This window comes from Clostridium sp. CM028 (assembly GCF_030585565.1).
In the GTDB taxonomy this organism is placed as follows: Bacteria; Bacillota; Clostridia; order Clostridiales; family Clostridiaceae; genus Clostridium_AD; species Clostridium_AD estertheticum_B.
The window spans coordinates 230,687-288,357 of sequence record NZ_CP077766.1; the positions used below are offsets into that span (position 1 = coordinate 230,687).

Consider the following 57,671-nt stretch of genomic DNA (forward strand, 5'->3'; position numbering starts at 1 on the left):
TATGGGGAGAAGTACTATCCGAGTACCCCTAGAATATACAAAAGTAAAAAAAACATACAAGATGCTCATGAAGCTGTTAGACCTTCTTATGTTGAAATAACGCCAGAGATAGCAAAAAAAACTCTTAAAGCTCCACAATACAAACTATATAAATTAATTTGGAATAGATATGTAGCAAGTCAAATGGAATCATGTTTACTAAATACCATATCTATTGATATAGTAAATGGAGACTATGTGTTTAAGGCATCGGGGTCTAAAGTATCCTTCGATGGATTCAGAAAAATTTATGATGAAGAGCCAGATGAAGAAGAAAATACTTTGAAAATTCCAGAATTGAATGAAGGAGACATTCTGCAATGTGAAAAAACCGAAGGAAAGCAGCATTTTACTCAGCCACCTGCTAAATTTTCTGAGGCATCTCTTGTAAAAACATTAGAAGAAAATGGCATAGGAAGACCTAGTACTTATGCACCTATTATTACAACTCTTCTAAATAGAAAGTATGTAGAAAAAGACCAAAAGATTTTAGAAGTTACAGAAATAGGAAATATTGTGAATGACATTTTAAGTGAATACTTTAAACAGATAGTGGATATTGAATTTACAGCACAAATGGAGAATAATTTAGATTATATAGAACAAGGACAGGAAAAGTGGCAAAATATAGTTAGTGAATTTTTTACACCATTAAAAGAAGATATTGAAATTGCTGAAAAAGAGATAGCTAAAATCACAATAGAAGATGAAGTTACAGACGTAGAATGTGATAAATGTGGCAAGTTAATGGTAATAAAACATGGAAGATTTGGTGATTTCATGGCATGCCCTGGTTACCCAGAATGCAAAAATACAAAAGCAATTACTAAAGAACTAGAACTTCCATGCCCTAAATGTGGCGGGAAAATTTTAGAAAGAAGAAGTAAGAAAGGAACTAGATTTTTTGGATGCAGTAATTATCCAGAATGTGATTTTGTAAGCTGGTTTGAGCCTACCGAAATAAAATGTTCTGAGTGTGGTACATATATGTTAAAAAGATATAGTAAAACTAAAGGCGATTATATGGAATGTTCTAATAAAGAATGTAAACATAAGGAATACAAAGTCGAAGAAAATAGGGAAGAGAGTAGTGAGGAAAAGTAAAATTTATACAATAAGTCAAAAATTTACTAGAATTTAATAAATATAATGTCGAAATTTAAAAAACACTGTTGATATAGCATGAATGTTGTGATAGTATTAAGTGGACAAGGAACGATTCTAAAAATTTGAAATATTTTGAATTTTGCTTATGCTAAAGCAAGATAGATTTATGAATTGGATTAAATAATATAGATTGTGTTTTATAACATAAATGAGGAGGAATATTGTGTCACTATTAGCTAAAACAAGAATGCTAAATAAAATATTGCAAAAATCAGGAACGGAGCCAGTAGTTTTTGATGATATTTGTAATTTGCTAAGCGATGTATTGCAATGTAATGTATATATTATTAGCAGAAAAGGAAAAATATTGGGTTATAATTTATCAAGCGGATTTGAATGTGAAATCGTAAAGGATGAAATTATAAAAAATATGAGATTTCCGGAAAATTACAATAATAGTTTGCTTAATGTCAACGAAACAAGGGCTAATCTTACGAATAAAAATATTTGTGTATTCCAAGATGATAGGGAATGCTCAATAGAAAATAAATTATCCACCATAGTACCGATAAATGGTAACAGAGAGAGATTAGGTACTCTTTTACTTGCTAGATTTGATAAAGAGTTTACAGATGATGATTTAGTCTTAGTTGAATATAGTGCTACTATAGTTGGACTTGAGATTTTGAGAGCTAAAAATGATTTGATAGAAGAAGAAGAAAGGAAAAAAGCAGTAGTGCAACTTGCTATTGGAACACTATCTTATTCTGAACTAGAAGCTGTACAACATATTTTCAATGAATTAGACGGAATTGAAGGCTTGTTAGTAGCATCTAGAATAGCAGACAAAGTTGGAATAACTAGATCTGTTATTGTTAATGCACTTAGAAAATTTGAAAGTGCAGGAGTAATAGAATCAAGATCACTTGGAATGAAGGGTACTCATATCAAAATATTAAATGAGAAGCTAATTGACGAGCTTAAAAAAATAAAATAATTTGAGGCAGAGCAATTTTGTTCTGCCTTAAATTGTTTTTAATTATTAAAATATAAATATAGATGAAACAAGTATTTCAATTTTATTAAAAAAAATATTGAATACATTATCACATTGTGATATACTATGTAGGTAAGAAAATACACACATTGCTTGATTATGGAAGGGTTCCGATATTTGGACTTCAATAAGATGATGGTGATGGAGGTAAAAACCAAGGAGGTTATTATTAATGGCAGTTATTTCAATGAAACAATTATTAGAGGCAGGTGTTCACTTCGGACATCAAACTAGAAGATGGAATCCTAAAATGGCACCATACATATTTACAGAAAGAAATGGTATATACATTATCGATTTACAAAAAACAGTTAGAAAAATAGATGAGGCATATGATTTCATAAAATCTGTATCTGAAGAAGGTAAGGATGTTCTATTTGTAGGAACAAAAAAACAAGCTCAAGAAGCTATTAAATTTGAATCAGTAAGAGCAGGAATGCATTTTGTAAACAATAGATGGTTAGGTGGAATGTTAACAAACTTTAAAACAATTAAAACAAGAATACAAAGATTAGAAGAGTTATTTAAAATGGAAGAAGACGGAATATTTGAAGTTCTTCCAAAAAAAGAAGTTAGTCACCTTCTAAATGAAAGAGAAAAACTAGAAAAGAATTTAGGCGGAATAAGAAGCATGGATGCAAATAAAATTGGAGCTCTATTTGTTGTAGATCCAAGAAAAGAAAAGAATGCGATTTCTGAAGCTAAAATTCTTGGAATTCCTGTAGTTGCAATAGTTGACACAAACTGTGATCCAGATGAAGTTGATTATGTAATTCCAGGTAATGATGATGCTATAAGAGCAGTTAAATTAATAACTGAAAGATTAGCTGATGCTATTATAGAAGGCAGACAAGGTGAACAATTAGCTGAATAATAGTAACTATATTTATCTAATAATATAATTATTGATATAACAGTTGGGGGGTAGGTGAAAGTTAATTCTTTCATTTACCTTTTAAATTAGATAGGAATAGGAGGAAATAATAATGATTAGTGCAAGTATGGTTAAAGAGTTAAGAGAAAAAACTGGAGCCGGTATGATGGATTGTAAAAGGGCTCTAAGTGAAACAGAGGGTGACATAGAAAAAGCGGTTGAACTTTTAAGAGAAAAAGGTTTAGCAGCAGCTGCAAAAAAATCTGGAAGAATAGCTGCAGAAGGATTAGTAAACTCATATATTTCAGATGACATGAAAGTTGGATCTGTTGTAGAGGTTAATTGCGAAACGGATTTTGTAGCTGATAATGAAGATTTTGTTACTTTAGCGAAAAACATAACAATGCAAGCAGTACAAACTACTTCAACTACTATTGATGAATTAGTTTCTGAAAAATACATAGCTGATGAAGCAATTACTGTTACGGATGCCGTAACAGCTTTAATAGCAAAATTGGGCGAGAACATGTCTGTAAGAAGATTTCAAAAGTTTTCTATTGAAAATGGTATAGTTCAAAGCTATATTCACGGTGGCGGAAGAATAGGTGTTTTAGTAGAACTCGCTTGCGCAAAACAAGATGATGTATTAATTACGATTGCTAAAGATGTTGCAATGCAAATTGCAGCTACTAGTCCTTTATTCTTAGATAACACTTGTGTTGATAGTGAAACTTTAGAAAAAGAAAAAGAAATATACAGAGTACAAGCAATAAACGAAGGAAAACCAGAAAAAATCATTGAAAAAATGGTTATGGGTAGAGTAAATAAGTATTATAAAGAAGTTTGCTTGCTTGAACAAGTTTGGGTTAAAAATGCTGACTATACTATTAAAAAATATCTTCAAGAAGAATCTAAAAAACTTGGTGCTGACATAACTATAACAAGATATGTGAGATTTGAAAGAGGAGAAGGCATAGAAAAGAAGGAAGAAAACTTTGCTGAAGAAGTTCAAAGACAAGTACAGGGTAAATAACAATTAAAGAGAACACTACGTGTTCTCTTTTTTAAAATAAGTAATACTATAAATTGGAGGTATAATGTTTATGGAGGTTGCTAAATATAAAAGAGTTATGTTAAAGATTTCAGGAGAAGCTTTAGCTGGTGAAAAAGGATTTGGAATAGACTTTGAAATTACAAATGAGATAGCACTTCAAATAAAAGAATTGGTTGAGTTAGGTGTTGAGATAGGCATAGTTGTTGGAGGCGGAAACATATGGCGTGGTAGAAGTGGTGAAGGCATGGACAGGACTACTGCGGATTATATGGGAATGATGGCAACTTGCATTAATGCATTAGCGCTTCAAGACTCTTTGGAGAATATAGGCGTAAATACTAGAGTACAAACTGCCATTGAAATGAAGGCGGTAGCAGAACCATTTATAAGAAGAAGAGCTATGAGGCATTTAGAAAAAGGTAGGGTTGTTATATTCGCAGCTGGTACAGGCAATCCATATTTTTCAACAGATACAACAGCGGCACTTAGGGCGGCAGAAATAGAAGCTGAAGTAATTTTGCTTGCTAAAAAAGTAGATGGAGTTTACGATAAGGATCCTCATAAATATAATGATGCGAAGAAGTTTGATAATCTTACATATCTTAATGTTCTTGAAAGAGGTCTACAAGTTATGGATTCTACGGCTACATCATTATGTATGGACAATAATATACCTATATTAGTTTTTGGACTAGATAATCCTGAAAATATAAAAAGAGCAATTTTAGGAGAAGAAATTGGTACTTTAGTATCAGATTGTACTAAAGAATCAATATAAAATGGAGGGAATTCTATGATTAAACAAATTATTAGTATTGCTGATGAAAAAATGAATAAAACTATTGCTGTTTTTAAACATGAGATTTCAGGTATGAAAGCAGGGAGAGCAAATGCTACAATGCTAGATAGGGTTCATGTTGAATGTTATGGAAGTCTTATGCCATTAAATCAAATAGCAAACATTTCAGCACCGGAACCTAGAGTATTACTTATCCAGCCATGGGATAAATCTTCTATGAAAGATATAGAAAGAGCTATATTGAAATCCGATTTAGGATTAAACCCATCAAGTGATGGATCAGCAATTAGATTAATTATTCCTGAACTTACAGAAGAAACAAGAAAAGTTTTAATTAAAACTGTAAAGAAAACAGGAGAAGATGCTAAGGTAGCTATAAGATCTATTAGGCGAGATGCTAATGATAAAATTAAGGCTTTGAAAAAAAACACCGAAATTACTGAGGATGAAGCTAAAAAATCAGAAGATATCATCCAAAAAGAAACAGATAAATTTATTAAAGAAATAGATACATTAATAGAGGTTAAAGAAAAAGAAGTAATGGCCGTTTAATATATAATTTTAAATAGAACCTGCAGTTATGCAGGTTCTATTTAAGATTATAATATAACTAATAAAAAGGAGGGAATTTTATTGAAAACATTATTCGCTTTTTTTAAAAAAAATAAAAGTACAAGTAATAATATTGAGTTAGATATGTCGAGAATACCTGAACATATTGCAATTATAATGGATGGGAATGGTAGATGGGCTAAGGAGCGTAATTTGCCGAGAGCACTTGGACATAAGGCTGGAGTAGAAGCAATAAGAAGAATTGTAAAAGAGTGCAACAAATTAGGGGTTAAATATTTAACATTATACGCATTTTCAACTGAAAATTGGAATAGACCTTTACAAGAAGTAGACGCTCTAATGAAATTATTAGTAGAATATTTAAAAAATGAGTTCGAGGAATTGAACGCCAATGATGTTGTTATCAATTCTATTGGTAACATATCAAAATTACCACAGATTTGCATAACGGAATTAAACTCTGCTTATGAAAGGACAAAGAATAATAAGGGGTTAATTTTAAATCTAGCTTTAAATTATGGAGGAAGAAACGAAATAGTAGATGCTGTAAAAGAAATTTGTTTAGATTTGAAGAATAAAAAAATATATGAAGATGAAATAACTGAGGGTTTATTTTCAAAGTATTTGTATACAAAAGAAATGCCCGACCCAGACCTTATAATAAGACCTAGTGGGGAGTTAAGATTAAGTAATTTTTTACTATGGCAGAGTGCATACTCAGAACTTTGGTTTTCAGATATTAATTGGCCGGATTTTCATGAGAAGCAATTGAAATGTGCAATATTAAATTATCAAAAAAGAGACAGAAGATTTGGAAAGGTTAAATAGAGGAGAAAATTATGAATAATAGATATATAGGAGCACTGATGTTAGCTCCGTTAATAATATTTTTAATTTTAGGTGGAGAGTACTTAAAATATAGTGTAATGGTACTTTCGCTTTTTGGAATGTATGAGTTCTATAAAGTTTCTAGAAAAAAACACTATAAGCCAATTGGAATTATAGGATATATTTTATGTATAGTATATTACTTGAATATGAGCAAGGATTTTTCAGCAAGTTTTAATGTATACATTTTAATAGTAACAATTCTTTTACTATTATGTATTCCGGTGATTTATACAAAATATAATTTTGTTGATGTGGCCCTCACTATATTCGGATTTTTATATGTGGCAGTATTTTTTAGTTTTATAGTGTTTATAAACAATAAAACCTACGGTCAATATTTAGTTTGGATTATATTTATTTGCTCGTGGGTCTGTGATACGTCAGCCTATTATTGTGGAAGATTTTTAGGTAAAGGTGGCAAACATAAGCTCTGCCCTAAAGTTAGCCCTAATAAAACAATTGAGGGCTCAATAGGAGGCCTTTTAGGCAGCACTATAGGGTGTACAATTTATGGCTATGTTATTTCAAAATATGGTGTACCTATTCAATTATATCATTACGCTATAATTGGCGTTCTTTGTGGCAGTTTCGGACAACTTGGAGATTTAATTGCGTCATCTATAAAAAGATTTGTAGGAGCCAAAGATTACAGTAGCCTTATTCCAGGACATGGTGGAGTTTTAGATCGGTTTGATAGTATTCTATTTGTGTCTGTGGTAGCATTTTATTATATTACATTTATATTAGTAATTTAAATTCATATATACTAAAGGTACAAGAAATTAATAGTGCACCTCCGCAGGAGATGATCTAATATACTTTAGTGATTAATAAAATCATATATTGAACAGAATGCAGATAAACAATTAGTTGTAAATTAGCATTACTGGCAATATATGATTTTATTATTACGTAAAATTTTAAAATAATAATTGGGTTATATTTTATATTAATATCTGCGTTGATTAATGAATATAATCAAAAGGAGCACTATATAATATATGTGAAATAATTACCCATATATTTGTAAATATTACTAGTTACTTTATTTTAGAACATAAATATGTTATATTATATGCTGTAGAAGAATTGCTTACTAAAAAAAACAGGTAAATTTATAAGTGTGAAATTAAAGGAAAAAACAAGATTTTGAAGTATAAATAACAGAATTACGTGAATGGAGAGAGTACATGAAGAAGATTACTATTTTAGGAGTTACTGGGTCGATAGGAACTCAAACTTTAGATGTTATTCGAAATGATATTGAAAATTTCACTATTGTGGGAATTTCTGCTAACACCAATTATGAGAAGATTATACCCATCATAGAAGAATTTAAGCCTAAATATGTTACCATGATGGACGAGGCGGCTTCATTAAAACTTAAAAAACATTGCATGCTAAAAAAATATTCAACAAAAATATTGCAGGGACTGGAGGGACTAAATTATATAAGTACACTACCTGAAGTTAATATTGTAGTAACCGCAGTTGTGGGTATGATAGGCTTAGTTCCCACTATGAAAGCAATTAATGCTGGTAAGGATATTGCTTTAGCTAATAAAGAGACACTAGTTGCAGCAGGTGGACTAGTAATGGATGCTGCTAAAAAAAATCATGTAAATATTTTACCGGTTGATTCAGAACATGGTGCTATTTTTCAATGTCTACAGGGTAATAAGTCGGAATCTGTTAACAAAATAATAATAACCGCATCAGGTGGTCCGTTTAGAGGCAAAAATAAGCAACAATTAATAGAAATAAAACCGGAAGAGGCGCTTAAACATCCTAAATGGGAAATGGGTAGAAAAATATCTATTGACTCCTCAACACTTATGAATAAAGGCCTAGAGGTTATAGAGGCACACTGGTTATTTGGGGTAGATTACGAAAATATACAAGTGGTAGTTCATCCTCAAAGTATAATACATTCTATGGTAGAATACATGGATGCAAGTGTAATAGCACAAATGAGTTCTGCTGACATGAGACTTCCTATTCAATATGCTATAAACTATCCTGAAAGAAATAATGCTGTTATCGATAAATTGGACTTTTATAATATGGGTAATTTAACTTTTGAAAAACCGGATATGGATACGTTCAAATGTCTTAAATTAGCCTATAAAGCAGGTGAAATGAGCGGAAATATGCCTGCTATTATGAATGCTGCTAATGAAGTAGCTGTTGAATTATTTTTGGATTATAAAATTAAGTATCTTATAATAGAAGATATTATAGAAAAATGCATGAATAAATTTGAGCATAATATTAATCCAGATTTAGAAGAAATTTTAGAAATTGACTTAAAGGTAAGAGAATATGTAAGAAATAATTATGATAAAGAGTAGGGAGGAAAATTATTATGAGTAATATTATAGCAAACATACCATACTTTATTATGGCTATGTTAGCATTTAGTCTTCTGATTATAATACATGAATTAGGTCATTTTATTCTATGTAAGCTAAATGGAGTAAAAGTAAGTGAATTTTCTTTAGGGATGGGACCTAAAATCTTTGGAATTAAAGGAAAAGAAACGGAGTATTTGATTAAGGCATTTCCTATTGGAGGATATGTTAAAATGGAAGGGGAAGATGGAGAAAGTAATGATCCGAGATCTTTCACAAATAAAACCCCGGGTCAAAAACTAAGCATAGTTTCTGCTGGAGCAATTATGAATTTAATATTGGCAGTAGTTTTATTTGCTATGGTAGGTGCGTCTAAAGGATACATATTACCAATAATTGGGGAGTTGGTACCTAATAGTCCAGCCATGAAAGCTGGGATACAAGTTGGAGATGAAATTACTAAGATTAATAAGACTAAAATAGATAGATGGGATCAAGTTCAAAATGAGATTTTTGTTTCTAAAGGTGAAAGTATGGATATTGAAATAGTAAGAAATTCAAAAGTAGAAAAAATCACCCTTAAACCCATTAAGAACGTGAAAGAAAAATTATTTTTTGTAGGAGTCTCTCCTTCTATGGTTGAGAAAAAAATGAACCCTGGCAAAGCTGTGATTTATGGATTTGATCAAATTGGTAATACTGTAAAACAAATTTTTGAATTTTTCGGTAACGTATTCCACGGGAAGGTTTCAGCAAATGATGTCGGAGGACCAATAAGCATAATAAGATTTTCTGGAAAAGCGGCACAAGCTGGAATTACAACCTTAATGTATTTTACTGCATTAATGAGTGTGCAATTAGGAATATTCAATATAATACCTTTCCCAGCACTAGATGGAGGATGGATTTTTATGTTGTTATTTGAAATAATATCAGGTAAAAAATTAGATGATAATAAAGTTGCAACTATAAATTACATTGGATTTATGTTTTTAATGGCATTTATGGTGTTAGTAGTTATTAAGGATATAGTTAGTCCGCTAAAATTCTAGGAGATGAAGACTATGAGGGAGCGCAAAACGAAGAAGATTAGAGTTGGAAATGTGTATATAGGTGGAGATTCAAAGATAGCAGTACAGTCGATGACCAATACAGACACAAGGGATGTAGAAGCTACAGTAAATCAAATTCTTCAGCTAGAAAAGGTAGGGTGTGACATTGTAAGATGCGCAGTCCCAGATATGCAAGCGGCTGAGGCTGTTAAGAACATAGTGAAAAGAATTCACATACCACTTGTGGCAGATATTCATTTTGACTATAGGCTAGCTTTAAAATCTATTGAGAACGGGATATCCAAATTAAGAATTAATCCAGGTAATATTGGAAGCCGCGATAAAATAAAATTAGTCGCAGAAGCAGCTAAAGAGAATGGCATTCCCATTAGAATTGGTGTGAATTCAGGATCACTAGAAAAAGATATTCTTGAAAAGTATGGTCATGTATGCGCGCAGGCACTAGTTGAAAGTGCGTTAAGACATGTTAAAATACTTGAAAGTTTTAATTTTTATGACATAGTTATTTCTATAAAATCGTCAGATGTGGTCATGATGATTGAAAGTTACAAATTATTATCAGGTAAAGTAGATTATCCGCTACACCTCGGTGTTACTGAGGCTGGAACTACATGGAGAGGGACAATAAAATCAAGTATAGGTATTGGGGCGCTTTTAGCTGAGGGGATTGGAGATACTATAAGGGTGTCACTAACGGGGGATGTAGTAGACGAGGTTAAAGTCGGCATAGAAATCCTGAAATCCTTAGGGTATATAGATGATGGAATTAAATTTGTATCATGCCCAACATGTGGTAGAACTCAAATTAATCTTATTAAAATTGCAAATGAAGTAGAAAAAAGATTAGAATGTTGCAATAAGAACATAAAGATTGCAATAATGGGATGTATCGTTAATGGCCCCGGTGAAGCAAGAGAAGCTGATATTGGCATAGCCGGAGGTAACGGAGTTGGTCTCATATTTAAAAAAGGTGAAATAATTAAAACCGTTAAAGAAGAAGATTTAGTGGAAGAACTTATTCGCGAGATAGATAAATTATAGGCACATTCAAAGTTATTTTAACGACATTTCAGAAGGAAAGTCTCCTACTTCTATAAGTAGGAGTTACTTACCCTAACAAATAGAAAACTTAAGTTGGAGTATAAATTTCCTTGTGAAGTCGTTAATGCATCTTCTACGAAGATGTTGCAGCGACCCAGGAGATGATTTCATGTGCCTAAAATGTCTTATCAGGAGGAATATTAATGAATGTAAATTTAGCTGAAATGCTGAAAAATGATTTTAACTTAAATGAAGAAACATTAGCAGCTGATATTAAGGTATTGAGAGTTCAATACCTTAAAAAAAGCAATAAATTAAGGGTGTTAATCAAATCTTTAGAGGATATAGATGATAATAAAAAGCTACTAATCAAAAATATTATTTCAAAACGAGTAGGTAGTTTTGAGGATATACAGTTAATTTGCTACAAAGATGTGTCAAATGCCACTATAGAAGATATAAAAGATAAGTTTTGGGTAGATGTTGTAAATGTAATAGCTACCTCACAGCCGTCAAGTAAGGATAGTTTACTTAAATCTTCTAGAATAATTGAAAACGGCACTCTAAAAATCCAGTGTGGAAATGATTTTATGTGCAAAATTTTAAGAGATAAGAACATAGAAATTCTTATAAAAGATACTATAAATGATATGTTTGGAGTTAGTTCATTAGTGAAATTGGAACATAACAGTAAACTTTCTAAAGAAGATTATTTTGGTAAAAAGGAAAAAGAAAATGAAGTTATTATAAAAGAAATTATTAAAAATATTAATATAGAAAAGAAGGACAAACCTCAAAGTAATAATCAAAATAATGATAAAACAAATAAATTTAGCAAACCGGGCTACAGAAAAGATGAAGCAGCGGATGCAAACACTATAATGGGAAGAAATATAAAAAGTGAGACCATAGCGATAGGAGAGATAGATGAAGCTTCAGGAATAGTCTGTGTCTGTGGAGATATCTTTAAAATTAAAATAATTGAAACAAAAACGGGTAGAATAATCATTACATTCTATATTACAGATTATTCAAGTTCAATTACAGTGAAATGTTTTCCAAAGCCTAAAGATGTAGAAAAGATAATGGACGAAATTAAAGTGGGACTTTTCTGTAAGGTGCGAGGAGAAGCAAGTTATGATACCTACGCAAAAGAAGTTGTTGTAATGGCTAGGGATATAATTAAACTTAAGAAAATAGAAAGAATGGATACTGCGCAGGAGAAAAGAGTTGAACTTCATTTGCATACACAAATGAGTGCAATGGATGGGATAAGCCCTGCGGCTAAACTTGTAGAAAGAGCGGCTAAATGGGGGCACTGCGCAGTAGCGATAACTGACCATGGCGTGGTACAAGCTTTTCCAGAAGCTATGGATGCAGCTAAAAAGAATAAAATAAAGGTTATATATGGTGTAGAGGGCTATTTAGTAGACGATGGAGTACCAATTGTTATTAATAGTAAAAATGAAAATATAGATGATTGTTTTGTAGTTTTTGATTTAGAAACAACAGGGCTTTCTAGTGAAAATGATAGAATTACTGAAATTGGTGCAGTTAAAGTTGAAAATGGGAAAATAGTAGATAGATTTAATGAATTTGTAAATCCGGGGATAGACATACCTTATAAAATTACTGAACTAACTGGAATTACAAATGATATGGTTGCAGGCTCTGCTTCTATTGAAGAAGTGCTTCCTAATTTTTTACAGTTTGCACGTGGTAGCGTAGTGGTAGCCCATAATGCTGACTTCGATACATCTTTTATCAAAAAAAATTCAGAGAGGTTGAATTTGAAGTTTGAAAATGCAATTATGGATACAATTCCTTTAGCTAAATATTTACTTCCAGACCTTAAAACATTTAAGCTGAATGTAGTAGCTAAGCATTTGGGCATCACCCTGGAGAACCATCATAGAGCTGTAGATGATGCTAAAGCCACAGCGCAAATATTATTACATTGTTTTGGTTTACTTAAAGAAAATAACATTTTTGACTTAGATACTTTAAACAAAGAGTTTTTAGGTGACTTTAATATAAAAAAGGCAAATACTTATCATGTGATTATTTTGGCAAAAAATCAAGTAGGTCTTAAAAATCTTTACAAGCTTATTTCAGCTTCCAATTTAGAACATTTTCATAGAAGACCTAGGCTTCCTAAAACCTTAATTGAGAAGTATAGAGATGGTCTTATAGTAGGATCAGCCTGCGAAGCTGGGCAAGTGTATAAGGAAGTTCTACATGGAAAATCGGAAGAAGATATTAGGAAGATTGTGAAGTTCTATGATTATTTAGAAATACAACCTCTACTAAATAATAAATTCATGATTAAAAATGGCACAGTAAAAGATGAAAGTGAATTAATGGATATTAATAGAAAAATATGTGCTATAGGAGAAAAAAATAATTTGCCTGTAGTTGCTACAGGTGATGTACATTTTTTAGAAGCTTCTGATGAAGTTTTTAGAAAAATTTTAATGGCTGGCAAAGGTTTTTCAGATGCAGATGATCAACCGCCACTATATTTTAAAACTACTAATGAAATGTTAAAAGAATTTTCATATCTAGGTGAAAAAAAATGCAGAGAAGTTGTAATTGGTAATCCTAATAAAATTGCTGAAATGGTAGAAGTTATAAAACCAATACCAGATGGAACTTATACCCCTAAAATAGAAGGTGCAGAAGAGGACATCCGCAAGATGACATCAGATAAAGTTCATTCAATATATGGAGATTCCTTACCAGAGGTAGTTGAAAAAAGATTGGAGAAGGAATTAAATTCTATTATAAATAATGGATATGCTGTACTTTACTTAATAGCTGAAAAATTAGTAGCAAAATCAATTGCTGACGGTTATTTAGTAGGGTCGAGAGGCTCAGTTGGATCTTCTTTTGCAGCTAATATGTCTAATATAACAGAAGTAAATGGGCTTCCACCTCATTATGTATGTCCTGATTGTAAAAAGAGCGAATTTTTTTTAGATGGATCTATTGGTTCGGGTGCTGATTTACCTGATAAAGAGTGCCCAAATTGTGGTGCACTATATAAAAAAGATGGTCATGATATTCCATTTGAAACTTTTTTAGGGTTTGAAGGAGATAAAGAACCGGATATAGATTTGAATTTCTCAGGTGAAAATCAAGCAGATATACATAGGTATACAGAGGTGTTGTTTGGAAAGGGGCATACCTTTAAGGCTGGAACAATTGGAACAATTGCTGACAAAACTGCTTATGGTTATGTGAAAAAATATTTAGGAGAAAAAAACGTTATGGTCCCTCAAGCTGAAATAGAACGACTTGTGCTAGGGTGTACTGGCGTTAAGAGAACCTCAGGGCAACATCCAGGTGGAATAATGGTTGTTCCAAGTGACAATGATATACATAATTTTTGCCCAGTACAACACCCTGCTGACGATCCAAATTCAGATATTATTACAACTCATTTTGATTATCATTCCATAAGTGGAAGGCTATTGAAACTGGATATTCTTGGACATGATGATCCTACAATGCTTAAAATGCTTCAAGATTTAACTGGACTCGACCCTATAACTATTCCACTATCAGATCCGAGTGTAATAAGTTTATTTACATCTCCTGCGGCACTGGGGCTCACCATTAAAGAGTTGGGCTGTGAAGTAGGAAGTTACGGTGTTCCAGAATTTGGTACGAAATTTGTTAGACAAATGCTTTTAGATACACAGCCTAAATCTTTTTCAGACTTGGTTAGAATTTCTGGACTCTCTCATGGTACTGACGTATGGATTAATAATGCACAATATTATATTAAAGAAGGATTTACTACACTTAAAGATTGTATTTCTACAAGAGATGATATAATGGTTTATCTAATGCAGAAAAATCTTGAACCTAAGACTGCTTTTACTATCATGGAGAAGGTACGAAAAGGTAAAGGGCTTACGGAAGACGATGAGAAAGTAATGAGAGAGCATGACGTGCCAGATTGGTATATAGGGTCATGTAAAAAGATAAAGTACATGTTTCCTAAAGGACATGCAGTTGCATATGTAATGATGGCGGTAAGAATAGCATATTATAAGGTTTATTACCCAAAGGAATACTATGCTACTTTCTTTACTATAAGAGCAGATGACTTTGATGCTAATTTGATTGTAAAAGGTGAGAGTGCTATAAGTGCTAAAATGGATGAACTAACAGCTCTAGGTAAGGACATAGGTATGAAAGAAAAAGGACTTCTTACAGCGCTGGAGTTATCTTTTGAAATGTATAAAAGAGGGATAAAATTATTAAATGTAGATCTTTATAAGTCTGAGGCAGTTAAATTTACAATTGAAGATGACGCGATAAGGCCTCCACTAAGCGGGCTTGAAGGTGTAGGTGAAAATGCCGCTAAAAGCATAGTTTTGGAAAGACCTGAAGGGGAGTTTATATCTAAAGAAGATTTGAGAATTCGCTGCAAGGTTTCCAAAACAGTTATTGAGTCCTTAGATAATCATGGGTGTTTAAAAGAACTACCTGATACAAATCAGTTGTCGTTTTTTTAGCTAAATGCAATTAACCCTTGAAATAGCAAATTTTATATGATAGAATAATATATATTAGTTACCGTTGGTAATTTTATTTCAAGAGAGTAGGCTCGTCCTACTCTCTATTTATTGAAACGCAACTCATGGTTGCGTTTTAATTATAATATTACGATTAATTATGTAATAATTGTAGAAAATTTTTATAAAAGGAGGGTGTTAAAATGAAAAATGCCTTGTTGCAAAAACTTAGAAAAATAATTCAACCAATAGCAGAAAAAAATAATTGCGAATTATATTATTTGGAGTATGTAAAAGAATCAGGAGAAAATTTCTTGAGGATTTATATAGATAGTTCTAATGGGATATCGTTAGAAGATTGTGAAAAAACAAGTAGAGCTGTAAGTGAAATATTAGATGTAGAAGATCTAATAACTGATAGTTACTGTTTAGAAGTCTCCTCTCCAGGAATTGAGAGAATTTTATATGATGACAATCATCTGAAAAAATATATAGGCCAAAACGTATTAATTAATTTAAATAGTCTATATGAGGGAACAAAAAAAATTGAAGGCAATTTATTAGGATTTTCGGATGTGCAAATAGAAATTGAATATGATGGGAATAATATATCTATTCCGAAAGAAAAGATTTCCATTGTGAGTTTGAAACCGGTGCTGTAAGGAGGAAGTTAAAATGAATCAGGAATTTATTGAAGCATTGAGAGAAATTGTAGAACAAAAGGGAATCAGTGAAGATTTACTTTTTGAAACTATTGAGGATGCATTAGTTGCAGCATATAAGAAGAATTTTGCTACTCTATCTAATAGTAACCAAAGTGTAAAAGTGTCAATGAATAGAGAAACAGGTGAAATACATATTTATGGTCAAAAAACAGTTGTAGAAGAAGTATTTGAGGATGCCAATGAAATATCACTAGAAGGAGCTAAAGAATATAGCCCTAAATATCAAATTGATGATACTGTTGATATTGAAGTTACTCCAAGAAAATTTGGAAGAATAGCTGCACAAGCTGCAAAACAAGTGGTTATTCAAAGAATTAAAGAGGCTGAAAGAAATATAATTTACAATGAATTTATAACCAAAGAATTTGATATTATTACAGGAAGTGTTATAAGGAAAGATAGAGGAAATGTATTTATAGATTTAGGTAAAATTGAAGCTGTGCTTGGAGCTAATGAACAAATGCCTGGCGAGGAATATAATTTTAATGAAAAGTTGAAACTATATATTGTTGAAGTTAAAAATACTACTAAAGGTGCTCAAGTAGGAGTATCAAGAACGCATCCAGGTCTTGTAAAACGATTATTTGAATTAGAGGTGCCAGAAGTTTTTGGTGGAGTGGTTGAAATAAAAAGTATTTCAAGAGAAGCAGGATCAAGAACTAAGATTGCGGTATATTCAAACGATGAGAATGTTGATGCTATGGGAGCTTGTGTTGGGCCAAAAGGTATCAGAGTTCAAAATATAGTTAATGAATTAAGAAATGAAAAAATTGATATTATTAAATGGAGTAAGAAATCTGAAGAGTACATTTCAAATGCGCTAAGCCCTGCAAAAGTATTGAATGTAGTAGTTGAAGAAGTTTCTAAATCTGCAAAAGTTATAGTGGAAGATAATCAATTATCATTAGCTATTGGAAAAGAAGGTCAAAATGTTAGATTGGCAGCGAGATTAACAGGTTGGAAAATTGACATAAAAAGTAGAACACAAGCCCAATATAACATGGAAGATATTGAAGATATTGAAGATATTCAAGTTATTGAAAATGAAAATAAAGTAATTGAAACCATTACTGAAGAGTAGGTGATAGCTTTATGAAAGTGAAAAAAATACCTCAGCGCATGTGCACAGGTTGTATGGAAATGAAATGCAAAAAAGAATTATTACGCATAGTTCATAGCAAAGAAGGCGAAATTTCTATAGACTTAACAGGAAAAAAACCAGGTAGAGGCGCATATGTTTGTAAGAATATGGAATGCTTTGAAAAATCTTTTAAAACAAAAAGATTAGAGCGAAACTTAGGTGGAAAAATAAGTGAAGAAATTTATGGTAAACTAAGGGATAAGATAAATTACGAGGATGAGGTAAATCATGAACAATAAATTTTTTCAATTTTTGGGTTTAACTAAAAAGGCAGGCAAACTTATTGAAGGGTACAATCAATGTGAAGATGCACTATCACACGGGAGAGGGACCCTCATAATTTTGTCAGAGGAGAGCGCTACCAATACTAAAGATAAATTTAGAAGATTAGCTATCAAAAGGGTTATACCTCTTATAGAAGGAATATCCAATGAGACTTTAGGCAAGTGCTTAGGTAGAGCAGAAATCAATGTTTTGTGCGTAAATGACAAAAAAATGAGTAATAAGCTATTAAGCTTATGGAATGAAAATGATGAATAAATTAAATTTCGGGGGTGAATGATTTGGCAAAAGTCAGAATATATGAATTAGCAAAAGAGTTAGAAGTGTCAAGTAAAGAATTAATTAATGTACTATTAGAAGAGTTTAGTATAAAGGCCAAAAATCATATGAGTGTGATTGAGGAAGAAGATGCTGAGTTAATAAAGGAACTTTATAGTGATGAAAATTCAGGACTTAAGGATAATAAAAATGAAACAGTGGAACACTATGAAAACTTAGCTAATGAAGATGCTAATAAAGTTGTTATTAGAAAAAGAGGTAGAAAAGGTAGAGATGAATTAGGAAGCGGAAACAATGCCGTTGAAGCAATAGATGATGAAGTTGTAGTAATCAAAAGTACTATTACAGTTAAAGACTTAGCTGATACGTTAAAGAGACCTTATGTAGAAGTAATAAAACAACTTATTTTTATAGGTGTTATGGCTGGGATGAATCAAGAAATTGATTTCGCTACAGCTGAAAAAGTAATAGAAAAATATGGTGCACTTGCTGTACTAAAAGATGAAGAAGAAGGAAAAATTGCTGATGAAGAAGACTTCGGAAATGTTGAAGTTGAAATAGATACAGACAAAAAACCAGCAGTTGTTACAGTTATGGGTCATGTTGATCACGGCAAGACATCGCTACTTGACTGTATTAGGAAAGCTAAAGTTACAGAAACAGAAGCGGGCGGAATAACACAACATATAGGTGCATATACTGTCGATATTAATGGTGAAAAAATTACATTTTTAGATACACCTGGTCACGAAGCTTTCACAGCAATGAGAGCAAGAGGTGCCCAAATAACAGATATAGTTATACTTGTTGTAGCTGCAGATGATGGTATTATGCCACAAACTGAAGAAGCTATAAATCACTGTAAAGCGGCTAAGGTACCAATGATAGTAGCTATAAACAAGATAGATAGGCCAGGAGCTAATGTTGATAAAGTTAAGCAAGAATTAACAGAACATGGACTTGTAGCAGAAGATTGGGGCGGAGACACAATTTGTGTTCCAGTATCAGCTCATACTAAAGAGGGTATAGATACTTTGCTTGAAATGGTAGTGATTACAGCAGAAATGTTAGAGCTAAAAGCAAACCCTAGTAGACTTGCAAAAGGAACTGTAGTAGAAGCTAAACTTGACAAAGGTCGCGGACCACTTGCTACTTTACTCGTGCAAAATGGTACACTAAAAGCTGGAGATTCTATAATTGTTGGTTCAACTTATGGAAGAATAAGAGCAATGTTTGATGATAAGGGTAACAAAATAAAGACAGCAGGACCTTCTATACCAGTAGAAATACTTGGATTATCTGAAGTTCCAGCAGCTGGAGATAGATTTAATGTAGTTAAAGATGAGAAAACTGCAAGAAATATGGCAGAAACTAGAAAAACAAATTTAAGAGAAGAACATTTTGAATCTAGTAATAGAGTTTCCATGGAAAACCTATATAGCCAAATACAAGAAGGATCTGTTAAAGAACTTGGTGTAATTGTTAAAGCTGATGTTCAAGGATCTGTAGAAGCTGTAAGACAATCTCTCGAAAAATTATCTACTGATAATGTTAAAGTAAGGGTTATCCATTCTGGAGTTGGCGCTATTACAGAAACAGATGTTGTACTTGCAGCAGCTTCAAACGCAATAATTATAGGGTTTAATGTAAGACCAGATAATAATGCTTCTTTAATTGGTGAGAAAGAAAATGTAGAAATTAAAACCTATAGAATAATTTATGACGCTCTTGATGATATAAAAGATGCAATGGTTGGAATGCTCGATCCTGTATATAAAGAAGTTGTCTTAGGTAGAGTTGAAATAAGACAAATATATAAAGTTTCAAGTGTAGGAACAATAGCAGGGTCTTATGTATTGAACGGTAAAATCACGAGAAACAGTAGCGTACGAGTACTTAGAAATGGAATAGTAATTACTGAATCAACTTTAGCTTCCTTAAAAAGATTTAAAGATGATGCAAAAGAGGTCGCTGCTGGATTTGAATGTGGATTAAGTGTAGAAAAATTCAATGATATTAAAGAAGGCGACATTATTGAAGCATTCATAATGGAAGAAGTAAAACCAAAATTAATATAAGTATAAGGAGTAGTGAATTGTATGGTTAGTTATAGAAATGGTAGAATAAATGAAGAAATTAAAAAAGATGTAAGCAATACAATTCAAAACAAAATAAAGGATCCAAGATTAAGTGCTATGGTAAGTGTAACAAAAGTAGACACAACAAAAGACCTAAGCTATACAAAAATTTATGTTAGTATATTTGGTGACAAAAATGCTAAGAAAGAAACACTTCAAGCACTTAAAAGTTCAACTAGTCTCATTAGAAAAGAAATAGGGAGTCATGTTAAGTTAAGACATGTTCCTCAGGTTATTATAGAGGTAGATGAAACTATAGAACGTGCAATACATTTAGAAGGCATTTTTAATCAAATAAAAGAAAAAACTAAGAATGATGAAGATATAAATGAGGAAGATGGCAACGAAAAAGATAACAATGAAGATTAATGATATTGTTACCAGAATTAAGTTATTCAAAAAAATTGCTATAACTTTTCATACTTCACCAGATGGTGATTCAATTGGTAGCGCATTAGCGCTGCTTATTGGTCTTAGAAAATTAAACAAGGAAGTATATATAATTTCAAAAGAAGTTATTCCGCAAACTTTTTTATTTTTGCCTTGCTCTGATGAAATTAATGGTGAAACAAGTCAGCCGTTAAAGGATACGGAATGTGTAATAGTGTTAGATTGTGGTGATTTTAAAAGAATTAATGCTAATTTATGTATGCAAAACAAAAAGTTTGAATTAATAAATATAGATCATCATTTATCTAATGATTTATATGGAGATTTAAATTTTGTCGATACAAAATCTTCTGCAGTGGGAGAAATTGCATACGAAGTTCTTAGACTTCTCCATGTAGAATTAGACAAAGGAATAGCTACATGTTTGTATACTTCCTTAATTACAGATACAGGCTGCTTTAGACATTCGAATACCACAGCAGTAACTCATGGTATCGCTGGTGAACTTATAAATACAGGTATAGATTTCAGTAACATCCATAGAAAAATTTTTGAAAATAAGAAATTTGAAAAGATAAAATTTTATGGAGAAATTATTAGTGATATGACAGTAGAACTCAATGGTAAAGTCTGTATTATGCATATATCTAAAAATGTACTTGGAAAATTCAATTTGGCGTCCTCGGATACATCAGATGTTATTACTTTTGGTGATTCAATAGATACCGTTGAAGTTACTATTCTTATAAAAGAAGCTGAGAATGGTGTTAAAGTAAGTTTAAGATCTAAGTCTTTAGTAGATGTTAGTAAAATTGCAGAAGGTTTTAGTGGTGGAGGTCATATTAGAGCTTCAGGTTTTTATGCAGAAGCAAATTTTGATGATATTAAAGTTAAATTAATAGAAATTTTAGAAAAAGAGTTGATGAAATGAACGGTATATTAAATGTATTTAAACCTACCGGAATTACTTCTTTTGATGTAGTACGTAAAATAAGAAAAATCAGCAATGTAAAAAAAGTAGGCCACGCTGGCACTCTAGATCCTGAGGCTAGCGGGGTTTTACCTGTTTGTATAGGAAAAGCAACGAAGGCTATTGACTATATAATGGGTGACTTTAAAATTTATGAAGCTGAATTAAAGTTGGGAGTTATTACAGATACATATGATAGAGAAGGTAAGATTCTTAGTGAAAGTGAAGTTAATGCAACCGAACAAGAAATTATTCGCGCTATTAATTCATTTATAGGTGAAATAAAACAAATTCCTCCTATGTACTCAGCTCTAAAGGTTAATGGGAAAAAACTTTATGAATTGGCAAGGTCTGGAATAGAAATAGAGAGAGAAGCAAGGACTTTAGTAATTTATGATATAGATATTATTGATATTAAAACACCTTACGTAAAGTTTAGGGTTAAATGCTCTAAGGGTACATATATTAGAAGTCTATGTTATGATATTGGGCAATTATTAAAATGCGGTGGTATGATGTGGAATTTACAAAGAATTGCTACAGGGCCATTTCATATTGAAGATGCTATAAATATTGAAGATTTAAACGAGGAAAACATAAACAAACATGTTATGCCTATAGAAAAGATTTTTCAAAACAATAGTAAAATTACCATAGAAGATAGATTTGTTAAATTCTTATTAAATGGTGTTGTAGTAAAAGATAGAGCACTAACTCGCAAATTTGAAGTTGATATAATATATAATATATATAATAAAGATAATGACTTTGTTGGAATTGCACATAGAAGTAATGATAGTGTTAAGCTAATAAAATCATTTATATAGGAGTATATTAAAATGTTAGTTATAAAAGATAATTTTAAAACAAAACTTAAAGAACCAACGTACATTGCTTTAGGAAGTTTTGACGGCATCCATTTAGGGCATATGTCTCTTGTAAATAGAACAGTAGTATTAGCAAAAGAAAATAATGCTAAAAGTATGATTTGTACCTTTAAAAATCATCCATTGTCTGTTATTAACAAGGAAATTTGTCCAAAGTTGATAATGGATAATGACACCAAAATAAATTTGTTAAAAAACACTGGTATTGATATTGTTAACTTAGTTAATTTTAATAAAGATTTTATGAAGATAACTCCGGAAGAGTTCATAAAAAATATGGTGAAGTTTTATAATGCAAAGGGAATAGTTGTTGGTTTTAATTATAGATTTGGATATAAAAATTTAGGTGATGTAGAAATGCTTAAAACATATAGTAGTATTTTAGGATATAAACTATATGTTTGTGAAGCCGTTAGTATTAACCATGAAATTGTAAGTAGTTCAAAAATACGCCATCTAATAGCGGAGGGTAATATCACTAAAGCAGATGAGCTTTTAGGACGACCACACACTATTAGTGGGAAAGTAATTAAGGGAAAACAATTTGGGAGAACTATTGGGTTTCCAACTGTAAATTTAAATTACAATAAAGAGTATATCATTCCTAAGGGAGGGGTGTACTATACTTTAGCGGAGTATGATAATAACTTTTACAGAGCTATAACCAACATAGGTTACAATCCTACTGTAGAAGGTGGCAAGCTATCAGTAGAAACGCATATTTTGAACTTTGATAAAAAAATTTATAATGAAATAGTTAAAATTTATTTTATAAACAGAATAAGAGATGAAGTTAAATTTAATTCTATTGATGAATTAAAAAAGCAACTTTTAAAGGATAAGGAATATGCAATAAATCAAAAAATAGAAAAATAAGTGCTAAGATGTAAAAATTAATTTACAATTTAATCTTAGTTTGTTATAATTGATTTGAACCTTATGCTAAGTTCACCGAATCACCAACGGTGTACTTGGAATATGGGGATTATATTCGGAGGTGTTGTAAAATGCAAAAAGCTAAAAAACAAGAAGTAATGTTAAAACATGCAAGACATGAAGGAGATACAGGTTCTCCAGAAGTGCAAATCGCACTACTTACTGAAAGAATTCAAGAGTTAAATGAACATTTGAAAATCCATAAAAAAGATCACCATTCAAGAAGAGGTCTATTAATGATGGTTGGACAAAGAAAAGGTATGATCGGTTACTTAAAGAACCAAGATATCGAAAGATATCGTGCAATTCTTGCAGAACTCGGACTAAGAAAATAATTCAGAGCGGCTTAGCCGCTCTATTATTTTAGATTAGGGGAAATATATACAATTAGCTAATAATATTAGTGCAAATTGAAGGGAGGCAAATATATGATTCATATTATAGAAACTACTGTAGCAGGCAGAAATCTTAAAGTTGAATATGGTAAAGTTGGAATGCTATCAAACTGTGCAATAGTCATGAGTTATGGAGAAACAGTAGTTTTAATTAATGCAAATGCATCAGAAAAACCAAGGGATGGTATTGATTTCTTCCCACTAAGTGTAGAATATGAAGAAAGACTTTATGCTGTTGGTAAAATTCCAGGGGGATTCATAAAGAGGGAAGCAAGACCATCAGAAAGAGCAATTTTAACAGCAAGAGGTATTGATAGGCCATTAAGACCATTATTCCCTAAAGGCTATAAAAATGATGTCCAAATTGTTTGTACAGTAATGTCAGTTGAACAAGATAATTCACCTGAGATACTTGCTATGAACGGAGCGTCACTGGCATTATGTTTATCAAGTATACCTTATACGGATGCTGTTGCAACTGTTTCAGTGGGTTTAATTAATGGTAAATTTATATTGAGTCCTACTGTAGAAGAGCGAAGTGCTAGTTCTATGAAACTTACAGTTTGTGCAACAAAAGATAATGTAACAATGATAGAAGCAAATGGAGACGAAATACCTGAAGATGTAATGATAGATGCAATTGACTTTGCTTTTGAAGCATGTAAAAAAATTGTAGCTTTCCAAGAAGAAGCTGTAGCTAAGTTTGGAAAGAAAAAAGTTATACCTTTATTAAATAAAATAGATGAAACTCTCGAAAGTGAAGTAAGAGAATTTTCAGTTGATATGACAAAAACAGCAATGTACATAATGGATAAAGATGAGAGAAACAAAAAAGTGGACGAAATTAAAGAAAAAATAAGTGTTGAATTTAATGAAAAATACGCAGATAAAAAATCAGATATCGGTGAAGTTTTCTATAATATTCAAAAAGAAATAGTTAGAAATATGATGTTAAATGAAAATAGAAGACCAGATGGAAGAGCTTTTGATGAAGTTAGACAAATAAGTTGTGAAGTAGGAATACTTCCAAGAACTCATGGTACTGGTTTATTTACAAGAGGACTTACTCAAGTAATGGGAGTTGCAACACTCGGAGCATTAAAAGAAGCCCAGATACTAGATGGAATAAGTACTGAAGATACTAAAAGATATATGCATCATTACAATTTTCCAGCCTATAGCGTAGGAGAAACTAAGCCAATGCGTGGACCTGGAAGACGTGAAATTGGTCATGGAGCACTAGCAGAAAAAGCAGTAGAACCACTTTTACCATCTATAGAAGAATTCCCATATGCTATTCGTGTAGTGTCAGAAGTATTAAGTTCTAATGGTTCAACATCTCAAGCTAGTGTAAGTGCAAGTATTTTAGCACTATTAGATGCAGGGGTTCCTATTAAAAGACCTGCTGCGGGTATCGCAATGGGGCTAATTACAAACGCTGACTTATCTAAAGAAAAAGTATTAACGGATATTCAAGGCATAGAAGATTTCTTTGGAGATATGGACTTTAAAGTAGCTGGAACTGTTAAAGGTATTACAGCTATACAAGTTGATACAAAGCTTCATGGATTATCTAATTATTGCATTAAAACTGCAATTATAGATGCCAAAAAAGCTAGACTTCATATAATAGAAAAAATGAACGAATGTATACCGCAACCAAGAAGTGAAATGTCACTTTATGCTCCTAGAATGTATGTGCTAAATGTAGCACCAGACAAGATTAGGGACGTAATAGGTAAAGGCGGAGCAACTATAAAGAAAATTATAGCAGAAACCGGCGTTAAAATAGATACTAATGACGATGGACAAATTGTAATTATGTCGAGCGACAGCGTTAGTGCCAATAAAGCAGTAAAAATTATCGAAGAACTAACTAAATCTGTTAAAGTAGGAGAAATATATTTAGGAAAAGTAACAAAAATTGCTGCTTTTGGAGCTTTTGTTGAAATACTTCCTAATAAAGAAGGCCTAGTGCATATTTCTAAACTTGATTTTACAAGAGTAAATAAAGTAGAAGATATAGTTTCAGTTGGTGATGAAATATTAGTAAAAGTAATGGAAATAGATAATCAAGGAAGAGTAAATCTTTCGAGAAGAGATGCTATGAAAGATAGCGAAAATGAAAATGAAAACAAAGATAAAGAATAATAATAGAAGGGCTTAGATGCCTTTTTATTTTTTTTAATAATATTGCCTTAATATGCACATAGTAAATATAAATTCTCATTAAGGAGAGGCGCATATGTATAATTTGTTTAAGTTAAATAATGGGTTAAGAGTTGTAGTGGAAAATATTGAGTATGTAAATTCGGTTAGTGTAGGCTTATGGGTAGAAAATGGGTCAAGAAATGAAAATATAACTAGCAGTGGGATATCACATTTTATTGAGCATATGCTCTTTAAAGGAACGTGTGATAGAACTGCAAAACAAATTGCTGAAGCGATTGAAGATGTTGGTGGTCAAATAAATGCCTTTACAGGTAGGGAAGCTACATGTTTTTATATAAAAGCATTAGACACTCATTTAGAACTATCCTTAGATATTCTTTCAGATATGATTTTCAATAGTAATTTATCAGAAGATGATATTGAGAAGGAAAAAGGCGTAATTGTTGAAGAAATAAATATGAGTGAAGATTCGCCAGAAGATGTTTTAGCAGATTTACACACAAAAGCAATCTGGGGTGCAGATTCTATTTCGTTACCGATTTTAGGAACGATTGATACTGTAAAATCTTTTAGTAGAAAAATGATAGCAGATTATATTGACTCGCATTATATACCCGAAAACTCAGTAATATCTATTTCAGGTAAATTTGACATGAAAATGATAGAAAGTCTTGTTGAAAAGTATTTTGGTAAATGGCGTTGTAAAGACAAAAATATTACTAAATATAGTAGCCCTGAAATATTAAATCAACATTATTTCAGAAAAAAAGATATTGAGCAATTCCATGTGAGTCTTGGAATACCTGGTGTAGGTCTTGGAAATGATGATACATACACGTTAATCTTACTAAGCAATATATTAGGCGGAGGAGCATCCTCAAGGCTATTCCAAAAAATCCGTGAAGAGCTAGGTTTGTGCTATTCAATCTACTGTTATATATCTACGTTTAAAAACACAGGAGTTGTAAGCGTTTATGCGGGACTCAGTCCAATGAACGTGGAAGTTGCTATTAATGCAATAAAAGAAGAGGTTAGTAAATTCGCTAAACTCGGAATTGACAATGAAACGTTAAGTAAAGCTAAAGAGCAGTTAAAGGGTAGTTATATCCTAGGGCTTGAAAGCACAAGCAGTAGAATGTTTAGTAATGGGAGATCAGTAATGTTTATGAACAAAATTAATACGCCAGAAGACGTATTGCGAAAAATCAATGAAATAGACATGGAAAGGGTAAATTCTGTCATGCAAAAAACTTTTGAAAAAGGTATAATAAATTCTGCATATGTAGGAAAAGAAAAAGAGATGCTTAAAAAAGTTTTTAAAGGTAATATTATTTCTATGGATAAGTAAATTTATCTATAAAAATGTAGAAATTATGCATAAATCCTTAACAGATTTCATAGTATTTTATGAGAGTTGTTAAGGAGATGATAATATGGAAGATAATATAAAACTGTATAGTGAAATGGAAAGATATGAAATTATCAATATCAATGATGGTGACAAATATAGCAATTTAGGTAATAATGATGTAGTTATTGATGAGAATGGGCTTTTAAAATTTTTAATTATAAATGAAGGAAGCTCTAAATTTAGTTTTTTAAAAAATAATGATATTATTGAAGTACCTTGGGAATATGTTAAAAAAATTGGTTCCAGAACTATAATAATTGATGTTGATAATGAATTTTTAAAAAAATCTCATATATAATTTTGGAGGACAGAAATGAAGATATTAGTGCAAAAGTTTGGAGGTACATCTGTTTCAACAGAGGAAAAGCGGAAGCTTGTAGTAAACAAAGTTTTAAATGCAAAGGTTCAAGGATATTTTCCTGTGGTAGTAGTATCTGCAATGGGAAGAAAAGGTGAGCCTTACGCTACAGACACATTGCTATCTTTGGTAGATGATAATTTCAAAGTAGCAAATCCATTAGCAATAGATTTGCTAATGAGTTGTGGTGAAACTATAAGCACTGTAATAATGTGTAGCGAACTAAATAATAGTGGAATTGATGCTGTGCCTTTAACTGGTGGACAAGCAGGTATAATCACAGATTCTAATTATAACAATGCAGCAATACTTAATGTGGACACAAAAAAAATATTGGATATTTTACAAAAAGGGAAAACCCCAGTAGTAGCAGGATTTCAAGGCATGGATGAAAATGCCTATGTTACGACTATTGGGAGAGGTGGGAGTGACGTTACTGCTGCAATACTAGGGGCAGCACTTAAGGCCTCTCAGACTCAAATATACACTGATGTAGATGGGATTATGACAGCGGATCCAAGAATAGTTTCTGAAGCGACTTTAATAAAAAAAATAAGTTATGATGAAATCTTTCAATTTGCAGATCAAGGAGCAAATGTTATACACCCAAGGGCAGTTGAAATATCTAGAAAGTATAATATACCATTAGTAATAAAAAATACTATGAATGATTGTGATGGAACAGTAATTAGTAATTTGGGAAATGAAGGTTATGAAAATATAATTACAGGTATTACGCATATGAATAATAGAATTCAAATAAAAATATGTGAAAATTCAGGTTCTAGTTATGATGATATATTTGATATTTTAGCTGAGAATCTTATAAGTATAGATCTTATAAATATTTTTCCTAAGGAAAAAATATTTACTATTGATGAAAAAGACTTTACTAAATTTGCTGATTTAATAAGAGACCTTAATATGTCCTATTCATTTGTGAAGGATTGTAGTAAACTTTCAATTATAGGTTCAAAAATGAGAGGTATGCCTGGCGTTATGGCGAGAATACTTAAGGCGTTAACTAGAGAAAATGTTGAAGTACTGCAAACAGCAGATTCTAATATGACTATATGGTGCCTTGTAGAAACAGGATATGTTGAAAAAGCAATTAACGCTCTACACAGGGAATTTAAATTAGGATAAAAAATGTATATAGTTTCTCTTAATGCACAAAATAAAATGGATTAGGAGGAATGAAAATGTTGAAAACTGAAAAAAACGTAAATGAACAGGTTGAAAATATTAAAGAACTGGGAACAACTAACATCCCAACTCAGGATACTAAAATTCAGGTTTTGTCTATTATAGGTCAAATAGAAGGACACATGATGTTGTCCCCTCAAACAAAAACTACTAAGTATGAACATGTTATTCCAGAGCTAATTGCTATGGAGAGGGATGATAAAGTAAAAGGTATTCTTATAGTTTTAAATACTGTAGGAGGAGATGTGGAAGCGGGTCTTGCAATAGCAGAGATGATTAGAAGCCTTAGCAAACCAACTGTATCACTTGTAGTAGGTGGAGGCCATTCAATAGGTATACCACTGGCAACAGCAGCTAAGTACTCATTCATTTCCCCATCTGCAACTATGATAATTCATCCTATAAGAATGAATGGTCTAATAATAGGGGTACCTCAAACTTTTGAATACTTCAATAAAATGCAAGAAAGAATAACAGAATTTATTATTAGAACCTCTAAGATTGATAAGGAAACGGTAAATAGATTAATGCTTCAAACTGATGAGCTTTTAAATGATATGGGTACTATACTTATAGGAAAACAAGCAGTTGATAATGGGTTAATAGATGAGGTTGGTGGCATTAGTGAGGCATTATCAAAATTAAACGAAATGATAGGTTAAAAATAAATTAGATATAAACAGGTTAAAATAGCCTATTTATGTCTATTTTTAATGATTTGTTACTATGACAAATATAATCTAATAATTTTTTTATATAACTAGTTTAAAATTGATTTATAAATCTATTGAAAGTTAGAGGAGATTTCTAAACTTTGTAGAAATAATAAGGATAGAGGTGATACTTTGGCTAGAAAAAAAACTAAAACTAAATCTAAAGTTGCAAGTAATGTAGATGCTAATAGTGAAATTTATGGAATTATTTTAATAACAATAGGCATATTAATTTTATTAAGTATCTTCTCAACTAGGGGTTCAAATTCTAATTCCATATCAGGTATGATAGGTAATCTGATTAATCATGTGCTTTTTGCAATATTAGGAGTGGGTGCATATCTTTCGCCGTTCCTTATAGTATTTATTGGTATTTGCAAAATCGTTAAGAAAGGTAAGATAAATTTTAGTAAGAAGTTTTGTGGAATAATACTTTTTATAATAAATACACTATTATTTATACAAATGTTATCTTTAAATAAGTATTACACTAAAGGAGATTTTTTGCTCGGAATAAATAAGATATACAATTCAGAAAGTGTACTACATGGTGGGATTATTAGTTATTCAATTGATGTACTATTACATACACTATTTGGAGCTGCGGGTAGCTATATAATTTTTATTGCTATTTATGTTATATGCTTTATTATAATATTAAACGTATCGCTTAATGATGTCTTTTTTTATTTAAAGGATAAATTTATTATTAAAAAGACTGCGAGTAAAAATGATAGTAAGGATTTATATATAGAAAATAATGATAAGCAAGAAGAATTAGTAGTTCCAAATGGAGAAAAAAATAAATTTATTAAAGATATTAGCAGCAATAAAATTAAAATAATCGATTTTATAAAATCAAATGAAATTGCTACAGATGCGGAAGGATTAAATAAAGAAGAAACTGTTAGTGGTGTTAGGAATGACAATGCACGTACTTTAAAAGAAAGGCATATAGATAATTCTATCAACCAAGAGTTGGAGAAAGAAATTCAATTAAATAGTGTAAATTCAAAGCCAAACTATAAATATGAATACCCCACTGTAGATTTATTAAATGAAAATAATACTTCCAAAATGAATAAAAACGATAAAAAAGAATTGCTTAATAGTGCCAATAAGCTACAAGAGACACTAAGTAGCTTTGGAGTTGAAGCAAAGGTTATTCAAGTTACAAAAGGACCCTCAGTGACAAGGTTTGAACTTCAACCAAATGCTGGTGTTAAGGTGAGTAAAATTGTAAATCTAGCAGATGATATTGCACTGAATTTAGCTTCTTCCGGGGTAAGAATCGAGGCACCGATACCTGGTAAGGCAGCTGTAGGCATTGAAGTACCAAATAAAGAGTTAAGCGCAGTATACTTAAGAGAAGTAATAGAATCTAATGAATTTTCAGCTTCAAACAAAAATTTATCCTTTAGTTTAGGAAAAGATATAGGCGGTAACTGTGTTGTTTCGGATTTAACAAAAATGCCACATTTGCTGGTAGCAGGGGCTACAGGCTCTGGAAAAAGTGTTTGTATAAATTCATTAATAATAAGCATACTTTATAAGTATTCTCCAGAGGAGGTTAAGCTATTATTAATTGACCCTAAAGTTGTCGAATTAAATATTTATAATGGGGTACCTCATCTATTAATACCAGTTGTAACAGATCCCAAAAAGTCTGCAGGTGCTTTAAATTGGGCTGTAAACGAAATGTCAAGAAGATACAAGAGTTTTGCTGAAAACAATGTGCGAAGTATAGAAGGATATAATGAATTAGTAAATAAAGGCATTGTTGAAAATAAATTGCCGTGGATTGTTATTATAATTGATGAGTTAGCAGATTTAATGACGGTCTGTGCTAATGATGTAGAGGAATATATTGGAAGACTTGCGCAAATGGCAAGAGCGGCAGGAATGCATTTAGTAATTGCGACGCAGAGACCATCAGTTGACGTTATTACGGGTGTAATAAAAGCCAATATACCTTCAAGAATATCTTTTGCAGTTTCGAGTCAAATAGATTCAAGAACAATTTTGGATTCCTCTGGTGCAGAGAAATTACTTGGGAAAGGTGATATGCTTTTTTATCCGGTTGGAGAGGCTAAACCATTTAGAATACAAGGAGCTTTTGTGTCAGAAGAAGAAGTTGAACGAGTTGTTGATTTTATAAAGAATCAGACGACAGAAGTAAACTATGAAAAAGAAATAATAGATGAAATAGAGAGTAGTTCAAATAATAAAAGTATTGATGATGATATTGATGAATTATTAAATGAAGCAATAAGAATAGTAGTTGAAAATGGACAAGCATCTACTTCCTTATTGCAACGTAAGCTAAAAATAGGGTATAATAGAGCAGCAAGAATTATTGAACAAATGGAGGAACGAGGGATTATATCAGGTAGAAATGGAAGCAAACCTAGGGAAATATTATTAAGTGATAGTGAGTTAAAGGAACAATAAAAAAAAAATGTAAGAATAATTGTAAATACCCTTGTTTAATTTGCAAATCACATTTACAATAATTTATGGGTACAAATGTAGGAAGATAAAAATAATTAGCTATTATTTACATAAAGAGTCAAACAAGTAGTATGATATTTGGTAAATAGGAGTTACTCAGGTTGATAAACAAGGAGGATGACTGGTGGAAAAATTAAAAGTTGGAGTTATAAATTTAGGCTGTGATAAAAATAGAATTGATAGTGAGATTGTAATAAGCAGTTTAAGTGGGAAATATGATATGACAAATGATCCTAAACTAGCAGATATAATTTTAGTGAATACTTGTGGATTCATAGAATCGTCAAAACAAGAATCAATAGACACTATTCTAGAAATGTCAGAATACAAAAAGAAATATAATTGCACAGTATTGATTGCGACGGGTTGCCTTACTCAGCGTTATGGGTCGGATCTGATTGAATTGATGCCAGAACTTGATATAATCCTCGGTGTTAATGATTATGACAAGTTAGTAAGTAGTATAGAAGAGGTTCTTTTAAAAAATATTAAAGTACAACATTGCACTTATAGTGATGATAATATTAATGAAGGACAAAGAGTATTAACTACAGAAACATACTCTGCTTATATTAGAATTTCCGAGGGCTGTGATAATGCTTGTGCATATTGTGCAATACCAAATATTAGAGGAAAATATAGAAGCAGAAAAATGGAGAACATAATACAAGAGGCTAAGGATTTAAGTGAACATGGTTGCAAGGAAATTATTTTAGTTGCTCAAGATACCACTAGATACGGGATAGATTTATATGGTGAAAAAAACCTACATAAATTAATAAGAAAAATTTCTCAAATAAGTGGGATTGAATGGATTAGAGTACTTTACTGTTATGCAGAAGAAATGACGGATGATATTATTAATGAAATTTCTTTAAATGATAAAGTTTGCAAATATGTAGATATACCAATTCAACATATAAGCGATGATCTTCTTAAATCCATGAAAAGGAAAGGAAGAAAAAATATCATAACAGAAAACATAAATAAGATGAGGAAGGGTATTAAGGGATTAACCCTTAGAACTACATTAATCGTTGGATTTCCAGGAGAAACGGAAGAAAATTTTGAAGAATTGAAACAGTTTATTAATGAAACTAAATTTGATAAATTGGGAGTGTTCAAGTACTCAATGGAAGATGGTACTGCAGCTGCAGAGATGAAAAATCAAATTCCAGAAGAAATAAAGGAAAAACGTGAAGAAGAATTAATGATTGTGCAACAAAATATATCAAAAGAGATAAATAGTAAAAAAATAGACAAAATTTACAAAGTTTTAGTAGAAGGATTTAATGGTAAAACTTATTTTGGTAGAAGTTATGAAATGGCACCAGAAGTTGATGGAACTATTTTCTTTGAATCTGACAAAGATTATAATAAGGGAGAATTCGTAACAGTAAGGGTTACCAAAGCGTTAGAATATGATTTAATAGGAGTTGTGTGCTATGAATCTTGCAAATAAACTTACAATGATTCGAATTTTTTTAGTACCTATATTTTTAGTGTTTATGGCGGTTAAAGGAATACCTTATGGAAGAGAACTGGCGACAATTGTTTTTATAGTAGCATCTCTCACTGATAAGTTGGATGGCTATGTAGCTAGAAGCAGAAATCAAATAACTAATTTCGGAAAATTCATGGATCCTCTAGCAGATAAACTTTTAGTAACTGCTGCACTTGTTTCATTAGTGGAGCTTCAGATTGTGTCTAGTTGGGTAGCTATGATTATAATTGCTAGAGAATTTGCAGTTTCAGGACTTCGAACAATAGCTGCTTCAGAGGGAAAAGTAATTGCGGCTAGTAAATGGGGGAAACTTAAAACCGTTATTCAAATAGTAGCTATAATTACAGCATTGATAAATTTATCTTACGCAAATACGTTATTAAATGCGTTAACCAATATTTTCATGGCTGCCGCAGTAATTATTACAATAATATCTGGTGTTGACTATTTTGTAAAAAACAAAGGTACAATTAGAGTCGATAAGTGATTAAATTATTAGAGTTTGTTAATAATACAAATAAAAGGATTTCTTTAGTAAATGAAAATGGCAGATATTGCTTTGTATGTTGACCATATAAAATAAATGGTGTATACTTAAATTCAGAACAAACGTTCGTCGAAAAAGGATGGTGAACCCGCAGGGGAAATTTATGAATAATGAAAAATTAAAAGCGCTAGAAGTAGCTATGGGTCAAATAGAAAAACAATTCGGAAAAGGCTCTGTAATGAAACTTGGAGAAAATAGTAAGTTAAATATAGAGGCTATTTCCACTGGTTGTTTAGGACTTGACATAGGCCTAGGCATAGGTGGTGTACCTAGAGGAAGAATAATAGAAGTTTTTGGACCAGAATCTTCAGGTAAAACTACAGTTGCACTTCATATAGTTGCAGAAGCTCAAAAAAATGGTGGTACAGCTGCATTTATAGATGCAGAGAATGCTTTAGACCCTGAATATGCTAAAGCACTAGGAATAGATATAGAAAATTTAATAGTATCACAACCAGATACTGGTGAACAGGCGTTAGAGATTACAGAGGCTTTAGTTCGCTCTGGGGCTATAGATGTTATCGTAGTGGATTCGGTAGCAGCTTTAGTGCCTAAAGCTGAAATTGAAGGCGAAATGGGAGACTCCCATGTAGGACTCCAAGCAAGACTTATGTCGCAAGCTTTAAGAAAACTTGCGGGTTCTATAAATAAATCCCAATGTGTTCTTGTATTTATAAATCAATTAAGAGAAAAAGTAGGAGTAATGTTTGGTAACCCAGAAGTAACCCCTGGTGGTAGAGCGTTGAAATTTTATGCATCTGTTAGACTAGATATTAGAAAAATAGATACAATTAAACAAGGCGATGAATTTATGGGTAATCGAACAAGAATAAAAATAGTTAAAAACAAAGTAGCTCCTCCATTTAAGAAAACTGAATTTGATATTATGTATGGTCACGGCATATCTCGAGAGGGCGATGTTCTAGATATAGGAGTTGTAGAAGAGATTGTACAAAAAAGTGGAGCATGGTTCTCATATGGAGATATACGACTTGGACAGGGAAGAGAAAATTCAAAACAATATTTTAAAGAAAACCCTTTGGTTATGTTAGAGATAGAAAACAAAATTAGAGCAAAACATAACCTACCATTATACAAGAACGCAGAGACTAGTAAAAAAGAAGTTAGCAAAAAAGAAGCAAGTAAAAAAGAAGCATAAAAGCAAGTTTTTACTTGCTTTTTTTCTTTAACTTATAATTAAGGAATATTATTATGGTATCAGGCATATGCATTCTATGATGCAATATGCTAAAGTTTATCATAACTACTATATAATAGTAAGAATAAAGACTTATTTAAACGTTAAAATCTTGACATTAACTGAAAAGTAATATAAAATAAATACAAATACTGGTTTAGTATATTTAAATTGTTACCAATTAAATATAGCACCTTTTCTAGCTTTCATATTTACTCTTAAATAGATTTGAAATAAGCAAAGGAGGTGTTGATAATCAATGGATACTAAAAGTCAAACAATGCTCATAGTAGTTTGTGCTATTTTGGTTGTTGTTTTAGCATGTATTTTTGTTATAATTTATATTAGAAAAAATATATCTCAAGCAAATATTTTCAAGGCCGAAAAAGAAGCTAAAAAAATTATTGATGAAAGTGTAAAAGATGCTGAATCAAAAAAGAAAGAGGCTATTTTAGAAGCCAAAGAAGAAGTTCACAGACTTAGAACTGATTTAGAAAAAGAATCAAGAGAAAGACGTAATGAAGTTCAAAGGTTAGAAAGAAGAAACATCCAAAGAGAAGAATCATTAGATAAAAAAAGTGATGTGCTGGAGAGAAAAGAAGAAAATCTTAATAAAAAACAACAAGAAAGTGAAATGCTAGAAGCAAGTGTACAAGATTTATACACAAAGCAAAGAGGAGAATTAGAAAGATTATCAGGGTTGACATCTGATGAGGCAAAACAAGTTTTATTAGATGAAATTAGAAAAGAAATTAAACACGATGCTGCAATTATGATTAAAGAAATTGAAACTAAGGCAAAAGAAGAAGCTGATAAAAAAGCAAGAGAAATTATTACTTATGCTATTCAAAGATGTGCAGCCGATCATGTAGCAGAAACAACAGTTCATGTGGTTTCGCTTCCTAATGATGAGATGAAAGGAAGAATAATAGGTAGAGAGGGTAGAAATATTCGAACTCTAGAAACGCTTACAGGAGTAGATTTAATAATAGATGATACACCTGAAGCAGTAATTCTTTCAGCATTTGATCCTATAAGGCGCGAAGTTGCTAGAATAGCACTTGAGAAACTAATAGTGGATGGAAGAATTCACCCTGCTAGAATTGAGGAAATGGTAGAAAAAGCTAAAAAAGAAGTTGATAGTGACATAAAAGAAGAAGGAGAACAAGCAACTTTTGAAACAGGAGTGCATGGACTTCATTCGGAAATTATCAGGCTGCTTGGAAGGCTTAAATACAGAACCAGTTATGGTCAAAATGTATTAAAGCATTCTATAGAAGTTTCATATTTAGCTGGACTTATGGCATCTGAACTTGGAATTGACCCAACACTCGCTAAAAGATGCGGTCTACTTCATGATATAGGTAAAGCTGTAGATCATGAAGTTGAAGGTCCACATGCGCTTATAGGTTCAGAAATAGCTAAAAAACACCATGAGTCCTCTATTGTAGTAAATGCAATTGCAGCGCATCACGGTGACGTTGAGTTAGAATCCCTTGAAGCAATACTAGTTCAAGCGGCAGATGCTATATCAGCGGCAAGACCAGGTGCAAGAAGAGAAACTTTAGAAGCTTATATTAAAAGATTGGAAAAATTAGAAGAAATTGCAAATTCTTATGAAGGTGTAGAAAAGTCATATGCTATTCAAGCTGGAAGAGAAGTTAGAATTATGATTAAACCAGAAATAATTGATGATGCAGGTGCTGTTGAAATGGCAAGAAATCTAGTTAAAAGGATTGAAAATGAACTAGAATATCCTGGTCAAATTAAAGTAAATGTAATTAGAGAAACACGAGCTATTGACTATGCTAAATAATTAAATGTAAGATTAAATCCTCTTGAGATTTAGAATATTTCTAAACCCTAAGAGGGTTTTTTTATTTCATATTACATATTATTTGGAAAAATATGTAATGTGGAATCAGGTTGCTTCATTTACATCACAAAAAAAAAGTGATATATTAGTATCATAAGAATTAAATTAATATAAGTATTGGGGGTAAGAAAAATGGTATTATCTAAAAAAGCAAAACAAATAACAACATCTTTAACACTAGATATAACTGCAAAGGCTAAAAAAATGAAGGCTGAGGGCATAGATGTCATAGGATTTGGTGCTGGTGAACCTGATTTTGATACACCCAAAAACATTCAAGAAGCAGCTATAAAAGCAATTAAAGAAGGCAGGACAAGATATACAGCGGCTTCAGGTATTATTGAACTAAAACAGGCAATAATTGGAAAGTTAAAGAGAGAAAACAACTTAACTTACACACCAGCTCAAATTATAGTTTCAGCTGGAGCAAAACAATGCTTAGCTAATGTATTTCAAGCTATTTTAAATCCAGGAGATGAAGTTTTAATTGGAGTTCCATATTGGGTAAGTTATCCAGAATTGGTTAAATTAGCAGATGGAGAACCTATCTATATAGAAACAGAAGAAATTAATGAATTTAAATTAACAATAGCGAGCCTTAATAGAGCATTAACGCCTAAATCTAAAGCAATAATATTAAATAGTCCCAATAATCCTACAGGTACCGTATATTCAAAGGAAGAACTTATGGAAATTGCTGATTTTGCAAAAATAAATAACTTAATCATAATATCGGATGAAATTTATGAAAAATTGTTGTATGGTAGTAATGACCATATTAGTATAGCAAGTCTTTCAGAGGATGCTTACAGAAGAACTATCGTAATCAACGGCCTTTCTAAGGCTTACGCTATGACAGGATGGAGAATAGGATATGCTGCTGGCAGCACGGAAATAGTATCGTTAATGTCTAATATTCAAAGTCATACTACATCAAATCCCAATTCAATTGCGCAATATGCGTCAGTTGAAGCTTTAAATGGAAATCAAGATGATATAGCTAAAATGATTGGACAATTTAAGCTAAGAAGAGATTATATGGTGGAAAAAATTAATAGCATTAATAATTTATCTTGCATAAAACCTGAAGGCGCTTTTTATGTTATGGTGAATATAGGGGATGTTTTAAATAAATCAATCGACGGAAAAGTTATAAAAGATTCGATTGCTTTTTCAGATATTTTACTTGAAAAAGAAAAAGTTGCTGTTATACCAGGTATAGCATTTGGAGTAGATAATTTTATAAGATTGTCTTATGCTACTTCTATGGAAAATATAAAAATTGGACTTGATAGAATAGCGAGGTTTGTTGAAAATATTTAAAATTGATTTACATGATTTTTAATGATATTATAATAGCATGCGTTAATAGATAAGATATTTTATATTATCGCATGCAATAATAAATAAAGTATCGAGGTGAAGTTAATTGGTAACAAAGGAAGTTCTCGTTAGTAATTCTAAAGGATTGCATGCTAGACCAGCTACATTATTAGTAAGAAAAGCCGCGTCTTTTAAATCAGATATAGGTATAGAATATATGGGCAAAAAAGCTAATATTAAGAGTTTAATAGGCATTTTATCTCTAGGAGTCGGTCCTAATACAACTGTAAACGTTATAGCTAATGGTGATGATGAAAAATTAGCTTTAGAAGAAATAGTAAACTTAATTAATGATTTAGAAGAATAATTATAGCCTGTATATTTTAAAAAGCTGCTAACTTACTGTTTGCAGCTTTTTAAAATGTATAGAAATTTAAAAAATATTAAAGGGGAATACATATGATAAACAATATTACACAATTCAACTATAATTCAGATTTGACTTTAGATAACAAAAATTTTATATGGTATTTTCTTGAAATCAAGTCTAGAAAAAGTAAATATACTGCTAAAAGCTATGAACGAGATATAAAAGATTTTTTTTGCGTAAGTTCTATTTATGACATAACTATAGAAGATATTAAAAAGGTATCTATACTACATTCGCAAAATTTTATAATGAATTTAATGAATAAAAATATGTCCTCTGCTACTATAAACAGGAAAATATCATCATTGAGTGCTCTCTATAAGTGGTTATTAAAATATCAAGATAATTCTACAGGCATTCATATAATTAAATATAATCCTTTTGGAAATTTAAAAGAAGAAAAACCAGTGATAAATAATAAGGAAACTGAGTTTTTAACAAAAGAAGAGTGTAAAGTCTTATTAAATAGTATAGATACATCCACTATATTAGGACATAGAAATAAAACTATATTAGTACTTGCTTTAACAACTGCTTTAAGAAAATCTGAGATTATAAATATTAAGATAAAGCATATTACAACGCATACAGGTTATGATGTAGTAAAAGTAATAAGAAAAGGCGGTAAAGAGGATATAGTAAAAATTCAAGGGAACGTTCTTACTATGATAAATGAATATATTAGGTTGACTAAAAGAAATAAGTTATCTAGTGGCGAGGAGTATTTATTTATTGGACATTCAACTAATGGGAATAATAAAGAAAAATTAGATGCAAGCACTTTAAATTACATGATAAAAAGAGTATGCAAAAATGCAGGTATAGATAAAGATTTACGAGTTCATTCTACCAGGCATACAGCTATTACACTAGCAATTTTAGCAGGGGCTACAGTAGAGAAAGTTAGGGATTTTGCTGCACATAAAAATCTAGCTACTACTAATAGGTACATTCACTCCGTAGATAAGCTGAAAAATAATGCTGGAGATTTAATTGATGTATTTTAAATTGAAGTATCGGAAAGGGTTAGCGTATATTGAAAATAATGATAAATATGGCTATATGGATAGCCGAAAGCATTAGGATGCAATTATACCTTTAACTTGGTTTTGTACCTCTAAGAAGGCATAAGGTTGGTTTAAACATGTAATAAGTAGGGGTTTTAAATAAGGAAGGCAATTTTGTTATAAAACATTAATTAAATATGTTATATAAATCACATCTTATACTTTTGTATTTAGATATAATATAGTATATAAATTATTAAGGTGGTTATAAATATGAAAAAGATTGCTGTATTAAGATGTTTTAAAGTTTCTAGTAAATGCTCAGGTTCTGGTTGTATAAAGGCATTTAACAATAAGACAGCCTCATTCAATGATTATGATGCTAGTTTAGACATGGTAATGCAAATACCATGTAGCGGATGTAACGCAGATTCATTAAAAGAAATGCTTAATTCCTCAGAGGAATTAAAAAAACAGGGTGTAAGCAGTATACATTTATCAACATGCATTAGAGCAACATGTCCTTATTATAATGAATTTGTTAAAGGACTTTCAAAGGAATTTGAGGTTGTTGGATACACTCATGGGAGGAAAAAATAGGAGGTAAATATGAAAATCGGATATGCATGCATACCACTTACAACAAATGCAAGAACAAATAGAAGATTAACGCTCAAAAACTTTTCGGAAGAAATGTTTTTAGAAATATTAGAGCAAAACTTAATAGATCTAAGAGGAATATTAGAGAATAATGAGAAGTATAACATAAAGTTATTTAGAATAAGTTCAGATATAGTTCCATTAGGAAGTCACAGTATTAATGAAATTCCATGGCATAAACATTTTCAAAACGAATTAAATGAAATAGGCGAGTATATAAAAGAATGTGGCATGAGAGTGTCTATGCATCCAGGTCAGTACACAGTACTCAATGCAGAAAAAGAAGAGATTGTAGCAAAAGCAATTAAAGATTTGGAATACCATGCTAGATTCCTTGATTCATTAGGTGTGGATTCAAGCAATAAGATAATACTTCATATTGGTGGCGGTTATGGTGATAAAAGTGCTGCTATGAATAGGTTTATTGAAAATTTTAAAAGATTATCATCTTCGGTAAAGGATAGGCTCGTAATTGAAAATGATGGAAAAATATTTAATATTGATGATGTACTTTTAGTAAGTAAGGAAATTAATATACCAGTAATATTTGATAACCTTCACCATCAGTGTAATCATGAAATAGAGGTGCCTATAAAAGAAATAATGAGGAAGGTAGCTAAAACATGGCAGAAAAAAGATGGTAATATAAAAGCCCACTATAGTCAGCAAAATTTGCATAAACAGATAGGGGCTCATTCAAATACGATAATAGTTAAAACCTTTCTAGAATACTATGATGAAGTTAAAGAATTTAATATTGATATTATGCTAGAGGTAAAAGACAAAGATATTTCGGCTATAAAATGCAATATTATAATTAACAACAGGGATAAGAAATCAAAGGCTGGAATTATAGAAAAACAGTGGGCTAAATATAAATATGTATTAATGGAAAGAAATTATAAATATTATAAAGAGTGTAGTAAATTGATAAAAGAGAATTGCAGTATTGAGGAATTCTATGAGTATACGGATGAAATAATAAATTTTGATGTAGAGAATGGAAGTTTTGTAAGTACTGCAGAGCATGTTTGGGGATATGTTAAAAATGCTGCTTCGGATAAAGAACTAACTCATTTTAAAAAAATCCTTTTAGATATGGAACATAAAGAAAAGGTTAAGCTTTATTTGAAAAAATTAAGTGTTAGATATAATGCTGAATATATACTTAATTCCTATTATTTTTATTATTAATAAAGATTGTTGCAAATAAAAAACGCCATATGGTGTTTTTTATTTGCAATTTTTTATATCAAGAATTTGTTTGAATAAACTATGAATATAAAATTTCTGGATTAAATCATCTCCTGCGGAGCTGCATATTAACGACTTCAGAAGTATATCCTTTAATAATCCTTGTTAGTACTAAATAACTAGGGGTATTGCTCGCAAATTTCTTGATTTTGATACTCCAAAAGGGGGGCCGAACGTTAAGAATATTATGAATTAATTTTGGATTTTGCGAACCAAGTTATAGATATAAAATATCCTATTATCGGGGAAACTCCGTATCCCATCAATGGAACTGGAAAATTTCCAAATAGAGTAGAAATTAAAATAATTATAAAATACATACCAATGCTTAGTGATAACAATTTATATTTTTTTGGTGAAAAAAATATAAATGGCAATGGCAATATTACAAGAGAAATAACCCCTAAACTAAGCCATATTATTCCCATACTCGCTACCAAACTAACTATATTTTCAACATAAGATACAGGTTGTAATCCATCTAAAAACACCCATGAAATAATAATCAACGCAGAAAGTAACACTACAATACAAGAACGAAAAATATTGTTATTAATCTTATTCCATAACAACATTATCATTGGAATAGCAAATGCAGTTAGCATAGAAGCATCAGGTTGTAAAGCAAGCAAAACTGATATAACTATTGTAATAGCAGCTGAAAACCACCAATCTCTTATTTGTAACAATTCCCATAGATTTATAATTATAATAGGTAGGACAATAACTGCAACGTAAAACTTAATTGGCCCAACAGATACCCATCTATGAACGCCTTCTATTCCTGAACTAATAAAAGTTAGAAATAAAAGAATAACTGCAACTATAATAGTAGTGGTATTAGTGCTTGCATTATTTTTAACTTTAGATTTTTTTAATAGTATAAAGTATGAAATTATTCCAGCTAATACTAAATAAAAAATGTTTTGAACAAAAATAGCAATTGGTACTTTAGTGGTGTACATTGCTATCCCTCCAATAGTTATTGATGGTACTGCCATCAATAACGGTATAAAATTCAATAACCTCAATTTTTTCATTTTTAACTCCTTACCAAATAAATATTATTTTGGAATTTATATTAATGAATGATAAAATACAATCCTGAATTAACTGATATGAATATATTATTAGAATTATTAGGTTTAATCTCTCCAAAGTATTTATAAATTATTAGTTTTACTTATTTCCTCTATTGATTTGTATAAAGTTGGCTTTGAAATATCAAACATACTGCAAATAACTTTAACTGTTGTTTTACTTTATTATTATATCACTTAAGATATAATAATATCGGATAGTTTACACGATATCAAGTTCAGATTTAGAAATTGTTAATCCTAAATATTTTTAATTAAGTCCCAGATTAAAGTACAAACTAAAAATTATGACTTCTACTTTCGAAATAAAAGGAAAATACATATAAAAATAGAATGTAAATATGATAAGTAATAGGGGGGAATTATAAATGTCTTACAATATTGAAATAATTAGAAAAAATCAACATAAAACAAGTGAATGGTCTGGTGGTACAACAACAGAGCTTTATATTTATCCTAATGATTCACTATATGGTAATCGTAATTTTAAATGGAGGCTGAGTTCTGCAAAGGTTGGAGTAGAACAATCTACATTTACATCTTTACCCGGAATATCAAGGATTATTATGATTATTGAAGGGAAACTACTTCTTGGCCATGAAGGTCATCATAATGCGGTGTTAAAAGCATTCGAGCAGGATAGCTTTAGTGGAGAGTGGAAAACAACAAGTTTTGGTAAAGTTGTAGATTTTAATTTAATGATGGCACAAGGCTACACGGGGAGATTAGAATCAATTTCAGTTAATAAAGGGGAGTTTAAAGATATATTGTTACACAATAATATCAATGATGTTGAAAAATTTCATCAAATCACAGAAGCATTTTATATAGTGAAAGGTGATGTAGAAATAGCTACAGAAACAAAGGAAAAAATAAATCTTAACAAAGGTGATTTAGCATTAGTAACCACAACAGAGAAAGAAAATAATTTAGAACTTAAGGTTTATAGTAGCAGTCAGGGAGAATCTAAAATTATAAGAGCTTCAATATTTTATTGTGAATAATTTTAAAATTAATATATATATACTGGATGTGGTAAATTGAAGAAAAATAATTATCCGTTTTTAGAATTAATTAAATATATAGTATATTTTCTAGTGGCGCTTTCAGTTGTTATGACCAGTGAATATTCTATGAATATTATGACTAAATTCATTATTTGTATGCTGACATATATATTGAATACTCAGATAAGAATGTATTTTTTATATAAGAGAAAATATGCAGTGATAATTTCTCTTTTTATAGATTTAGTATTAATTTCTATAATCTATTATAGTTTTGGTGGGTTTATTTTTATATATTATTTCATTTCAGTTTTGGATGCTGCTTTGATGCTTCCTAAAGCATATGCATACGTAGTTATTTCATTTTTATATGCAGCGGTAGTATTCCAAAGTAGTAAACCAGTTTATGGTAAGATGCAGAATTATATTTTAGTTAATGTGATTTTTAATACGGTAATTGTAGTTATATTTGGAGTCTTGGGAAGATATATTGCAGAAGAAAGCGAGAGGAAAAGTGAAGCACAGCACTTATATGATAAGCTACGAATATCAGAGGAAAATTTAAAAGAGACCTACGAAAAATTACAGCAGTATTCAAATACTGTGGAAGAACTAACTATTTTGAGAGAAAGAAATAGAATATCGAGAGAAATCCATGATTCTGTTGGTCATACCTTATCTACACTGCTTATTCAGCTTCAAGCAATTCCTTATGTAATGAAAAATGACCAAAATGAAGGTGAAAAAATGGTGAGTAATTTAATCCATTTCACTAAAAATGGAATTGAAAATGTTAGAAGGGCAGTAAAAGAGCTTAAACCAACAGATTTTGACAGTTATCAAGGGGTTTTTGCCCTTCAAGAACTTACTTCTAATTTTGAAAAACTTAGTGGAGTTAAGGTAAGTTTTATTGTTTCTAATGAAAAATGGACATTGAATGGAGATCAGAGCTTCACTTTATATAGAATAGTTCAGGAAGCACTTAATAATTCACTTAATCATGGTAATGCATCTAGTGTGATTATATCACTTCAGTTTTTAGAAGATAGGTTATATTTACATATAAAAGATGACGGAAAAGGCTGTCTTAAAATTAAAAGTGGTTTTGGATTAAAGGGTATAGAACAGAGAGTTAAAAGTCTTGGGGGAGAAGTTAATGTTCATGGTGATAAAGGCTTTGAAATTAGTATGTCCATACCAAAAATTGAAAGCTTTATAGAATAACAGGGGGCAGGAATTTGGAAAAGATTAATATAGCAATTGCAGATGATGAAGTACTTATAAGAGAAGGATTAAAGATTATTTTAAGCTCTAATTTAGAAATAAATGTAGTGGGGTTATGTGGTAATGGAGAAGAAGCTCTAAAATTATGTAGAAATGAAAAAGTAGATGTAGTCCTAATGGATATAAGAATGCCTTTGTGCGATGGAGTTATGGGTACTAAACTTATAAAAAGTGAGTTTAAGGATATAAAAATTCTAATACTAACTACATTTAAAGATGATGAGTATATATATGATGCTATGAAGCATGGTGCAAGTGGCTATCTTCTAAAAGATACATCCTATGATATTATTATGGATGGCATTAAAAGTGTGTATAGAGGCAATGTAGTTATGCACCCTGAGGTAGCAGCCAAAATTATAAATAATACTAAGTCCAATTCCAAAAATACACTAAGTAATATTATGGATAAATATAAGCTAACGTTAAGACAAGTAGAATTTATAATTGGGATAGGAACAGGGCTTACAAACAAAGAAATTGCTAGCAATCTTTTTGTTACAGAGGGAACAGTAAAAAATCACATTACAGAAATACTCTCAAAGCTTGAATTAAGAGATAGAACTCAAATAGCAATTTTCGCACTTAAGAATTCTTTAGTGGATTTTTAATTTTATGACCATTACTTAAGAACATGACTTAAGTAATGGTCAATTTTTTATAGTCATTACTTAACTCAATTGCTATAGATACTGGAAATTTATATAATATAATTATAAGCAAATTATTTAAAGGAGTGTTGAATTTGTCAATAATTGAGATAAACAATGTAACAAAAAGATATGAGGATAAATTAGTTGTTGATAGTATAAATCTTAATATAGAAAAAGGGGAATTGTTTGGATTGGTTGGACCTAATGGTGCTGGAAAATCCACTCTTATTTCAATGATTTGTGGATTATTAAAAGCCGATAGAGGTGATATAAAAATTTTTGATAATTGCATAAATAAAAAACCTGTAGAAGCTAAAAGACACATAGGATTTATACCTCAGGAAGTGGCACTATATGAGAATTTAAATGCATATGACAATCTTGTATTTTGGGGTAGCATGTATGGATTAAAGGGAAGCACGCTTAAAAATAGAATTAAGGAGGTTCTTGAAGCTACAGGACTTACTGAAAGATCAAAGGACAAAGTAAAAAAATATTCGGGAGGTATGAAAAGACGTCTTAATATTGCAGCGGCAATAATGCACCATCCAGATATTATCATTATGGATGAACCAACAGTGGGGATTGACCCCCAATCAAGAAATCATATACTGGAGTTTACTAAAAACTTAAATAGTGAATATGGGACAACTGTTATATATACAAGTCATTACATGGAAGAAGTAGAGAGTTTGTGTAATAGGATTGCAATAATAGATGAAGGCAGGGTTGTTGCTAGTGGTACTAAAGATGAAATTAAGAGAATGGTAACAAATGAAGAGAAATTAGAAATTATTGTAGAGAATTTTAAAGAAGAAATCATATTAAAATTGAAGAGGATAGAGGGGGTTAAGAGAATAAAATATAGTGATCCGTTGCTAATTTTCACTGTTGAAAATTCGCAGAGGAATCTTCAGGATATTATTATAATCCTTATGTCTTCATCCGTAAGAATAAATAATATAAGTGTTGATTCACCAAACTTAGAAACTGTATTTTTAAGTTTAACTGGAAAGAACTTAAGAGACTAAAAAATGTGGAGGTGGGATAAGTGAAAATATTTAGGATATTTATAAAAGACATCAAGGTATTTTTAGGAAATATAAAATTCTATGTACTTATATATTTGATTATGCCTCTTTTATTAGGAGTTCTTTACGGTATGATGTATGAAAAACAACTTAATCCAGATAGGCATATTCCTATAGTAAATGTAGCCTTAATAGATATGGACAAAAGCTCATACACAGCTCCTTTAAAGGATATTCTTACAAATGATGATATGAAAAAATTTGTAGAACTTAGCCAGACACCTGATATAGATGAAGTAAAAGCTAATCTTCAAAAAGGAAAGCTTAAGACTGCCATAGTGATACCAAAGGGTTTTTCAGAAAAGGTTGAAAAAGGTGAAACTGTTAATATAAAGGTTTTAAAGGCCTCCTCCTCTGGTGTTGAATCACAGATTATTTTTGATATAGTAAATTCTTATGTGCAAGTACTTAATAATAATGTAAATATATTTTCTGCAATAGACGGGAGTGTTAATGATAAAACTTCTATAGACATGTTGAAAGAAGCAGTTATAACTCAGACAATCACTTTAAATAGTGAAAAATTTATAAATACAGTTAATATAACTAAAGATAAAAAGCTTAGTGGAAAACAAATTTTTACAATCTCAATGTTAGCATTCATTAGTCTTTATCTATCAGTAATAGGAGGACAAAATATGGTAAGGGAAAAAGAAGATGGCACATTTGCAAGATTAAGATCTACTACTTTAAGTATGAAAAATTTGTATGTAGCTAAAATATGTTTTGTATTTTTTATAACTCTAGTGGATATTACATTATACATGGGCATTTGCAAGGTCATTGGAATAAGCGTTGGGGACAGTTATGTGAAGCTGATTTTAATTAGTATTCTACACGCCTTTGCTATAACAGGTATTAGCGCTTTCATAATGAACCTATATAAAAGCCAGAAAAATTTAAATGCAAGCTTTACAGCAGTAATTATGGTATTTGCTATGCTTGGTGGAAGTTTTTATCCACTTGAATATACTGGGGAAATCATGAGGAAAATTGCTAAAATCACTCCGAATTACTGGATTCAGGATAGCTATAATAAAGTAGTGCTTGGAGGAAGCATAAAAGAGCTAACGGTAAATATTATAGTACTCTTAGGTGTTGGAATTTTAGGAATAGCTTTTGGTGCATTTTTCATGAGAAAAAAAGAAGGGAATAATCTATTTAAAACATTAAACAAGGGAGAAAAGGTTCAGATATAGTAAAAAAATTTAAGTGAATTTATTGTTATGATTAAGGAGGCGACAAGAATGCAGGTTATTCATATGGCATTTTTACATTTAAAAAGAATGTTAAAACAGAAAACACCCATATTTTCAATGATTTTAATACCGGTTTTAGTAGTAGGTGCAATTGTATACTTTACAAGAGATTCTAAAGATTCATTTAATGAGACTGTTGATATTACAATAGTTAATAAAGACAAGGGAAGCTTAGGCAATAAACTTATAGAGGAATTAAAAACAGATAAAAATTTTAAAATTAAAGAATCAGACCTTGCAGAGGCGCAAATAAGAATAAAACAGAATAAGACAGGAGTAACTTTGGTTATACCTGAAATCTTCACGGAAAATTTAGAAAGTGGTAATTTAAAGAAATTAGACATAATGAAATTGTCAGATAGTAATATGGATATTATTATTTCTAAAAAGGTAAATAATTTTGTAACTCAAAGACTTCTTTCAAATAAAGTTATATCCGTTATAAAACAGAATGATATTGTGATAAATACAAGCTATGGTGAAATTTCAAGGAAAATAGATGCTTCTTTAAGTAATAACCCGGTAAAAGCGGAGCTAGAAGAGGTTAAAAAGGATGGAACGCGCACTTTATCAGGTTCATTATCTACAAGTCTTATAATTAATTTTCTTATGTTCTCAATGATATACATTGTCATAGAAATGGTTGAACTTAGAAATAACAAAACCCTGAGAAGAAGTTTATCCACGCCAAATAAAAATGGTAGTATAATAGGCTCTGTGCTTTTATCTATGTTATTCCTATGCTGGATTCAAATAGGACTTATGGTAACAGTAACAAAATATATTTTCCATATATATTGGGGAAAATCGATGTTTGCAGTATTTTTGATATTTACTATTTTTATAGTGGTTGTTTTAAGTATTGGATTATTAATATCAAGGTATTCTAAAAATCAATCTCAGGCTGTTGGTATTGTTAATTTAGTAGTAACCCCAACATGTATTATTAGTGGGACAACTATGCCACTTGAATTTCTTCCAGCAGTATTTAAGAAAATAGCTTATTTTACTCCACAAAATTGGGCATTGTCTGCACTTAATGATGTGGCATTGAGAAATAGCGGCGTCATAGATATACTTCCAAAGTTAGGGATCTTAATTCTGTTTGCACTTGTCTTTTTCACAGCAGGATCGAAATCATTAAAGGAAATGGTTGAAGTATAAGCACACTAATATTTAAAAGAATAACAAACATTTGTTTGTATAAAACCTCTTCTTATTGTCAATAATTTTAAAAAGTTACTAAATAAAAAGGAGAGATATTATATGAATAATGTATCAATAATTGGAAGAATAACAAGAGAACTGGAACTTAAGAGTTTTAATGAGGGTAAAGGGTTTTATACTAGATTCACATTGGCAATTAATAAAGTATCACATAAAGATATGCAACCTGAAGCTGATTTTATAAACATTGTGGCATGGAATGGAATGGCAGAGACGCTGTGTAAATATTTGAAAAAAGGAAGTCAAATTGCTATAACAGGTAGACTATCTAGTAATAGCTACACAGATAAAGATGGAAATAAAAGATATAGCATAGAAGTTGTAGCAGAAGATTTTAAATTTTTGGATAACAAACAGCAAATAGTATAATACTCCTTATGAAGTCGTCAATGCATCTTCTACGAAGATGTTGCAGTTCCAAAGGAGATGATTTAATGGAAAGTATTGTTGTAGCGGGAGGATGTTTTTGGGGTGTAGAAGCTTATATGTCAAAAATAAATGGTATCGCCCAAACTAAGGTTGGATATGCTAATGGTACAAAGAAGGAACCTACATACGAAGAGGTTTGTAAGGGAAATACTGGACATACAGAAGCCTGTTTAATAAGCTATGATGAAGATGTGATATCTCTAGAAAAAATATTGAATAAATTTTGGGGAATAATAGATCCTACTGTTTATAATAGACAAGGAGCTGATATCGGTCATCAATACAGAAGTGGTATTTATTATACTGATAAGAAAGATTTAGACATTATATTAAGAACAAAGGATGAGGTCCAAAGTAGATTCGATAAGCCGGTAGTTACAGAGATACAACCTCTTTCTTGTTTTTATGATGCTGAAGATTATCACCAAAAATATCTACAAAAAAATCCAGGTGGTTACTGTCATATCAATTTAAATGATGATTAAGTTAAATTAATTGATTCTTAAAGATTCCTTGTTTTTTCAGGGAATTTTTTTTGCTTATTTAATATTTTCAATAGCCATTTTATATAATTAGACATATAATGATATTAAAATGCTATGAGAGGGAGGATTTATTTGCCAAATAAAAGATTGCTTGGTAATTCTGAAGATATTATAAAAAAGCGGCAATTATTTGTTTCAAAGGGTATTTTAAATAAAAATGGACTTCGAGATATTATCTCAAAGTCTTGGGAACGAAGCAAATTGAATGATATAGATCCATTTAAAAAGGATTTTACAATTGAACTTACGCAGGATGATCTAAAAAATAAGTATAAGGAATTTATGCCTCTATTACAGACAGCTAAACCATTTATGCAAACACTGTACAATCTACTACAAAATTCTGATTTTATGATTCGTTTAACAGATAGAGATGGATATGTATTAGATCATATTGGAGAGGATAGCTTAATGCGGCAAAATAAATTTCTGGTATTACAAGACGGATATAATGTAAAAGAAGAAGTAATAGGCACTAATGCAATTGGTCTTTCATTAATAACTGGTGAGCCAATACAAGTACTTGGTGGCGAACATTATTTACATGAGTATCATAATTGGACTTCATCTGCATGTCCTATAAAAAATGAAAAGGGAAAAGTTTTAGGGGTATTAAGTATTACAGGTAATTATGAATTTGTACATCCACATACGTTAGGTATGGTAGTAGCCGCAGCAAAGGCTATAGAAAAAGAAATGAAGTTAGAGTATTACAATAAAAAATTGAGAATAGTAAATGAACAATTTTACCAAATTACAGAATCAATTTCCGAGGGCATTATTAGAATAGATAATCAAGGTGATATAATTAGTATGAATAGGTTTGCAAGAAAACTCTTGGGATATAGTGGGAAAGATGTACATAATATTCACATAAGTAATGTTTTATATACTAATAGTGGTAAGGATATTATAAATGTTATGAATAATGGAAAAGAGTATCAGGAGGAAGAAATAGATTTTACTACAAAAATGGGTAGAAATAAAACTTGTATAGTTAACGTTACCCCCATAAAGATTTTTAGCTCTAGTGACTTAGGTGGGGTGCTAATTACTTTTAAAGAGAATAAAGCAGTTCTAAGTATGATTAATAAAATTGTTGGAGCTAATGCAAGATATACCTTTGATGATATATTTGGAAAAAGTCAAAGTATAACCCATTCTATTAAATTAGCATCAATTGCGGCTAAGACTGATGATACTATACTTTTACAAGGCGAGAGTGGCACAGGCAAAGAAATGTTTACACAAGCTATACATAATGCTAGTAGAAGGAAAGATAGGCCCTTTGTATTTTTAAATTGTGGTGCTATTCCTCGTGATCTAGTTTCTAGTGAACTCTTTGGGTATGTAGAGGGGGCTTTTACTGGAGCTAAAAGAGGTGGACATCCAGGGAAATTTGAGCTCGCAAATGGCGGAACAATATTTCTTGATGAAATAGGCGATATGCCCTTAGACGCTCAGATAAGTTTACTTAGGGTTTTAGAAGACCACATGGTAGTAAGAGTTGGAGGACATGATGTTATACCAATAAATGTTAGGGTTATAGCAGCTACTAACAAAGATTTAAAAAAAGAAGTTGAACTAGGAAAATTCCGAAGTGATTTGTTTTATAGGATAAATGTTATGCCAATTTATATTGCTTCCATTAGAGACCGAAAAGAGGATATTAAGATATTTATTGATTATTTTTATGAAAAATTCAGTGAATCTAATGAAAAGAATATAAAAGGAATAAGTGAAAGCTTTTATAAAAGTATGATTAATTATAATTGGCCCGGAAACGTTCGGGAATTACAAAATGTTATGCAACTTGTATTAAATGTAGCTGAAAATAATAGTGTAATTACAAATAAGAGTTTGCCAAGTTATATAAATGAAAAAGAAAATGTTGGAGAAGTAAGTGGCGCAAAGCAACTACTTACATTAGAACAAATTGAAAAAGATGCTATTATGCAAACATTGATTAATGTAAATGATAATATGGCAGCAGCTTCCAGAATATTAGGTATAGGGAGAACCACATTGTATAGAAAGATGGAAAAATATAAGATTAGTTAAATAATCACCTGCGGTTCTGTAATAAGTTGAATTTCTACACCAATAATGATTAGTGTAGAATAGAGTAACCATTACCAGTTAATATAATTATAAAAATCGTATCAATGTGGCACAAGTGTTTCAAAATGGTGCATGTAATCGTTAGCTATAATAATATAGTGTATCGTATTGGTACGATTTTAAATAAGGTGCTTTTATGAAAAACAAAAATTTTATTTAAAATAAAAAAATGAAGTTTATAAACCGTTGAAAATCAATGGATTATAAACTTCATTTTTTTGTCAAAGAAAATTTGGCATGTTTATTGCTAATTGAATATATAAAGAAACTAAGTGAAAATTTATAGGGGGATTTTTAAAATGTATTTTGGAATTGTATATTTATTATTTTGGATCATTCTATCAGCAAATGTGAAAGTTGAAACTATTTGCATTGGTATAATAATAAGTTTATTAGTTAGAAATTTAAATAAAGATTTGATGTGTAGTAATAGACGAGTAAATTTCAAGAAAAGCACTGGAAAATGGTTATCTTACACTATTATATTGATAAAAGAAATAATAGTGTCCAATACTAGTGTGGCAAAAATAGTTTTGAGCCCTCGAATAGTAATATCGCCACAGATAGTAACAATTAACACAAAAATAAAATCTGGCTTTCTTAAAACAATTTTTGCTAATTCTATAACATTAACGCCGGGAACCTTAACCATTTCAATGGATAGAGATAAAATTACTGTGCATTGTTTGAAAAATGAATTTGTAAATGGGCTAATTGATTCAGATTTTGAAAAAATAATTTTAGAAGTTGAGGAAGACATTTATGAGTAAACTATTGATTTTTTCTATTTTATTTTTAGCGGCTACAATTTTTTTATGTATGTTGCGAGCGATTAAGGGGCCAAGTGCAGCAGATAGGCTTATTGCTATTAATGTTATAGGCACTAAAACTATTGTACTTATTCTTATAGTTTCATTTTTACTTAATGAAACTTATTTTGTGGATGTAGCAATAGTATATGCTTTGATTAGTTTTTTATCTTCTATTGTAATAGCTAAATTTATTGGAAATTCAGAAGGGAGAAATATATGAGAGAGTTGATTGTTGCTATTTTTCTTTTTGGAGGGTTATTCTTTTTCATGGTTGGAACACTAGGAATTATAAGATTTCCAGATGTGTTTACAAGAGCCCATAGCGCGGCTAAATGTGATACCTTAGGGGCTATATTATGCCTATCTGCATTGGTAGTATTAAATGGATTAAATATGGTTAGTTTGAAAATTGTATTAATTATTGTATTTGTATGGATTGCGAATCCAACAGCTACACACTTAATTGCTAAGGCTGAGTATACCCGGCAAGCGTCTCTTGCGAAAATAAATGGGGTGAAAAAACATGAAGATATTTAGTTTGATAATGCTGATGTTCTTAATAGGCTCTGCTGTAGTCGTTTCTACTATAAAAAGTTTGCTTGGTGCAATAATAGTATTTATGGTTTATAGCCTTATCATGACAATTCTATGGCAACAGCTAAATGCTCCCGATTTAGCAATAACTGAAGCCGCAGTTGGAGCAGGTATTACTACAATTTTATTTATACTTACACTAAAAAGAGTTAAAGGAGTAAGAAAATGAGAAAATTTTTATCTATTGGGATTACAGCAACTCTAATTATGATTTTACTTTTGGGAGTTAATGAACTCCCCAAATTTGGACAATATGATAATCCCGCCAATAATGAAGTTGCACATTATTATATAGAGAAAACAACAAAAGAAACTGGTGCAATGAACATTGTTACAGGTATTATTTTAGATTACCGTGCCTTTGACACTTTTGTTGAGTCAAGTGTATTGTTTACTGCTTCAATTATAGTTTTGTTACTTCTAAAGAAAGAAAGGAACCCTAAGGATACAGGTACTTACGAAATCATTATAAAAAGTACTATTTTAAAAGAAGTAAGTAAAGTGCTAATACCTTGCATTCAGATTTTTGGGATTTATATAATTTTTTATGGACATCTAAGCCCAGGTGGGGGATTTGCAGGTGGAACAATTATAGGCACAAGTTTCATCTTATATAGAATAATTTATGGTAAAAAGTTTACAGATAAAAAATTACCATACGCAAGATTAATAACCTATCTATGTGGAGCAATTATGTTTTATGGGTTATTAAAAGGGTATAGTTTTATAACTGGTGGAAATCATTTAGGGCTTCCGCAGCCTAGTTTAGGAACACCAGGCAATATACTCAGTGGTGGATTTTTATTGCCACTTAACATATTAGTAGGAAGTATTGTAGCGATTACTATATACTTTTTTTTCACTTTATTTGACAGAGGGGAAATTTAATTATGGAAGGATTAATAAATAATTATTATGAGACTGGCGCAATCATACTGTTTGGAATTGGTTTTGCAATATTATTATTGCATAATAATTTAATAAAAAAAATAATTGGTATGAATATAATGGATACAGCAATTTTTTTATTTTTTATTGCAAAAGGATATATTTTAGGTAAAGATGCTCCCATTATTATAGGGGCGCATAAAGGAATTCAAGGTTACATCAATCCTGTTCCATCTGCGCTTATGCTTACTGGGATAGTTGTAGCAGTCAGTACAACAGCATTTGCCCTTGCACTAACAGTGAGGGTGTATGAAGGATACGGTACCATTGAACTAGATGAAATTATTAAGATGAGGAGTGATTAAAATGAGCCTAATCGAGAGTTTTCCACTTACAATTATATTGATATTGTTCATTTCGGCATTTATAATGCCTTTAATTAAAAACACAAAGATTGTTAAGGGTATTAGTTTAATATCAATGACAATAGTAATGATTTTAGCAGTGATAAATTTAATCTTTGTTATTAACAAGGGAGGATATTTATATAGAATTGGACATTTTAATGCACCTTATGGAATTGAATTCCGCATTGGAATAATTGAGGCTATAATGGGTTTGGTTTTTACATTTGTTTCACTTATGATAATTTGGTATTCAATTTATAGTATAGAAAAGGAAATCAAAGAATCAAAGGTAGCTTTATATTATTTACTTATAAACATTTTAATAGGTTCCTTACTCGGCGTAGTATATTCTAATGATTTGTTTAACTGTTTTGTATTTATAGAAGTAGGAACACTTGCGTCTTGTGGCACTATTATTGTTAAAGACAAAAAAGAAAACATAAAAGCCACTATGAAATATTTAATTATGAGTTGCATCGGATCCGGCCTTGTACTTATGGGAATTGCTTATTTGTATTCAATGACTGGGCATTTGAATATAGACTACATTCATGAAATATTAATTAAAAGCCACTTAAATTATCCAAATGCAGTACTGATTTCTATAGTTTTATTTATTGTTGGTCTTGGAGTAAAAAGTGCTATGTTCCCACTTCACAATTGGCTACCAGATGCCCATTCAAGTGCACCTACCTCCTCAAGTGCACTTTTATCTTCTTTAGTTTTAAAGGCATTTATTTTACTTTTAATTAAAATATTATATAGACTTTATGGAATAGAAATAATTAAGTATTATTCTGTTTTGAATATTATACTGATATTAGGTAGTTTAGGAATGATAATGGGCTCAGTTTTTGCTATCTTTCAAAAAAATATAAAAAGAGTTATAGCATATTCTACTGTGGCACAAATGGGGTATATATTTCTTGGTATAGGTCTTGGAACTGATTTAGGAGTTTCCATTGCTATATTCCATATTATTGGGCATTCGGTAACTAAATCAGCTTTGTTTTTATTAGTTGGTGGAATGATAGAACAAACAGGACATAAAACATTAGAACATTTAAAGGGAATAGGGAGAGAAATGCCACTAACCTTAGGATTATTTTCTATGGGTGCACTATCTATGATAGGAATTCCGATATTGCCTGGATTTGTAAGCAAGTGGCACTTATCTTTAGCATCTATAGCATCTGGAGATACAATTTTAGTAGCGGTTATATTGCTTAGCAGCTTATTAAATGCAGTATATTATTTTCCAATCATAATAAATGGATTTTTTGGAGAAGAAAATTTACAAGATAAAGTATATAAATCTAAAAGCAAACCTGTAAAAGAATTGATGCCTGTAATTTTTCTAGTGATTTCAATGGTTTACGTGGGATTAACATCTAGTGGTATTATAGATTTAATTAGCCTAGGACTTAAGTAGAGGAGATGCTTCGCAGTTGAATAATATCACAATAATAATACCAATTTTATTCCCATTTATATTAGCAATAATTATGGCAACAATAAAATTAGATGAAAAGAAAAGAAATATTTTTGTTAGTATGGGCGTTATATTAAATTTTATTTTTTTAGTTACTATATTTTATGTGTTTGGAGAAAGTAGAACTCATCTATTCAAAATAAATGAATTTCTAGATATTTATTTTAAAATAGATAAGTTAAGTATATTGTTTTCTTTATTAGTTGCAATTTTATGGATTTTCACTGCTTTCTATGCCATAGAATATATGAAACACGAAGGCAAAGAGAGAAAATTTTATACTTTTTTTCTTGCAACACTCGGTGTAACCATAGGAATTGCCTTTTCGGGAAATCTTATAACACTTTACGCTTTTTATGAATTTCTTACATTGTCAACCTTCCCGCTTGTAATTCACACTGATTCAAAAGAAGCGTTAAAAAGCGGGAAAAAATATCTGATATATTCATTTGTAGGAGCCACATTGGTTTTGCTTGGAATGATTTTATTATTCAGCATTACGAAGGATACAACATTTGATGCTCATGGTATTTTGCCAGCACTAACAAATGATAATAAAAACCTATATTTGGTAAGTTACGTTTCCATGTTTTTAGGTTTTGGAGTTAAAGCGGCCCTTGTGCCATTCCATTCATGGCTACCTGCAGCAATGGTTGCTCCAACTCCCGTTAGTGCACTGCTTCATGCAGTCGCTGTTGTAAAATCGGGAATTTTTGCTATTATACGGATGAGTTATTTTATCTTTGGGACAGAAATAATTAGGCAGCTCCATATAAATATATTTTTAAGTATTCTGATAGTAATTTCAATTTTAATGGGTTCATTCTTAGCATTACATCAAGAAAATTTAAAAAAGAGGTTAGCTTACTCAACCATTAGTCAATTAGGATATGTATTATTAGGCGTGGTTCTTTTAAATGAAGATGCATTTGTTGGAGGTCTGCTTCATTTAATTAATCATGCAGTAATTAAGATTGTTCTTTTTTTCTGTGTTGGAGCGATAATGTACACTACGGGGAAAACAGAGATTAGTCAGATTAGAGGTATTGGCAAACAGATGCCAA

Annotated in this window: 55 protein-coding genes (2 of these 55 running past the window's edge); 54 read left to right on the forward strand and 1 reads right to left on the reverse strand. The window is 30.8% G+C overall.

What is annotated here, in order from left to right:
• From topA to uvsE, 37 genes are all read left to right on the forward strand, one after another.
• Window positions 1–1,143, forward strand: the 3' portion of a protein-coding gene (gene topA / locus KTC94_RS01130) for a type I DNA topoisomerase (RefSeq protein ID WP_216303099.1). The gene continues 969 nt to the left of window position 1, outside the view; 1,143 of the gene's 2,112 nt are visible here — the last part of the coding sequence; its start codon lies beyond the left edge, outside the window; the stop codon is at window positions 1,141–1,143.
• 223 nt (window positions 1,144–1,366) lie between these two features.
• Window positions 1,367–2,143, forward strand: coding sequence for a GTP-sensing pleiotropic transcriptional regulator CodY (gene codY / locus KTC94_RS01135; protein WP_165414693.1), 777 nt, complete (start codon window positions 1,367–1,369; stop codon window positions 2,141–2,143).
• Window positions 2,144–2,375: 232 nt separating this feature from the next.
• The gene (gene rpsB / locus KTC94_RS01140; protein WP_165412164.1) at window positions 2,376–3,077 is read left to right on the forward strand and encodes a 30S ribosomal protein S2; all 702 of its coding nucleotides are present in this window, start codon (window positions 2,376–2,378) and stop codon (window positions 3,075–3,077) included.
• A 112-nt stretch (window positions 3,078–3,189) separates the two neighbouring features.
• Complete coding sequence (tsf, locus tag KTC94_RS01145) at window positions 3,190–4,110, forward strand: translation elongation factor Ts (RefSeq protein WP_220285896.1); 921 nt, start codon at window positions 3,190–3,192, stop codon at window positions 4,108–4,110.
• Window positions 4,111–4,180: 70 nt separating this feature from the next.
• Complete coding sequence (pyrH, locus tag KTC94_RS01150) at window positions 4,181–4,909, forward strand: UMP kinase (RefSeq protein WP_216303097.1); 729 nt, start codon at window positions 4,181–4,183, stop codon at window positions 4,907–4,909.
• Window positions 4,910–4,924: 15 nt separating this feature from the next.
• Entirely contained in the window at window positions 4,925–5,482 is a 558-nt protein-coding gene (gene frr, locus KTC94_RS01155) for a ribosome recycling factor (protein ID WP_216303094.1), read from the forward strand.
• A gap of 144 nt (window positions 5,483–5,626) precedes the next feature.
• Window positions 5,627–6,331: an isoprenyl transferase gene (locus KTC94_RS01160; protein ID WP_253198183.1), complete on the forward strand. Its 705-nt coding sequence runs from the start codon at window positions 5,627–5,629 to the stop codon at window positions 6,329–6,331.
• Between the two features lie 11 nt (window positions 6,332–6,342).
• Window positions 6,343–7,149, forward strand: a complete 807-nt coding sequence (locus tag KTC94_RS01165; RefSeq protein WP_216303091.1) for a phosphatidate cytidylyltransferase — start codon at window positions 6,343–6,345, stop codon at window positions 7,147–7,149.
• 435 nt (window positions 7,150–7,584) lie between these two features.
• On the forward strand, window positions 7,585–8,745 hold the full coding sequence (gene dxr / locus KTC94_RS01170) for a 1-deoxy-D-xylulose-5-phosphate reductoisomerase (RefSeq protein ID WP_220285894.1): 1,161 nt from the start codon (window positions 7,585–7,587) through the stop codon (window positions 8,743–8,745).
• Window positions 8,746–8,759: 14 nt separating this feature from the next.
• Window positions 8,760–9,797, forward strand: a complete 1,038-nt coding sequence (gene rseP / locus KTC94_RS01175) for an RIP metalloprotease RseP (protein ID WP_216303088.1) — start codon at window positions 8,760–8,762, stop codon at window positions 9,795–9,797.
• A gap of 12 nt (window positions 9,798–9,809) precedes the next feature.
• The gene (gene ispG / locus KTC94_RS01180) at window positions 9,810–10,859 is read left to right on the forward strand and encodes a flavodoxin-dependent (E)-4-hydroxy-3-methylbut-2-enyl-diphosphate synthase (RefSeq protein WP_216303087.1); all 1,050 of its coding nucleotides are present in this window, start codon (window positions 9,810–9,812) and stop codon (window positions 10,857–10,859) included.
• Between the two features lie 203 nt (window positions 10,860–11,062).
• Window positions 11,063–15,385, forward strand: a complete 4,323-nt coding sequence (locus KTC94_RS01185; RefSeq protein ID WP_220285893.1) for a PolC-type DNA polymerase III — start codon at window positions 11,063–11,065, stop codon at window positions 15,383–15,385.
• Window positions 15,386–15,588: 203 nt separating this feature from the next.
• Complete coding sequence (gene rimP / locus KTC94_RS01190; RefSeq protein WP_216303085.1) at window positions 15,589–16,047, forward strand: ribosome maturation factor RimP; 459 nt, start codon at window positions 15,589–15,591, stop codon at window positions 16,045–16,047.
• 13 nt (window positions 16,048–16,060) lie between these two features.
• Window positions 16,061–17,191: a transcription termination factor NusA gene (gene nusA, locus KTC94_RS01195; RefSeq protein WP_220285892.1), complete on the forward strand. Its 1,131-nt coding sequence runs from the start codon at window positions 16,061–16,063 to the stop codon at window positions 17,189–17,191.
• 11 nt (window positions 17,192–17,202) lie between these two features.
• Window positions 17,203–17,490: an RNase P modulator RnpM gene (gene rnpM / locus KTC94_RS01200; RefSeq protein ID WP_216303083.1), complete on the forward strand. Its 288-nt coding sequence runs from the start codon at window positions 17,203–17,205 to the stop codon at window positions 17,488–17,490.
• Entirely contained in the window at window positions 17,477–17,791 is a 315-nt protein-coding gene (locus KTC94_RS01205) for a ribosomal L7Ae/L30e/S12e/Gadd45 family protein (protein WP_187351404.1), read from the forward strand. The genes rnpM and KTC94_RS01205 overlap by 14 nt, the downstream gene beginning before the upstream one ends.
• A gap of 23 nt (window positions 17,792–17,814) precedes the next feature.
• Window positions 17,815–19,890 carry a translation initiation factor IF-2 gene (infB, locus tag KTC94_RS01210; protein ID WP_216303082.1) on the forward strand — a complete coding sequence of 692 codons (2,076 nt, stop codon included), beginning with the start codon at window positions 17,815–17,817 and terminating at the stop codon, window positions 19,888–19,890.
• Window positions 19,891–19,911: 21 nt separating this feature from the next.
• Entirely contained in the window at window positions 19,912–20,319 is a 408-nt protein-coding gene (gene rbfA, locus KTC94_RS01215; protein ID WP_216303080.1) for a 30S ribosome-binding factor RbfA, read from the forward strand.
• Complete coding sequence (locus KTC94_RS01220) at window positions 20,309–21,271, forward strand: bifunctional oligoribonuclease/PAP phosphatase NrnA (protein ID WP_220286021.1); 963 nt, start codon at window positions 20,309–20,311, stop codon at window positions 21,269–21,271. Before rbfA ends, KTC94_RS01220 begins: the two co-directional genes overlap by 11 nt.
• The gene (truB, locus tag KTC94_RS01225; RefSeq protein WP_220285891.1) at window positions 21,268–22,137 is read left to right on the forward strand and encodes a tRNA pseudouridine(55) synthase TruB; all 870 of its coding nucleotides are present in this window, start codon (window positions 21,268–21,270) and stop codon (window positions 22,135–22,137) included. The genes KTC94_RS01220 and truB overlap by 4 nt, the downstream gene beginning before the upstream one ends.
• Window positions 22,138–22,149: 12 nt before the next feature.
• Window positions 22,150–23,073, forward strand: a complete 924-nt coding sequence (locus KTC94_RS01230) for a bifunctional riboflavin kinase/FAD synthetase (protein WP_220285890.1) — start codon at window positions 22,150–22,152, stop codon at window positions 23,071–23,073.
• A gap of 131 nt (window positions 23,074–23,204) precedes the next feature.
• On the forward strand, window positions 23,205–23,468 hold the full coding sequence (gene rpsO / locus KTC94_RS01235) for a 30S ribosomal protein S15 (RefSeq protein ID WP_165412182.1): 264 nt from the start codon (window positions 23,205–23,207) through the stop codon (window positions 23,466–23,468).
• A gap of 93 nt (window positions 23,469–23,561) precedes the next feature.
• Window positions 23,562–25,679: a polyribonucleotide nucleotidyltransferase gene (locus KTC94_RS01240; RefSeq protein WP_220285889.1), complete on the forward strand. Its 2,118-nt coding sequence runs from the start codon at window positions 23,562–23,564 to the stop codon at window positions 25,677–25,679.
• A 94-nt stretch (window positions 25,680–25,773) separates the two neighbouring features.
• Entirely contained in the window at window positions 25,774–27,048 is a 1,275-nt protein-coding gene (locus KTC94_RS01245) for a pitrilysin family protein (RefSeq protein WP_216303076.1), read from the forward strand.
• Window positions 27,049–27,133: 85 nt separating this feature from the next.
• Window positions 27,134–27,409, forward strand: coding sequence for a YlmC/YmxH family sporulation protein (locus tag KTC94_RS01250; RefSeq protein ID WP_165412185.1), 276 nt, complete (start codon window positions 27,134–27,136; stop codon window positions 27,407–27,409).
• Between the two features lie 15 nt (window positions 27,410–27,424).
• Complete coding sequence (dapG, locus tag KTC94_RS01255; RefSeq protein ID WP_216303075.1) at window positions 27,425–28,615, forward strand: aspartate kinase; 1,191 nt, start codon at window positions 27,425–27,427, stop codon at window positions 28,613–28,615.
• 56 nt (window positions 28,616–28,671) lie between these two features.
• On the forward strand, window positions 28,672–29,337 hold the full coding sequence (locus KTC94_RS01260) for an ATP-dependent Clp protease proteolytic subunit (protein ID WP_258280654.1): 666 nt from the start codon (window positions 28,672–28,674) through the stop codon (window positions 29,335–29,337).
• A 183-nt stretch (window positions 29,338–29,520) separates the two neighbouring features.
• Entirely contained in the window at window positions 29,521–31,839 is a 2,319-nt protein-coding gene (locus tag KTC94_RS01265) for a DNA translocase FtsK (protein WP_220285887.1), read from the forward strand.
• 184 nt (window positions 31,840–32,023) lie between these two features.
• On the forward strand, window positions 32,024–33,361 hold the full coding sequence (gene rimO / locus KTC94_RS01270) for a 30S ribosomal protein S12 methylthiotransferase RimO (RefSeq protein WP_216303073.1): 1,338 nt from the start codon (window positions 32,024–32,026) through the stop codon (window positions 33,359–33,361).
• Window positions 33,345–33,890: a CDP-diacylglycerol--glycerol-3-phosphate 3-phosphatidyltransferase gene (gene pgsA / locus KTC94_RS01275; RefSeq protein ID WP_216303072.1), complete on the forward strand. Its 546-nt coding sequence runs from the start codon at window positions 33,345–33,347 to the stop codon at window positions 33,888–33,890. Before rimO ends, pgsA begins: the two co-directional genes overlap by 17 nt.
• Before the next feature lie 163 nt (window positions 33,891–34,053).
• On the forward strand, window positions 34,054–35,109 hold the full coding sequence (gene recA, locus KTC94_RS01280) for a recombinase RecA (protein WP_165412191.1): 1,056 nt from the start codon (window positions 34,054–34,056) through the stop codon (window positions 35,107–35,109).
• A gap of 298 nt (window positions 35,110–35,407) precedes the next feature.
• Window positions 35,408–36,964, forward strand: a complete 1,557-nt coding sequence (gene rny / locus KTC94_RS01285) for a ribonuclease Y (protein WP_224578977.1) — start codon at window positions 35,408–35,410, stop codon at window positions 36,962–36,964.
• 192 nt (window positions 36,965–37,156) lie between these two features.
• Window positions 37,157–38,347, forward strand: coding sequence for a pyridoxal phosphate-dependent aminotransferase (locus tag KTC94_RS01290; RefSeq protein WP_216303071.1), 1,191 nt, complete (start codon window positions 37,157–37,159; stop codon window positions 38,345–38,347).
• 106 nt (window positions 38,348–38,453) lie between these two features.
• Window positions 38,454–38,714: an HPr family phosphocarrier protein gene (locus KTC94_RS01295; protein WP_165412193.1), complete on the forward strand. Its 261-nt coding sequence runs from the start codon at window positions 38,454–38,456 to the stop codon at window positions 38,712–38,714.
• A gap of 92 nt (window positions 38,715–38,806) precedes the next feature.
• Entirely contained in the window at window positions 38,807–39,784 is a 978-nt protein-coding gene (locus KTC94_RS01300) for a tyrosine-type recombinase/integrase (protein WP_220285886.1), read from the forward strand.
• A gap of 273 nt (window positions 39,785–40,057) precedes the next feature.
• On the forward strand, window positions 40,058–40,384 hold the full coding sequence (locus tag KTC94_RS01305) for a CGGC domain-containing protein (protein WP_165412195.1): 327 nt from the start codon (window positions 40,058–40,060) through the stop codon (window positions 40,382–40,384).
• 9 nt (window positions 40,385–40,393) lie between these two features.
• Window positions 40,394–41,638: a UV DNA damage repair endonuclease UvsE gene (gene uvsE / locus KTC94_RS01310; protein WP_220319504.1), complete on the forward strand. Its 1,245-nt coding sequence runs from the start codon at window positions 40,394–40,396 to the stop codon at window positions 41,636–41,638.
• A 245-nt stretch (window positions 41,639–41,883) separates the two neighbouring features.
• On the opposite strand, the gene KTC94_RS01315 is transcribed toward uvsE, so the two are convergent.
• Window positions 41,884–42,738 (reverse strand): cell division protein, encoded by an 855-nt coding sequence (locus KTC94_RS01315; protein WP_220319505.1) that lies wholly within the window; start codon window positions 42,736–42,738, stop codon window positions 41,884–41,886.
• 428 nt (window positions 42,739–43,166) lie between these two features.
• On the opposite strand from KTC94_RS01315, the gene KTC94_RS01320 reads away from it, so the two are divergent.
• The 17 genes from KTC94_RS01320 to KTC94_RS01400 all read left to right on the forward strand — a co-directional run.
• Window positions 43,167–43,802 carry a HutD family protein gene (locus KTC94_RS01320; protein ID WP_220319506.1) on the forward strand — a complete coding sequence of 212 codons (636 nt, stop codon included), beginning with the start codon at window positions 43,167–43,169 and terminating at the stop codon, window positions 43,800–43,802.
• A 36-nt stretch (window positions 43,803–43,838) separates the two neighbouring features.
• The gene (locus KTC94_RS01325) at window positions 43,839–45,029 is read left to right on the forward strand and encodes a sensor histidine kinase (protein ID WP_220319507.1); all 1,191 of its coding nucleotides are present in this window, start codon (window positions 43,839–43,841) and stop codon (window positions 45,027–45,029) included.
• Between the two features lie 14 nt (window positions 45,030–45,043).
• On the forward strand, window positions 45,044–45,700 hold the full coding sequence (locus KTC94_RS01330) for a response regulator transcription factor (RefSeq protein WP_216303065.1): 657 nt from the start codon (window positions 45,044–45,046) through the stop codon (window positions 45,698–45,700).
• A gap of 134 nt (window positions 45,701–45,834) precedes the next feature.
• Window positions 45,835–46,773 carry an ABC transporter ATP-binding protein gene (locus KTC94_RS01335; RefSeq protein WP_220319508.1) on the forward strand — a complete coding sequence of 313 codons (939 nt, stop codon included), beginning with the start codon at window positions 45,835–45,837 and terminating at the stop codon, window positions 46,771–46,773.
• 20 nt (window positions 46,774–46,793) lie between these two features.
• Window positions 46,794–48,032, forward strand: coding sequence for an ABC transporter permease (locus KTC94_RS01340; protein WP_220285883.1), 1,239 nt, complete (start codon window positions 46,794–46,796; stop codon window positions 48,030–48,032).
• A 48-nt stretch (window positions 48,033–48,080) separates the two neighbouring features.
• Complete coding sequence (locus KTC94_RS01345) at window positions 48,081–49,256, forward strand: ABC transporter permease (RefSeq protein WP_220319509.1); 1,176 nt, start codon at window positions 48,081–48,083, stop codon at window positions 49,254–49,256.
• Between the two features lie 102 nt (window positions 49,257–49,358).
• Window positions 49,359–49,688, forward strand: a complete 330-nt coding sequence (locus KTC94_RS01350; RefSeq protein WP_216303061.1) for a single-stranded DNA-binding protein — start codon at window positions 49,359–49,361, stop codon at window positions 49,686–49,688.
• A 65-nt stretch (window positions 49,689–49,753) separates the two neighbouring features.
• Window positions 49,754–50,233 carry a peptide-methionine (S)-S-oxide reductase MsrA gene (gene msrA / locus KTC94_RS01355; RefSeq protein WP_220319510.1) on the forward strand — a complete coding sequence of 160 codons (480 nt, stop codon included), beginning with the start codon at window positions 49,754–49,756 and terminating at the stop codon, window positions 50,231–50,233.
• A 132-nt stretch (window positions 50,234–50,365) separates the two neighbouring features.
• Window positions 50,366–52,354, forward strand: coding sequence for a sigma-54-dependent Fis family transcriptional regulator (locus KTC94_RS01360; protein WP_220285879.1), 1,989 nt, complete (start codon window positions 50,366–50,368; stop codon window positions 52,352–52,354).
• Window positions 52,355–52,713: 359 nt separating this feature from the next.
• Complete coding sequence (locus tag KTC94_RS01365) at window positions 52,714–53,184, forward strand: Na+/H+ antiporter subunit E (protein WP_220319511.1); 471 nt, start codon at window positions 52,714–52,716, stop codon at window positions 53,182–53,184.
• Complete coding sequence (locus tag KTC94_RS01370) at window positions 53,177–53,446, forward strand: monovalent cation/H+ antiporter complex subunit F (RefSeq protein WP_216303057.1); 270 nt, start codon at window positions 53,177–53,179, stop codon at window positions 53,444–53,446. Before KTC94_RS01365 ends, KTC94_RS01370 begins: the two co-directional genes overlap by 8 nt.
• Complete coding sequence (gene mnhG / locus KTC94_RS01375) at window positions 53,443–53,763, forward strand: monovalent cation/H(+) antiporter subunit G (RefSeq protein ID WP_216303056.1); 321 nt, start codon at window positions 53,443–53,445, stop codon at window positions 53,761–53,763. Before KTC94_RS01370 ends, mnhG begins: the two co-directional genes overlap by 4 nt.
• Window positions 53,750–53,989, forward strand: coding sequence for a hydrogenase subunit MbhD domain-containing protein (locus tag KTC94_RS01380; protein ID WP_216303055.1), 240 nt, complete (start codon window positions 53,750–53,752; stop codon window positions 53,987–53,989). Before mnhG ends, KTC94_RS01380 begins: the two co-directional genes overlap by 14 nt.
• Window positions 53,986–54,708 (forward strand): hydrogen gas-evolving membrane-bound hydrogenase subunit E, encoded by a 723-nt coding sequence (gene mbhE, locus KTC94_RS01385; RefSeq protein WP_216303054.1) that lies wholly within the window; start codon window positions 53,986–53,988, stop codon window positions 54,706–54,708. The genes KTC94_RS01380 and mbhE overlap by 4 nt, the downstream gene beginning before the upstream one ends.
• A gap of 2 nt (window positions 54,709–54,710) precedes the next feature.
• Window positions 54,711–55,073 (forward strand): sodium:proton antiporter, encoded by a 363-nt coding sequence (locus KTC94_RS01390; RefSeq protein WP_220319512.1) that lies wholly within the window; start codon window positions 54,711–54,713, stop codon window positions 55,071–55,073.
• A 1-nt stretch (window position 55,074) separates the two neighbouring features.
• Complete coding sequence (locus tag KTC94_RS01395; protein WP_220285877.1) at window positions 55,075–56,547, forward strand: complex I subunit 5 family protein; 1,473 nt, start codon at window positions 55,075–55,077, stop codon at window positions 56,545–56,547.
• A 16-nt stretch (window positions 56,548–56,563) separates the two neighbouring features.
• Window positions 56,564–57,671: the 5' portion of a monovalent cation/H+ antiporter subunit D family protein gene (locus tag KTC94_RS01400; RefSeq protein WP_216303051.1), read on the forward strand. It continues 338 nt past the right edge of the window; only the first 1,108 of its 1,446 coding nucleotides appear in the window; it begins with the start codon at window positions 56,564–56,566; its stop codon lies beyond the right edge, outside the window.

Excerpts from the sequence above, each read along its gene's own strand:
- rpsB (WP_165412164.1), top strand. The coding sequence starts at position 2,376 with ATGGCAGTTATTTCAATGAAACAATTATTAGAGGCAGGTGTTCACTTC.
- tsf (WP_220285896.1), top strand. The coding sequence starts at position 3,190 with ATGATTAGTGCAAGTATGGTTAAAGAGTTAAGAGAAAAAACTGGAGCC.
- pyrH (WP_216303097.1), top strand. The coding sequence starts at position 4,181 with ATGGAGGTTGCTAAATATAAAAGAGTTATGTTAAAGATTTCAGGAGAA.
- frr (WP_216303094.1), top strand. The coding sequence starts at position 4,925 with ATGATTAAACAAATTATTAGTATTGCTGATGAAAAAATGAATAAAACT.
- KTC94_RS01160 (WP_253198183.1), top strand. The coding sequence starts at position 5,627 with ATGTCGAGAATACCTGAACATATTGCAATTATAATGGATGGGAATGGT.
- KTC94_RS01165 (WP_216303091.1), top strand. The coding sequence starts at position 6,343 with ATGAATAATAGATATATAGGAGCACTGATGTTAGCTCCGTTAATAATA.
- dxr (WP_220285894.1), top strand. The coding sequence starts at position 7,585 with ATGAAGAAGATTACTATTTTAGGAGTTACTGGGTCGATAGGAACTCAA.
- rseP (WP_216303088.1), top strand. The coding sequence starts at position 8,760 with ATGAGTAATATTATAGCAAACATACCATACTTTATTATGGCTATGTTA.
- ispG (WP_216303087.1), top strand. The coding sequence starts at position 9,810 with ATGAGGGAGCGCAAAACGAAGAAGATTAGAGTTGGAAATGTGTATATA.
- KTC94_RS01185 (WP_220285893.1), top strand. The coding sequence starts at position 11,063 with ATGAATGTAAATTTAGCTGAAATGCTGAAAAATGATTTTAACTTAAAT.
- rimP (WP_216303085.1), top strand. The coding sequence starts at position 15,589 with ATGAAAAATGCCTTGTTGCAAAAACTTAGAAAAATAATTCAACCAATA.
- nusA (WP_220285892.1), top strand. The coding sequence starts at position 16,061 with ATGAATCAGGAATTTATTGAAGCATTGAGAGAAATTGTAGAACAAAAG.
- rnpM (WP_216303083.1), top strand. The coding sequence starts at position 17,203 with ATGAAAGTGAAAAAAATACCTCAGCGCATGTGCACAGGTTGTATGGAA.
- rbfA (WP_216303080.1), top strand. The coding sequence starts at position 19,912 with ATGGTTAGTTATAGAAATGGTAGAATAAATGAAGAAATTAAAAAAGAT.
- KTC94_RS01220 (WP_220286021.1), top strand. The coding sequence starts at position 20,309 with ATGAAGATTAATGATATTGTTACCAGAATTAAGTTATTCAAAAAAATT.
- truB (WP_220285891.1), top strand. The coding sequence starts at position 21,268 with ATGAACGGTATATTAAATGTATTTAAACCTACCGGAATTACTTCTTTT.
- KTC94_RS01230 (WP_220285890.1), top strand. The coding sequence starts at position 22,150 with ATGTTAGTTATAAAAGATAATTTTAAAACAAAACTTAAAGAACCAACG.
- rpsO (WP_165412182.1), top strand. The coding sequence starts at position 23,205 with ATGCAAAAAGCTAAAAAACAAGAAGTAATGTTAAAACATGCAAGACAT.
- KTC94_RS01240 (WP_220285889.1), top strand. The coding sequence starts at position 23,562 with ATGATTCATATTATAGAAACTACTGTAGCAGGCAGAAATCTTAAAGTT.
- KTC94_RS01245 (WP_216303076.1), top strand. The coding sequence starts at position 25,774 with ATGTATAATTTGTTTAAGTTAAATAATGGGTTAAGAGTTGTAGTGGAA.
- KTC94_RS01250 (WP_165412185.1), top strand. The coding sequence starts at position 27,134 with ATGGAAGATAATATAAAACTGTATAGTGAAATGGAAAGATATGAAATT.
- dapG (WP_216303075.1), top strand. The coding sequence starts at position 27,425 with ATGAAGATATTAGTGCAAAAGTTTGGAGGTACATCTGTTTCAACAGAG.
- KTC94_RS01260 (WP_258280654.1), top strand. The coding sequence starts at position 28,672 with ATGTTGAAAACTGAAAAAAACGTAAATGAACAGGTTGAAAATATTAAA.
- pgsA (WP_216303072.1), top strand. The coding sequence starts at position 33,345 with ATGAATCTTGCAAATAAACTTACAATGATTCGAATTTTTTTAGTACCT.
- recA (WP_165412191.1), top strand. The coding sequence starts at position 34,054 with ATGAATAATGAAAAATTAAAAGCGCTAGAAGTAGCTATGGGTCAAATA.
- rny (WP_224578977.1), top strand. The coding sequence starts at position 35,408 with ATGGATACTAAAAGTCAAACAATGCTCATAGTAGTTTGTGCTATTTTG.
- KTC94_RS01290 (WP_216303071.1), top strand. The coding sequence starts at position 37,157 with ATGGTATTATCTAAAAAAGCAAAACAAATAACAACATCTTTAACACTA.
- KTC94_RS01300 (WP_220285886.1), top strand. The coding sequence starts at position 38,807 with ATGATAAACAATATTACACAATTCAACTATAATTCAGATTTGACTTTA.
- KTC94_RS01305 (WP_165412195.1), top strand. The coding sequence starts at position 40,058 with ATGAAAAAGATTGCTGTATTAAGATGTTTTAAAGTTTCTAGTAAATGC.
- uvsE (WP_220319504.1), top strand. The coding sequence starts at position 40,394 with ATGAAAATCGGATATGCATGCATACCACTTACAACAAATGCAAGAACA.
- KTC94_RS01315 (WP_220319505.1), bottom strand. The coding sequence starts at position 42,738 with ATGAAAAAATTGAGGTTATTGAATTTTATACCGTTATTGATGGCAGTA.
- KTC94_RS01320 (WP_220319506.1), top strand. The coding sequence starts at position 43,167 with ATGTCTTACAATATTGAAATAATTAGAAAAAATCAACATAAAACAAGT.
- KTC94_RS01345 (WP_220319509.1), top strand. The coding sequence starts at position 48,081 with ATGCAGGTTATTCATATGGCATTTTTACATTTAAAAAGAATGTTAAAA.
- KTC94_RS01350 (WP_216303061.1), top strand. The coding sequence starts at position 49,359 with ATGAATAATGTATCAATAATTGGAAGAATAACAAGAGAACTGGAACTT.
- msrA (WP_220319510.1), top strand. The coding sequence starts at position 49,754 with ATGGAAAGTATTGTTGTAGCGGGAGGATGTTTTTGGGGTGTAGAAGCT.
- KTC94_RS01365 (WP_220319511.1), top strand. The coding sequence starts at position 52,714 with ATGTATTTTGGAATTGTATATTTATTATTTTGGATCATTCTATCAGCA.
- KTC94_RS01370 (WP_216303057.1), top strand. The coding sequence starts at position 53,177 with ATGAGTAAACTATTGATTTTTTCTATTTTATTTTTAGCGGCTACAATT.
- mnhG (WP_216303056.1), top strand. The coding sequence starts at position 53,443 with ATGAGAGAGTTGATTGTTGCTATTTTTCTTTTTGGAGGGTTATTCTTT.
- KTC94_RS01380 (WP_216303055.1), top strand. The coding sequence starts at position 53,750 with ATGAAGATATTTAGTTTGATAATGCTGATGTTCTTAATAGGCTCTGCT.
- mbhE (WP_216303054.1), top strand. The coding sequence starts at position 53,986 with ATGAGAAAATTTTTATCTATTGGGATTACAGCAACTCTAATTATGATT.
- KTC94_RS01390 (WP_220319512.1), top strand. The coding sequence starts at position 54,711 with ATGGAAGGATTAATAAATAATTATTATGAGACTGGCGCAATCATACTG.
- KTC94_RS01395 (WP_220285877.1), top strand. The coding sequence starts at position 55,075 with ATGAGCCTAATCGAGAGTTTTCCACTTACAATTATATTGATATTGTTC.